Raw genomic sequence first — 40420 nt, forward strand, 5'->3', positions numbered from 1 at the left:
CCATATTTTAACGAAACGTATATTTCCATTTTAGCACAAGTAACCATTTCTTACAATTATTTTCATTCCCAGCCTAAAACCAATGTATTTCGCAGGTTTCCTAGGACTGTGTTTTATAAACAACCTTTAAGGTTATAATCTCATAGGGCTTAACAGGTAGTGTGACCTGTTTTGTATTCTGTGCAATTATCTGTTCTTCTTCCTCCAGCATAGAGCATACCGCCACCCTCTCCGCTGCTTCCGGCAGGGTCAGTTTTAGTTCACTGCGCTGATTGTAATACTCATACAGACGTAATATCTGCACATTTTCCTCCATTTCCTCCGGAGCTTTCACCACTTCCAAAATAACATTTTCGCAGTCCGGCACAGCCATACTGTAAACAACCGGCTTATTCCCCTCTTGCTTGGTCTTGACACCTGCAAAAAGAGGATTATTCAGTTCATAGGCCTCCTTCACCGTGCCGCCGGTACGAAAATCACCTTTATGAGGATAGAATGAATAGATAAATTCATGCTTTTCTTTATCAGCGGATGGATTGGGGCTTGTTGCGGACTTCAACAGAGACAGCCCGATAACACCATCATGGACATGACACCCATATTTGCAGTCATTGAGCAGGCTTACACCATAATTATTTTCATGAATATCCAGCCATTTGTGGTGACACACCTCGAAACGCGCAGAATCCCAGGAGGTATTATAATGTGTGGGTCTGGTTACATTGCCGTACTGTATTTCGTAATCTGCTTCATTACTGTGTATATCCACAGGGAACAAAGCCTTTAGGAAAATATGATCCTGTTTCCAGTCAATTTCCGTCTTAATGTCAATTCTTTCGCTGTCATGATACAGGAATATATACTGTGTTATGGAAGAATCCAGATATTTTCTTTCCACCTTCATGCAGACTCTTAAGTTTCCGCTTTCCACCACTTTCATTTCCGTTACATTGTCTATTTCCCAGCTTTTTTCCGTATAATAATTATTCACATCCCATGCATCCCAGTTGTGGGGCCGGTCTTCATAAGACATGATGACATTGCCGCATTCACCGGGTTTTAAGATCTCACGCTCATTCACCTTGTCATAAATCGAAAGGAACTGGCCTTTTTCATTAAAAGTTACCCGTATCCGTGAATTTTCCATACTGTCTTTTGAAATTCTAAGATGGGTTTCCGGCACACTGCCATCAGCCAGGGTATATACCTTATACCCTGCTGCCGGTACTGCTGATGCCCTGAATAAAATTCTGCCATCTGCCAGTTTTTCATAAGGATACAGATTTTCTCCGTCTGTGAGCTGTCCCTTTGCTGCAGCGTTTTCTGCCTCTGCCAATACATATCCCGTCCCATGAAAGCCATTGGGATTGAATACGACAATAGCACCTTTATCTGCCCCTATACTGTCCGTCAGAGAATTTACTGCCCTTTCCAAAAGCCTGTTCCCTCTTAAGAATAAATCTTCATATTCTTTTTTTGAGACCTCATAAACTTCTTCAATACTGGAGCCCGGCAGAATATCATGGAACTGGTTCCGAAGCAGAAGTTCCCACAAGTCATCGAGCTGTTCTCTGGGATAAGCAGCCCCGTTAAGCCTGCTGTCCATCGCTCCGAATAATTCAATGTTATGTAAAAGAAATTCTGCTTTTCTGTTGTATTTCTTATTTCTCGCCATGGAAGTGTAAGTTCCTCTATGATATTCCAGGTAAAGTTCTCCGTTCCACTCCGGCAGGTACTGCTTTCCTTTTACTTCACCCTCCAGCTTATGAAAGAATTCATTTGACGAAGACTGCTTCGTCACAGGGCATCCCGGAATTCCCCTTTCCATCCTGCGGCCGGCCTCCAGCATTTCCCTGGTCGGCCCTCCGCCTCCATCTCCGTAGCCGTAGGCCATCAACACCTCTGAATTCAGGTATTTCTGCTGGTAACGCTGCCAGGAACCCTTTACCTGGGCAGGCTCCAGCATTCCATTATAGGTAGTAAAGAAGTTTTTGGATACCAGGCTCTTATCGTAATCACTGGCCGGAATAAAATGCGTCAGAACCTTGCTTCCGTCAATTCCAATCCAGTTGAAGGTGTCATAGGGCATTTTATTGAATTCATTCCAGCTGATTTTTGTAGTCATAAAATAGCGGATACCGGATTTTTGCATAATCTGAGGCAGTGCGGCAGAATAGCCGAATACATCCGGCAGCCATAAAACCTCATTTTCCTTCCCGAATTCTTTTTTAAAAAATGCTTTTCCCTTTACAATCTGCCTGACCAGGGATTCCCCTCCGGTCAAGTTGCAGTCTGCCTCTACAAACATGCCTCCTTCGGCTTCCCATCTGCCTTCCTCTATCCGCTTCTTTATTTCCTCGTAAACAGCCGGCTCTCTTTCCTTTACAGCCTTATATAAATGGGGCTGGCTGGACATAAAGCGGTATTCCGGATATTCCTCCATCAGCCTCAGCACCGTAGCGAAGCTGCGCACGGCTTTATCCTTGGCTGTCTCCAGGGTCCACAGCCATGCGATGTCAATATGGGTATGACCCACGCACCAGACTTCCTCTTTCTTTCTGCTGCATCTCTTTTCATAGAATTCTTTATCCAAATAGTCCTGTGCCTCTGCCAGAGATTCATAATATTCCGCAGAATAAGCCTTGCGAAAATCCAAACGGTTCAAGGATTCGTTCAAGGTCAGCAGGATTTCATGAAATTCCTTTTCGTCTCCTTCCATTAAGCCTGCCACATCATAAGGAATTTTTACGTCATAATAGTACTTTTCCGTTTCCCTGTCCCTCACTGCAATTCTGGCATCCATCATGGAATGGAAGTGCATTTTGCCCGTATACACACATAGTATAATATTATATACAGCGCCGCCTTTTCCCAGTTCTGTCAGAGTTATAGTCTCATGGTTCTCATCCATGCCCTGGCGGAGACTGCCGTTTACATATATCCGGAATTGAGGGCTTACCGTATCCCATCTGACCCCTCCGTAGTTATTAATAGCAAAGATAACCTTTTGCCCTTCATAGGCCTCCGGCAGTTCTGCCTGCATTCTGAAATAATAGTACGCATCCTCTCCGCCGCAATCCATGGAGCCAGGAAATTCAGTCCACTCCTTTTCTTCCAGCAGCGTCAAATCCTGTATTTGCTCTTTCAATATGACATACTCAATCCCGCTTATTTTTTGTGCATCTCTTTCGCTTAAGCCGGACAGGTGCCTCACAAGACCTCCTATCCTTTCTTTTAACATTACCATATCAACCCTCCTGCATGACTTACGCATTACACGTCACATATCATTTATATATTGATATATATATTATATCCTTTTATTTGAAATTAACAACCATTAATTTTAGGGGAAATAAAAAGACGGTCAGAGAAGGCGGTTGGCTTGAGGTAAAAAGTTGATTTGGATATTAGCTTATGATACAAGTAACAATGTTTGAATTTCATCTAACAAAAGCAGATACAGTAGAATTTTCCGCAGAACAAGCCTTTATCAGGCATAAGGATATCAGGCATAAGGGTATCAGAAAGTACAACGGCACCCTGATTTGTCCCGTTTTGCATATCAGGGTAGGCCGTTCAGATATTATAAATTAATTACTGTCTAAAATTGAAATTTATCACGAAAGTAGCTTTCCAGCTCTGAATAAGGCAGCCTTATCTGCTCCATGGTATCCCTCTGCCTTACCGTCACGATTCCCTTTTCCAGGGTATCATCATCTACAGTGACTGCATAGGGTGTTCCGATTACGTCACCTCTCCGATAGCGCTTTCCGATATTACCGGCATCGTCATAGGAAACCATATATTTTCTTTTTAAGCCCTTATATATTTCCAGGGCCTTTTCTGCATGGCGTTTCTTTATGAGAGGAAGGACATTGATTTTAACAGGCGCCAGAGAAGGGGACAGCCTTAATACCTGCCGGGTCTCCCCTTTCTCAAGCTCTTCCTCCTCCAGTGCTTCAAACAGCAGTGCAAGAACAATTCTGTCCAGTCCATAGGTAGATTCTATGATATAGGGTATATATTTTTCCTTTGTCTCTTCCTCAAAGTACTCTAGACTCTTTCCGGAGTATTCCTGATGCCTGGTAAGGTCAAAGTCCGTTCTGTTATGGGTTCCGTTTATTTCACCCCAGCCAAAGGGAAAAAGATATTCGATATCGCAGGCTGCCTTGGCATAATGGGCAAGCTTTTCATGATCATGGTGCCTTAGATGTTCTGTTTTAATCCCCAAAAATTCAAAGAACTGAATTCCATAGCTTTTAAAATACTCATACAGGGCTTCATCCTCTCCCTTTCTGCAAAAGGTCTGATATTCCATCTGCTCGAATTCAATGGTACGGAAGGTAAAATTACCGGGAGTTATCTCATTGCGGAAGGCTTTTCCTATCTGGCCGATACCAAAGGGCAGCTTTGTTCGCATTGTTCGCATGACATTCAGGAAATTCACATATTCTCCCTGGGCATTTTCAGGTCTTAGGTAAATGGCAGCTGCGCCTTCCTCCGTCACTCCCCTCTGGGTGGCAAACATCAGATTGAACTGTCTGATATCGGTAAAGTCCGATTTCCCGCATTTGGGACAGGGAATCTGATTTTCCTTTATATAATGAAGCATTTCCTCCTGGGTCATGGTATCGGCATTAGCCTCACTGTTATATTCATTTATGAGATTATCTGCCCTGTGTCTGGTCTTGCAGCTCCTGCAGTCAAGGAGAGGATCCGAAAAGCCTGCCAGATGCCCGCTTGCTTCCCAAACCGCCGGATTCATTAAAATATCCGAATCCAGTTCATAGCTGTTATCCCAGGTCTGAATAAAGAAATACCGCCAGGCATCCTTTATATTATTCTTAAACCTCGTTCCCAAAGGGCCGTAATCCCAGGTATTGGCAAGCCCTCCGTAAATCTCGCTTCCCCGAAAAATAAAACCGTACTGGCTGCAATAAGCCATTAAATCCTCCATGGTAAATTTCTTCATTATAAAGCCTCCTTTTTAATTGTTTTTACGAAGCCTGAAGCCAGGATGCAATAATGTCAGACTTTCAGATAAATAAAAAAGCCCTAAGCAATCAATGATTGCTTAGGGCGAACGATATCTGTCCGTGGTACCACCTAAATTCAGGATAACCTGCACTCTTGTTACGGCACGAGCATGCACTTTATGCCGCTTTCCCTGATAACGGTGGAAACTTCCGTTGGTCTCTACTTTGATTTCCGGTTCAAGCCACAGCTTAAGAGCGCCTTCCCTGTACTTTTCTTAAAGATTTGCACCAGCCATCTTCTCTCTGAAAGCAAAGTAACAGCTACTATCCTCTTTCATAGCCTTTTCGTATTGGATGTATTGTATCACAGCTCACGGGCAGAAGCAAGGGATGTTTTGTTTTTTCCACGGCAAGCGCATGAAGGAATTAATTGTAATTAACCAGATAAAGTTTGGCTTACATTTAAAAATTTTCCATTGAAGGGTTCTTAATGACACTTAACTGGCAGCAGTTGTCCCTAGCAGAAAGGATACCATTGTTTGAGCGTATTTCAGCGAGTTTGGTATCCTTTCTGCTGCCAGGGACAACCGCTGCCGGTTTAGTGGAATTTAGAACCCTGAACAGGAAAATTCTTAAATGTAAGCCAAACTCATCGGAAGCTTACATAATTATCCTTCATGCGTTTGCCGTGTGTTTTTTTCCCTGATGCAATCCTCCGGATTTAGCTTTATCAATTCCCATTCTCCTGTTTTTCCCTTCCGGTACTGGGCAATTTCGATATCCGTGCCATTGGCCAGCTGATAAAACACAATGATATAATCCATTCCGTCCTTCCCCCGGAAGGAAATATTCTTTATATACCCCTCCTGCCTGAAAGGGTACATTTCTTCTATCATATCGCACCAGTCTCCGTACCGGATCGGAACAGACATTTCGGCATCATAGGCCCAGCCGTGATAAGGTGCACACAAATAATTTTCTCCATGGAATTCCAGGTTGGAAATCCTGTATTCTCCATTTTCCTTCAGCAAATCCACAAACCCGTAATAATAGACAAAGCTTCCCTGATTTCTTTCGGTGCCCTCTATGGTTTCCAGTTCTACGAAATAGCGCAGGATATTATCGGGGTTTTCATACAAGGGTACATTGTGATATTTCAACAGGCTGATATGCAGAATGTTTTCAAATTTCCTTAAGTACTGCTCATAGGTCAGCTGTTCCTGATAGGCTTTGGTCAGAAAATTGTAGGCTATGGGATAGGGCGCCCTGCCATTCCCAAGGGTTCCGCAGCCTGCCCCTTTTCCCTCTACAGGATTGGCTGCTTCCCGCAATATACTGAAATAATTAAGTATCGTCTCCTCCGGTGTGGAAAAAAGCCAGGAGGGCAATTTAATTTCCGAAGCATTATCAAACATGTAAGTCTCAAAAAAATTCCAGTCAAAACGGGTATTTAAAGCCGGCAGTTTTGATGGTCTGAAGTAGGTTTCTGTATCAACAATTATTTCATCCAATTTAACCTCTGTCTAATAAACTCTCTTACTAAAGCATATGTCAGGTCAGGAGCCTTAAGACTTCCATAAAATTTGCATTCCTTGCTTTTTTCCGATATAATGAGAAAAGATTTTAAGAAATCTAAGGAGAGGTTTTATGAATTCCAAAACTGTATTAATAACCGGTGCTTCGAAGGGTATCGGAAAAGCCATCGCACTGCGTTTTGCCAGGGAGGGCTTTCGTATTGCCATTACCTGCAAAAGCAGTAAAAGCGAACTTCTTCGTACAAAGGCTGAGATTGAGAGCATGGGCTCACCTTGTCTTGCCTATGTGGGAGACATGGGAAGCTATCCTGCTGTAGCAGAGCTCTTTCAATTAATTAATAAAACTCTTGGACAGGTTCATGTTCTGGTCAACAATGCCGGCATTTCCCACATAGGATTGTTTACTGAAACGGATATCAATACCTGGAATACTATTATAAATTCCAATCTTACCTCCGTTTACAACTGCTGCAGTCAGGCTGTACCGGATATGGTAAGATCAAAGGAAGGTAAAATTATCAATATTTCCTCCGTATGGGGCATCTGCGGTGCTTCCTGCGAGGTGGCCTACTCTGCTTCCAAGGGCGGAATGAATGCCTTTACAAAGGCTCTGGCCAAGGAGCTTGCCCCAAGCAAAATACAGGTTAATGCCATTGCCTGCGGCGCCATTGATACTTCCATGAATTCCTTCTTATCCAGGGCAGACAGAGAATCCCTGACAGAGGAGATTCCTGCCAACCGCCTGGGAAAGACCGAGGAAGTAGCTGAATTTGTATGGCAGCTGGCCAGCGGCAATGATTATCTGAACGGACAGGTTATTCCACTGGATGGGGCATGGGTCTAAGGGGCCGTCAGGGCCTCTTCCTGCTATGCTTTCAATATGTATTCCTTTGCCTCAAAATGCTTTGTTCCATCCATGCTGTCATACTCCCTGTCACCTATGTAACGAAAGCCCACTTTCTCCATTACTTTACCGGAATTCGGATTATCTTTTGCATGATAGGCATAAAGGTATTTCTGTTTCAGCTCCTGAACGGCGAACTCCACTATCCTGGCTGCTGCCTCTGAGGTGTAGCCCTGATGCCAGCACTCCTTCATAATATTATAGCCCAGGTCATACATCCCTCTGATTTCCTTGTAATAGATTCCTCCGCTTCCAATTAATTTATGGTCGGACTTTCTTACAAATCCCCACTCATAAATGCCTTCTGCTTCTATGTTCTTTTCTGCCCCTATGAGCCATTCCCTGGTGACATCTGCATTGGCATGAGTGCTCCAGCTCATAAATCTGGCTACCTCCGGATTGCTTCCCCAATTGGTATATATCTCCTCTGCATCCTCTGCTCTTAAGGGCCGCAGGATAAGCCTCTGTGTTTCCAAAACCGGTGTTTTCATTCCGTCACTCCTTTTTTAATATATCCAGACTATGATTTGTCGCTCCTATTAAATCCTGTCTTTCGCAAACACTCAGGTGATATCTTATGAATTCCTTATATACTTCCTCATCCATGCCATCTATGATATCTCTCATATAATTTGCCGCTCCGTCTGATGCAACCAGATTGATTCTCGTTACGCCCATCCCTTCGGTAAGGCTTATGATATCCTCCGTTCTAACAAGCTCAAACAAATCCTCCGGTTTGGAGATACAGTGAAAATCCTCTGTCAGCATATTCTTTTGCATACATTCCCCCAGTTTGTTTTCCCCAAAGCAATATTGCAGTATGGTGGCATCATTCATGCAGTATGCTGCCAGGATATGGCCCCCCGGCTTCGTTACCCGGATAGCTTCCTTTAATGCCCTCCTCTTGTCTTCTTCCGTGTAAAGGTGATACATCGGCCCAAGGATAAGCGTCATGTCAAAGGTTTCATCCCCATAGGCTGATAGGTCCAAAGCATTTCCCTGCCTGGCCGTAATATTGTAATCAGCCGTAATCTTTGACTTTAAAATAGTAAGGTTATGCTCTACCAGCTCAACGGAATCCACTGCATATCCTTCCTGTGCCAAAGCAATGGAATAGCGTCCTGTTCCTGCCCCCACTTCCAGTATCCTGCAATTTTCCCTGCCGCTTTCCGGTAAGAACTTATGAATATAGGTCATGGTCGTTATATATTCTACCTGCCCATACCTTCTGAGAAGCCTGCCCTCCTCGTCATAGTTATTGTAATACTCTTCCACATAATTCACTGTATCCATATGCTCCTCTCCCTTCTTGCAGAACTATATCATCTCCAGCCTCCGGACTTAATAAATTCTTCTCCTGGTGCTATCTTAGATGAATTACTATAAAATCAGAAAAAACCGGTGCCTGTATAATCAAATACAAACACCGGTTTATAAATATAGGAATAGTCCTGCCTGAAATAAAATTTCTTTTAATGGCCTGGTCCGGTATCCGTATGTGATATTTCTGGATTTGATGGTGCAAAAAAGTATCCGGCGTTATACTGATAACTCCAGCTCATGGCAGCTGCTGATTCCATTGCTTTTAACAATACTTTTTCCATTTCTCGCCTCTTTCCGGCATTAAGCCCGGCTATTAATAAAATACCGGCTTCATACCCGATTATATCTTACATACATCCTGGAAGGTCATTATTGGTTGTTTTTAGCTATTATAAACGTATTTAGAAAAATGTCAAACCTTTTTTTATTTATTATTCTTCTTCCAATGGCCTCATAAGGGGAAAGAGCACCAAATCCTTTAAATTTTCTTCTCCCGTTAATACCTGCAATATCCGGTCAATGCCCATGCCCCAGCCGGATATCGGAGGCATACCGTATTCCATGGCTGTAATGTAATCCTTATCCATTAACATTGCTTCTTCATCCCCACTGCCATGGCTGGCAGCCTGCACCAGAAGCCTGTTATACTGCTCTATGGGATCTACCAGTTCCGAATACCCGTTAATGACCTCCGCTCCGTTGATGATTAGCTGAAAACGGTCGGTAATGCCCCTGTTATCATCCTTTGCTCTCGCCAGCGGAGAAAGGGCGATGGGATGCTCTGTCAGGAATACCGGGCCCGTAAGCTTGGGTCTGCTGACCTTCTTATAGAGCTGGTCGATCAGATTTCCCCTGCCCAGCTTCCGGAGGTCCTCCGACGTTTCAAGCTTTATATCCCTTCTAATAATCTCTGCCAGAAGCTCTTCTGCCGTAGAAAAGCTTTCGATGTCTATTCCGCAGTCCTTTTCAATCAGGTCTCTGAAAGTCACCACCGGCCATTCTCCCTCAAAATGCAGGGTACGTCCTCCTGCCTCAATGGTCCTGCTCCCAAAGACCGTCTCCACTGCCTGTGCCAGAAGTCTTTGGGTAAATTTCATATTGTCCTTATAATTGGCATAGGCAAGGTAGCATTCCAGCATTGTAAAATCCTGCAGATGGGTAGCATCAATGCCTTCATTCCGAAAACATCTGGCAAATTCAAATACCTTTGTAAAGCCTCCTACTACCGCCCGCTTTAAATAGGTCTCCGGCGCAATGCGAAGGTAGACCTCCATATCCAGGGCATTGTGATGGGAAATAAAGGGCTTTGCCAAAGCACCGGAGGGCTTATTGATGAGCACCGGTGTTTCTATCTCCGCATAGCCCTCCTCCTCCAAAAATCTTCTGGCTGCCTTAATGAAATTACTCTTTAGCAGAAATCTTTTCCTGGTATTCTCATTCATTATCAGGTCCAGATATCTTCTCCGGTAGCAGCTGTCCTTATCAATCAGCCCATGAAATTTCTCCGGCAGCGGCTTAAGGGCCTTGCCTAAAAATGTAAGATTCTCCGCCCTTACCGTCTTTTCTCCGGCCTGGGTCGTAAAGGTTTCCCCCTGCACACCGATGAAATCACCGATATCCACCTGCTTTTTCAGAAATTCATAGGCAGCTTCCCCTAGGATATCCTTCTTAAATGCAATCTGTATTCTTCCGGTTATATCCCCTATTGCTCCGAAGGTAAGCTTCCCCATCCTTCTGACGGACAGAACTCTTCCCGCAACACGGACGTCCGTCACCCCGTCAGGAAGAGCTGCCGCTTCCTTTGGGGTATGACTGGTTTCGTATCTTTCCGGATAGGGATTTGTCAGCTCCCTTATTTGATTTAACTTTTCTCTTCTTATACTTTCCTGCTCTGTCAGCATTTGATTTTCCTCTCTTTCCTTTAAGCTGTACTATTGATTGCACTGCAAGCCCCCACTGTCAGCACATTGTCTGCAGGAGCTGCACTGTTGCAATTAATCTGCTACAATAAATCTTTTCCCAGTAATTTTACCGGCAATACCGTTTCCGCTTTCTGAAAGCTTCACCATTGTTTACCTTCTCTGTATTTTTCCAATAAAAAAAGCCCCCTTCCTTGATTTTTCAAGGACGAGAGCTGTCGCTTCGTGTTACCACCCTGTTTCACCCCTATTTCACAATAAGGACCTCTGCAAGTACGGACGGCAGGCCATCTCAGGCTGCTGTTGATACTCTGGCGCTGTAATGGGCGCTCCCATCGCAGCCTCAGGGAAAATTCCCGTCGGTACGCGGCTCCAAGTCTTTTTTCCATTGCGGCTTTTGCACCTCTTCTCAGCTGCCAGAGGCTCTCTGTAGCATCCACCGTAATGTACTCTTCTCTTCATTGCCTTTATATTTTTTAATTTCCCAAATGGTAGCATAGATTGAAAGACCTGTCAATACATAGTTTTTTAACTTTCTCCTACCTGTCCGCCACACTGATGGCCTCAATGGCAACACTTCCGCCCTTTACCACCTCAATACGGTTGGGAAAGGAATTCTGCAAAAGCTTTATGATGGAATTGTTCTTGCTCTCTGTCTGGACGCATTCCAAAAGCAGGCTATTCCTGTCACAATCGATTACAGCTATGCCGTAGACCTCGGAAATCCGAAAGACCTCTTCCTTCTCTCCGGCATTCAGGCTGTTTATCCTGACAAACAGTATTTCCTTCATGTGGATGGGAATATCGGTAAAATCCACTACCTTGATTACCTCCACACAGCGGTTCAGCTGCTTTTTTATCTGTTCAAAGGTGCTCTCGTCACTGGTAACGCTGATGGTCATGCGGGAGATGGTCTCATCCTCTGTTTCCCCAACGGTAAGACTGTCCATGTTATAGGATTTTCCTGAAAAGAGGCCCGATATCTTAGCCAGTACACCTATCTCATTTTCCACATAAAGGGAAATCCATCTTTTCTTGATTATATTTTCAATTGCTTTTCCCATATCTGCTTCCTTTCTGCATTCATGTTAATCCATTATCATCTCGTTAAGAGGTTTTCCGCCGGGTACGATTGGATATACATTGGCTTCCGGCTCTATGATAAATTCGATCAGGGTAGGGGTGTCCTTGCTCTTTATGGCAGCTTCCAGGGCCTTCCCGATCTCTTCTGTCCTTTCAACCCGGATTCCCACCGCATCGTAGCTTTCTGCCAGCTTTACAAAGTCGGGCGTATATTTCGGACAGCATTTTTCGGGATTCTTGCAATCCCTCATGCAGCTCCTTCTGGAACGGAGGCAGGTGTAGGAATAGCGTCCTCCATAGAACATTTCCTGCCACTGGCGTACATTTCCCAGGTAAGAATTATTAAAAACGCAGAGTATGAGAGGAAGCTCCAGAGCTACTGCCGTTGCCATCTCCTGAATGTTCATCTGCATACCGCCGTCACCGGATATGCAAAGTACGGGAGTATCCGGGTTTCCAAGCTTTGCTCCTATGGCTGCCGGAAGACCGTAGCCCATAGTGCCAAGGCCCCCTGAAGTAAGAAGCTTCCTGTCATGGTCCAATTCCACATACTGGGTGGCCCACATCTGATTCTGTCCTACATCCGTTACTACGATAAGCTCTTTGAATTTTTTATTGATTTCATTGATAATAATTTCCGGAGTCATACCCTCATATTTTTTCATTTCAAGAGGGTGCTCCTTCTTCCAGCTCATGATTTCACCGGTCCACCCGGATATGGGAAGGGGCTTTGCCTCCTCCAGTATTTTCAGGATAGCTGTTTTGGCATCCGCTACAATGGGAATATCCACCTGGATATTTCTTGAGATGGACGCGGCATCTATGTCAATGTGAATAATAGCTGCCAGCTTGGCAAATTCCGTTATCTTGCCGGTTATACGGTCGTTGAATCTGGTACCGATGGAAAAGAGTACATCACATTCACTGATGGCACGGTTGGCAGCATAATTCCCATGAATTCCGATATTCCCTACATAGAGGGGATGGTTCGTAGGAATGGCTCCCTTTCCCATTATCGTGGTAATAACAGGCATACCCGTAAGCTCTGCCAGCCGGGTAAGCTCCTTGCCGGCACCGGATATGTTGACACCTCCTCCTACCAGAAGCACGGGTCTTTTTGCCTGGCTTAAGATACTCATTGCCCTCCTGACCTGGCCTACATGCACTCCCGTACTGGGCTTGTAACCCCGGATGGATACCTCCGCCGGATAATCATCACTTCCCATGGCCTGCTGGATATCCTTGGGCAGATCTACCACTACAGGGCCCGGCTTCCCGGATTTCGCAATAAAGAAGGCTTCCTTTATAATTCTGGCAAGATCCTTTCTGTCCCTTACCGTTATGGCATGCTTGCAGATATTTCTGGTAATTCCCACGATATCCACCTCCTGAAAGGCATCATTTCCAATAAGATGGGTCGGCACCTGCCCGGTAAAGCAAACCAGCGGGACGCTGTCATAATTGGCTGTGGCAATGCCTGTAACCAGGTTAGTGGCACCGGGACCGCTGGTAACCAGACAGACTCCCACCTTTCCTGTGGAGCGGGCATAACCATCTGCCGCATGTATCAGACCCTGTTCATGTCTTGGCAGGATTACTTCGATGCCCTCAGTGTCATAGAGGGCATCAAACAAATCAATTACCTGTCCTCCCGGATAGGCAAAGAGCGTATCCACACCTTCTTCCTTTAATGCCTTTACAAAAAGCTCTGTTCCTCTTATTTCCATGGTCTTCCTCCTTCTTAACTGCATGGGACACATTCCCTGTCCATTTAAACCTCTTGCAAAATGGGTGAAAAAAAGCCCTAAGCTAAAGTTTTAGCTTAGGGCGGATAATTATCCGTGTTACCACCTAAATTCAGAGAAAAATCTCTGCACTCACTCCGCTACGGACCCCTGTCATATTTATGCAGAAATGTCGATACCGTTTTCCGTGTAACGGCGGAAACTTCCGTTGAAGTCTACTGAAGAATCACCTGAACACCTATTCTTCCTACCGGTGTCCGGACTGGGCTAAAATCCCTTCTCCGTTAAAACAGGCTCTTCCCGTTGGGTTCACTGCTCAAAGGCTACTTCCATACTTCCTGAATGAAGACTTCCACCAAACATCTTCTCTCTGAAATCCCGGTGAGTATGTACTCCTCCTTGTCACTGCATTTGGACTGTATATTTATTAGTTTTTAATTTATCATATACAAAGCTTCCTGTCAATGAAAACATAAAAAACTTTTCAATGAATTTTTTCTGGCAATCGGCTAGCGGTGATTAATTTTGTATTTTTTATATTGAATTTTCCAGTTGAGAGAAATATAATAGGAATACACATAGCAATCTGCGGATATAGTTTAATGGTAAAATTCGAGCTTCCCAAGCTTGTGCTGCGGGTTCGATTCCCGTTATCCGCTGCATGGAATTTTCATTCTATTCTTACATTTACGGGATTCGGATTGTTTAAACAGTAAATGAAATTAATCGAATCAAAGCGTAGATAATGCCGCTGTAATCACTCAGGGCTAATTGGGATTTGCGTGATTTCTTGCGATTAACGAAGACGAACTTACTCCATAGAAGATTTTCTTGTGGAACACTTGTCTTTGCTCTATTGATACCGTATTATTAATATATGGAACACTATGTGTTTTAAGAGAAAAGCAGAAAATCAAGGTATCTATATGGCTAGGAAGGAAGAGAGATATGTCTAATAAGAAGGTTACAAAAGAGTTTATTCAAGGTCTACCCAAAGCAGAGCTTCATTTACATCTGGAAGGAACACTTGAGCCGGAACTAAAATTGCGCTTGGCCCAAAAAAATCACATTAACATCGGCCAGCAAACCATTGAAGAAGTAAAAGCCGCGTATCAGTTTGATTCGCTAACCTCATTTTTGCAGGTCTATTATCCCGCAATGAATGTTTTACAGGATAAGGAAGATTTTTGTGCCCTGGCCTTGGATTATTTAAAGAAAGCCAAGGAACACAATGTCAAATATACAGAGATGTTTTTTGATCCTCAGGCGCATACGTCGCGTGGTGTTCCGTTTGAAACTGTGATTAACGGATATTACGAGGCGACGTTGCAGGCACGTAAATTTGGGGTGGAGGCAAACCTGATCATGTGCTTCTTGCGCGATATGCCGGCGGAATCGGCAATGGAGACTTACCGGCAAGCGTTGCCTTATCGGGATAAATTTATTGGCATTGGTCTTGATTCGGATGAGCGAAACAATCCGCCCCTGAAATTTACAGAGGTTTTTGCTCTTGCCAAGAAAGACGGATTCCATATTACCATGCATTGCGATATTGATCAGGAAAACTCAATTGAGCATATTCGGCAAGCCTTATTGGAAATTGGCACAGAGCGGTTGGACCATGGTACAAATATCGTAGAGGATCCCTCCCTGATAGCCTACATACAAGAGCACAACATTGGGCTGACCTGTTGCCCTGTATCCAATAGCTTTGTAGTAGATGACATGAAGGGAAAAGAAATGCTGGAGTTGCTTCATCAGGGAATTCAGATTACTGTGAATTCGGATGATCCGGCCTATTTTCAGAGCTACATCTCGGATGATCTCTATGCGTTGGCTCAGAAGTATGAGTTATCCCAGGATGATGTGGTCCAGATAGCAAAGAACTCATTTGGTATCGCATGGATTTTAGAGGATAAGAAGAAAGAGTATCTGAAAATGATTGATAAATATGTCGCCTCGTTCGCATAGAAGGACAAGCATATCCGTTTTGGAGCGGGGGCCTTTTGCTTATGATACTTTAGAAATATGTGCAATGAAAGCACAGGAAATGGTCTGGAAAGAACGAAAGGCCGGGAGCTTCTGAGCATTATTAGAAGTTAGCATCTAATTTGAGCAAATGACACATGAAAAGAGCATCAGCCCAAAAGCTGATGCTCTTTTCATGTGTCATTTGGGCAGGCAATAGTTGGAAGGTCAGAAAATTAACTCCCAATGATTTATTACGTAAAATTACAATTTTATAGTATAAACCCTTCAACCCATTTTATACAATATATTACATGGATAAGCGTCTGATTCTTGTACTCCTTGTCCTCTATAGATTTCTGCCTCTGTTTTTTCATATAACCACTTTCTGTGTTTCAACTCTGCCCTCTACCACACTATACCATGTTTATGCCTGTTTATTTTTTGTTCTTAAAATTTATAATCTCTTTCTGAAATGTTCACAATATCTTCAATATTCCTTCAAACTCTATACACATGTGAACGTTATAATGAATTCATAAGTTAAAGAAAGAAAAACAACCCAGACATAAAAGCAACAAATTAGCGTAAATCAAGGCTCCCCAACCTTGTTGACATAAACTTTTTTTCATAAATGGCCGGCAGAAATTTCTGCCGGCCCCTCCTCTTTTTACAGGTAATTCTGCTTCTATTTTTTACAGAAAATTCTGTTTCCAGCTTTACGCTTCCACCAGATACCTTCTTTGTAATTCCTCTTCTTCCTCTTTTGTTACCTTTAAGGCTTTGCTAATATATTGTGAAAAGGAACCATACTGTTTTTCTGCCGCCCGGTATGCGGTTTCAAGAAATTCTGCATTTACCGTAAGGGCAATTTCAACAATGCTGCAATGCTCCTCTGAGAAGTTCTGTTCCTTCAGCTTTCCCAGTAAAAGTGAATTTTCTTCTTTTCTTTGCTCATTGGTCCTTAAGTAATCTTCAAGGATATCCTCTTTTCCCACACCAAGAATCGTCAGAGTAATAGCCGCAGCCAGACCGGTCCTGTCCTTACCGGCAAAGCAATGGAAAAGGAGCGCTCCTTCTTCTTTCTTCAGCAAAAGGTCAAGAAATTCTCTGAAGCCTCTTTGTGCACCTTCATTTAATACCATCTGTTCATAAAGTTTTTTCATATGGAAATTTGCACCGTGGACATCCCGTACAGATTCCAGACTTCCCAAATCTGCGCCGGTTTCGTGGATTTTCTGAAGGATATCGACATTGTGATAACTGGTTCCCTCGATTTTCTCATCCGGACTCTCCTGGTATTCTTTTTCACCCCGTAAATCCACAATGGTCTTCAGCTGATATTTTCCTGTCAGTATCTCCTTATCCTCTGCCGGAATTCTTACCAACTCTCCCGAACGAAGAATACTGAATGGACGGATTTTTTTACCGTCTTTGCCCTTTAGTCCGCCCAAATCCCTGAAATTTACCGGTCTGGTAAGCTCCTTCATAACCATTTCCACCTTTCTTTCCTTTCAGTGAAAAATGCACCGCATTTTTCAAGCTATTCCACCCACCTTGGTACTCTATTATTAAGTCTAGCAAACTTCGGATTTAAAGTCAAACTCTCAGGTGTTGATTTTACTCTCCCACAGGAATTACCCTGGTGGCCACCCTTTCCCCAAACCACTCATCATGTTCAACAAATACAAGTGTCGGATTTACGGCAAGGACTGCTTTCTCCAATTGCTCCCTGAAGTAGATATCCATATAGTTAAGCGGTTCATCCAAAAGTATGAGATGGTTTTCCATGGAAAGGGCTCTTGCAATTTCCAGCTTTTTCTGCTCACCCTTGCTGAAAGTCTCGAAAGGACGTTCAAAAAGAGATTCCGGAAGGTCAAAAAGGCGGCACAGCTTTTCAAAGCTTTCTGGGTTTATTCCCTCATCCTTCATAAGCTCCTTTACATATCCTTCCCTCCAGTAGGGCTCCTGCAGGGCCTCCGTTATCTTAAGCCCCTCTGACCGTGTGATTCCCCTGGTGGACAGCTGTCCTGCAATCAGCTTCAGCAGGGTGGATTTACCTGCTCCATTCCCGCCTCTAACCCAGATACGGTCTCCTTTTTTAATCACAAAGGACAATCCGTAGAATAATTCTCTGCTGCCATAGGAATACATGATATCCTTTCCTTTTACCAGCCAGGTGCCCTCAGCTTCCAGCTGCTGGAAATCAAGATTTTTCGCTGTTTCATAATTTAGAAGCAGGGACTTCTTCTCTTCGATCTTATCCTTTATCTGCTGCTCCGAGCGCTTTGCCTGCCCCATATAGGCCTTGGCACCATTGGTCCTTGCATGGCTGGCAAAGGGATACTTCTGGGTATTGGCACTTCCCGCCCAAAGCCTGCTTTCCTTGGCATGCCTCTCCAGCTGCCTTACCTCTCTGCCTAATCTCTCTCCTGCCCGTGCTTCAAACTCATCCTTTAAGTCCTTATTTTCCTTCCAGGTAGTAAAATTCCCCTGTTCGATTGTAATATCCGATTTATTGATTGCCAGAATGTGGTCAACCACCTCATCCAGAAAGCTCCTGTCATGGGATACAACCAGAAAGCCTTTTTTTCTTCTTAAATATTCCGCCACATCCTTTTTCCCGCGGATATCCAGATGATTGGTTGGTTCATCCAACAGCAGGTAGGTGTCCTTCCGCAAAAACAACGCTATCAGAAGCACCTTGGTTTTCTCCCCTTCCGACAGGAGGGAGAAATCTCTGGTAAGTAATTCTTCCGATAACTTCATACGGTACATTTCCTTTCTGATGCTGCTTTCCATGGAGAAACCGTCAAGCTCCAGATACCGCCCCAGGGTCTCCATATCTTCCAGATTATCTTCTAATGTTCTTAACCCTCCGATATTTTCTTTTATGACATCCATGGTAAGAGGATATATTACCTTGCTTTCATAGGGAAATAGCTCTGTTCCCGTATCCATGCTAATTTTTCCGCTGTCCGGTGAGAGTTCTCCATGGAGAAGCTTTAGAAAAGTCGTCTTTCCTCTTCCGTTCCTGCCAATTAGACCAAGCCTCCAGTCTGTTTCCAGATTCAGTGTTACCTTCTGAAAAATCGGTTCATAAAAAGTTTTATAGCTAAAGTTCATTTCATTTATTCTTATTTGTGACATAGTATCCCTTTCCTTTCCTGACTGCTGTCAATTGTCAGGACAGGCCCGATAAAGCCACTGCCTTCCGGGCCTACACTGACTCTGCCGTTAAACCTAATCGAATAAATATCCACATAATGTACAAGCCTCCTTCCATTATCTTTCCGTACTTTTGTAATCCGTTTATGGGCATAAAAATACCTACCTTTTATCGGATTACTCTCAGACGGATGCCGTCCGCATAAGTAACCCCGGTAAACCGCGCAATAATAACGCCCTCTCAAGAGGGCTGTCATCCTTAATAGGATTAGCGCAGTTTACTGTTGTTAAAAAGTAGGTGAATTAACATTATTCTTATTTCAACCTCTGCTTTCAGAAGATATTTCTACCATAGCATAAAATATCTCTCCTGGCAACTATTTTTAATTTCTATTATCACCGGCCTTCTCCTTCCTTCGTGTAACAATATTATATTCCCCGGCATAATTTTGCGCACAGCTTAAAATCCCTTTTTGAAAAAGCTCCTTCACGGCACTTCTGCTTATCTGCATAATTTCTGCCATTACCCTGTCCACTCTTATCCGTAGCCCATAGGGGTTCTGTATAATGATTTCTTCCCTTTGGCAGGCACTTTCTCCATAGCTATAGCTGCCCAGTCCTTCCGGGGTAAAATCCAGGTTCTCTCCCTCTCCGGTCTCTGTCCCCTCTTTTTCCTGCCCGTAATTCTTTAAAGGAATAATTTCATAGGGAATATCTTCAATGTTAATTTCTGCCTTGTTGTTCGTAAAAATTGATTTTTTCCTTCCGTAATAAAAAGCCGTATCCTTGTCATTCCTGAGAAAGGCTTCATATTCCCCTGCCGGCAAGGCGGATGCCCTTACGCGTTCATATATGGTAAGATTATAGGTATTCTTACAGGCTTCACACTGGTATATCAACCATACGTCTATTTGCTTGCCATTTGCATTTACCCGGAAGCTGTCTGTATTTTTATAACGTGATTTTCCCTTACATTTGGGACAATTTCTAAGGATTCCATAGGATTCCCTGGGCTGTATCAAATAATAGCTCATTTTGCATCTCCTTTATAAATAATGGATTTATGGATCTGCAAAGGCTATTTTTAATTATGTTGTCTGCAATAGCCTTTGCTATGCAAAACGATAGGGTGTATCCATATAAATCTCCCTTCCTGCAAAGAACTGGGAATTCGCTCTTATATCTATTGCATACCGCAGACCTGTCTGCGGCACTGTTATTAATAATGGAGTGTGAAAGAGCTTTTCTTTTTCATTTTCCCTTTCATACAGGATACACGGCCCTGCCTGTTTTCTCTACCTTATACTTTTTTATAAAAAAATAAGAGTACAGCAACTGCAGGTTTTACCCTGGGCTATACCCTTTTCTTCATTTCATCTGACCTATTATACGCTGTATGCTTTTTACGGACAGGAAATATTTCTCCGCAATCTGGGTTTCTTTCATTCCGCCTTGATAATCAAGGTAAATACTTAAATTCCGCTCTTTTAATTCCTTTCGGATATTGGTATTCTCTCCCCAGTTCCTTCTGGCATTCTCTTTCCTTGGAATGTAGATGCACTCCCCGTCCACGTAGTTCTGAATCAGTTCAATAATCTCATTTGGCAGAATCTGTTCTGCTCTTCTATAGCCCATTGCGCCCTCCTAAAATAATTGCTATTAGGATTAGCAGCGGCTACAACAATTTTATCCTCTAAAAATGCAATAGCCGGTGCTACGCATTGATAACATATTTTCTCATAAAATGTAAGCCCCTTTCGTACTTTTCTGGCTGTTTCTATTGTCATTTTACCCCATTTCCGCAATTTTTGCAATACCTGGGACAATTTACTCCCGGTTCTTTAGGGCATCTGCCATCCTTATTCTCTTAATCCGCCTTATATGCAGTGCATTTACGGTGAAGTAAGCGGCCATTCCTATAAGTACGATTTCAGCATACTGGTAGGGCTTCATATAGAATTCAAAATAACCGTCCATTTTGATGAATATGAGCTTAAAGATTTCCTTCATGCAAAGAGTATCAAGGGGAAGGCTTATAAGCAGGGAAGCCAATACCGTGTAGGTGATGGAATTCAGGTAAATCCGGTTGATTTCTTTGTTCTCATAGCCAAACACCTTCATAAAGGAGATGGAAACAGCATTCTTTTCAATTACCACCTTGGTCAGGATATACATCAATACCAGAAATATGATAATTGACATAGTAAATATAATATATATCATAGGGCCCATGGATTTATTTATCTGCCTGCCAAGCTTTAGCATATCATCCTTGGTAATAACGGAGGCCGTATATTCTGTTGGAAGCTTTAACTGTTCATCGGAAAAATAGCCGTTAAAATAAGCAGTGTCCTTACCGATAAGTTCATTTAATCCTTCCCTGGGCAGAAAAACAGATAGTGCTCCGGCATAATCATAGGTTCCGAGGATTTTCTTTTGATAGGATCTATCGTTGAATTTATCATAGAGGGTTATGGTGTTTCCTTTTTTCTTTCCCAGCTTTTTCAAGAGATTCTCTGACAGATAAACGCCTTCGGCATTCTTTTTTACAGGCAAGGCCTGAAAATAATCTGAATTTTCCTCAATTCCGTATACGCTCACCGCAATGTTCTTTCCGGCCAGTTTGTAATAGCTTTCCATACTGGTAAGTGTGAACTTCTCCGGTGCTTTTTTTAAAGAGGGTGCAGTCTTTTGTTTCTCTGCAGAGGCTGCCTGGCTGCCGGTTCCTTTTTCATATTCAACCGGTGCCTTCAGAATATACTGGTAAGCGCTTTTTTCCGAATTCACCACTTCCTCTTCATATTTATTAATGGTTGGCCTTATGCATAAACCCCACATCAATATGAAGCTTGCAAAAAATATTCCGACAAACAGCACCAGATAATTGGATTTGTTCTGAAATATAATTCTCAGCCGGAAACGGTTCAGAAAGGAAAAGTTCGGAAGCTTAATGGCATGCTTCTCCTTCCTGCCTTTAAGCTCCTTCCGCAAAAATTGCAGAGGTGTTAAAGACATTTTCTTACGAAGGGATATGTAGGTTATCAATACCAGCAAAGCAACAGGAATTACGGTTGTATAAAGAAAAGCATCTCCATTCCAGTAGGTCCTGTAAAGCGGAAGGGAGTAGCTCCCGTAGTACATACTTTTTATAAAATTGACCGTTATGGTATATCCGATAAGATTTCCGAACAAACCGCTAAGCACCGATATGATAACTGCCGGGGCCATATAGTGGCAGATAAGCTCATGCTTTCGGTAGCCTGAAGCAAGAAGGGTTCCGATAACAGGAGCTTCGCTTTCAACGGTATTTCCGGCAATTACACTGAAAACAAAGCCCATGATAACAATGATAACATATAAAAGAGTCTTCATCATTGGAATATCGGAGCCCAGATCATCTCCTGCAAAGGAAATTGCCTGATTATTTTCCGCAAGAGAATAATCAAGGACGGCATTTTTCGTATTTAGTTTTGCTATGATCTCATCGGACTTTTTATTTTTTTCTGCCTGTGAGCGGGGTTTATCCAAATAACGGAAGGAATAATGGCTTACCAGCTCCTTCGCCGGAAAGGTCTGAAATGTGCTGTCCTTTACTACTGCTATGCCAAAGGTCGAAACATCAAACATAATATCAGTCCGGTTCTCAAAAAGGGAACTGTAATCCGATGCGGCGATAAGACCGCTGATCTGATATTTTTTACCGTCAAGTACCAGGGTATCCCCTGTCTGAATCCCATGATATTCTGCAAAGAGACGGTCAAGTGCGATTTGGGAATCTGCTTCCGGCATAGTACCCTTTATTAGCTGTATCCGATTGATTTCCTTTCTCTCATGCAGAAGCCTTAGTGTTACACCGGAATCAGAAGCGGCTTTGGCTTTAGAGTCCGGTTTGGTTTTAGCGGCTGTTTTGGTTTTAGCGGTTGATATTGCACTGTAGAAATTCCCGGTAAAGCTGTAATTCCGATAAAAATCTTCATACACTTTAATATTTAGCTTTTCCAGAGCTTTTATAGCTGCGCTGTCCAGGGGACTGGCTGTGATAAAGCCTCCGTCCTCCACAGCGGACTTTTGAAGATTGTCCTTGTATAAGCGTTTGGCACTTTCTGCTGCCACCAGAAACCCTGATATGAATGCAATGACGGTTGCCATCATCAGGAATACAGCCAGGTATCTTCCCAGGTTGTGTTTTAATTCTCTTGGCAGCCTTTTGTTTAAGGGATTTTTCATGACTGCCTCCTTACCATTCCAGCTCTTTTGCGCTGACTGGGGTTTCATTGGTATATTCTTTCACAATCCTGCCATCGTGCATCTTCATAACCTTATGGGCCATATTCTTAATGGCATCGTTATGGGTTACAATAATGATGGTATTCCCGTATCTGCGGTTGATATCTTCAATCAGCCCCAGAATTTCCTTGGAGGTATTATAATCCAGGGCTCCCGTGGGCTCATCACACAAAAGGAGCCCCGGATTCTTCACCAGAGCCCGGCCAATGGCGCACCTCTGCTGCTGCCCGCCGGAGAGCTGATTCGGAAATTTATCCTTATGCTCCCATAATCCCAGCATCTTAAGGAGCTCATCCATATCCAGAGGTGACCTGCTAAGATAGGCGCAAACCTCGATGTTTTCCTTTGCCGTTAAATCCGGCACCAGATTATAGAACTGAAATACAAATCCGAGATTTTCCCGCCGGTATCCCGCTACCTGCTTTTCATTGCTTCCGGTCAGATTCAGTCCGTTTACGGTAATTTCTCCCCCATCCATGGTTTCAATACCGCCGATAATATTCAGCAGTGTGGATTTACCGGAGCCTGACGGCCCAAGCAGAACACATATCTGTCCTTTCTCAATATCCGTACTGATTCCCTTTAGGACCTTTACGGCATTACCGCCTTCTCCATAGACCTTTTCTACATTTTTCAGTGTTAAATACAAAGGTTGCCTCCCTCCCGCGTACGCCTATTATTCAATATCTTAACTTATCGTGGTTACGCAGTCATAATTTTGTTTTCTTAACCGGTTGCCCGGAGGGTACATTGTCAATGCTTTAACACTGTTATACAGCATCTTTTTTGAAATAACATTAATTTTTTTCAAAAAAGGGTTCTATTGAGAAATGTTATCATTATATGGTGCATCTATCCCTTTTCTTCCAGTTCAACGGTCTTATAGCAAAAATAAGTTCCCTGTTTTATCTCATCGCTGTCATAATAGAATAGCCCCAGCCTGTCAAATACAGCTCTTTTTGTATAATCCAGCCTGCGCATTTCCTCATACGCTCTTCCATACTCCTGAAAAGGTGTGCCTCCGATAGCAATGGTCATATGAAAGCTATAGTCCTTATCATGGTCCGCAGGACATTCTCCAAAATGCTTCTCCAGCCTTAAAAACAAATTATTCTGTATTTCCATAAGTTTTCGTTCCTGCCGGACAGCCAGGGACAAACATCCGGAATCATATCCGAAGACATTGCTTTTATAAATCTGCAGGGAATCGAACACAAATTCAACAGGCCCCAGACCCTTTGCAAATTCATCAAAAAAGCTTTCCATCTCCTTTAGTCCCGGTATGATAAAAGGCTGCTTTAGAGATACATGCAGGGGCAGTCTTGCTGCTTCAAAGCCTGTACCGCTGATTTTGTGGGCAGACAGCATCAGCTGCTTTCCATAGTTTTCCGTACTTGCATCAGCAAGATATGCGATGGTTGCTTTCAATTCAACACCCCTCCTTCTGCAAGCTTACTTGCCCATTTGCCCAAATAAAATGTGAAAACTGCATTTTAATTTTCATAAAACTCTCCTTTGAGAGGTTCTGCACTTAGAAGTTCCGTATTAAAAATCTCTGCAAAAGCTTCCCTGCCCATTTCTCCCAAATCACCGCTGTCTCTTTTCCTGACGGATACCGAATTGTTTTCCTCTTCCTTCTGCCCCAGTATCAGCATATAAGGCACTCTGTCAAGCTGGGCTTCCCGGATTTTATAGCCGATCTTTTCTGCCCTGCTGTCCACTTCACAGCGTATCCCAAGCTGTGATAACTCCTTCTCAAGGCTGCAGGCATAGGATAGAAAGCGCTCGGAGATTGGCAGGAGCTTTACCTGAACCGGAGACAGCCACAGGGGAAATTTGCCCCCATAATGCTCAATCAGAATTCCCATAAAACGTTCCATGGAGCCGAATACCACTCTGTGCAGCATAATAGGGCGGTGCTTCCTGCCATCTATTCCCGTATACTCTGCCCCAAAGCGCGCCGGAAGCTGAAAATCCAGCTGGATCGTACCGCACTGCCAGGTCCTTCCCATAGAATCCACCAGATGAAAATCAATCTTTGGCCCGTAGAAGGCTCCGTCTCCTTCATTGATACTGTAAGGCATATCCAATTCCTCCAGGGCATTTTTTAATCCGTCAGTAGCCAATTCCCAGTCCTCATCACTGCCGATACTTTCTTCCGGTCTTGTGGATAGCTCCACATGATAAGGAAATCCAAACCGCTTGTATACCTCGTCTATCAGACGTATTACTCCCTTAATTTCATCCGTCACCTGTTCCTTTGCCATAAAAATGTGGGCATCGTCCTGGGTAAACATACGAAGCCGCATAAGCCCGTGCAAGGCCCCTGACTTTTCATGCCGGTGGACAAGGCCCAATTCCCCCATCCTGATGGGAAGTTCTCTGTAGGAACGGGGCTGTGATTTATATACCAGCATTCCTCCCGGACAGTTCATGGGCTTAATCACAAAATCCATTTCATCAATAGTTGAAACATACATATTTTCCCGATAATGCTCCCAGTGTCCGGATGTTTCCCAAAGGCTCTTTTCCAGCATAATGGGTGTGGATATTTCTGCATAGCCCTCTCTTTTGTGTATCTGCCTCCAATAATCTGTCAAAAGATTTTTCAGCACCATGCCTTTCGGCAGAAAGAAGGGAAAGCCCGGCCCTTCCTCCATGAGCACAAAGAGCCCCAGCTCCCTGCCAAGCCTTCTGTGATCACGCTTCCTTGCTTCTTCTATTCTTGCCAGATATTCCTCCAAGTCACCGGCCTTCGGAAAAGCTGTCCCGTAAATCCTGGTCAGCATTTTATTTTCTTCCTTCCCTTTCCAGTAGGCGCCTGCTACCAGGGTAAGCTTCAAGGCTTTAATAAGTCCTGTATTTGCCACCTGAGGCCCCTCCCACAGGTCAATATATTCTCCCTGCTGGCAGAAGATAACTTCCTCCCCGCTGTGCTGCTCCCGGATAAGCTCCGCCTTATATGGCTCCTGCCTCAGCCCCATAAGCTCCAGGGCTTCCTGCTGCCCTAAGGCATATCGCTTTAGGGGCAAATTCTCGCCTGTGATTTTTTTCATTTCCTTTTCCACCAAAGCCAGATAATCCATGGTAAAGTCAAATTCAAAGTCAAAGTCATAATAAAAGCCTTCCTCCACCGTCTGGCAGCCGGCACATTTTACCTCCGGGTAAAGCCGCTTAACCGCCTGGGCCAGAATGTGCCCTGCGGTGCGGCAGAAGCCTTCTCTCCCTCTTTCACTGTTAGATGCGTAGTCCCTGATGGAACCGTCCTTTTCACTTACTTTCATTTCTTATGATCTCCTTATATGATTTTTAACATAAGAAAAGCACCCCTGTATAACTGGCATAGCTGCCACTTATATAAGGGTGCATGAAATCTAATGCACGGTTCCACCTTAACTTTTTACTTCAGATTCTATCAAATCCTATTCTTTAACGCAGACATACGGCAGGACATAGCGGTTGTAATACAATCGTTCAGCACTGCAGCTTGGGAATGGTTTTCGGCTGTATTCCATATAAAGAACTTCCACCTGTTGTTCTTCTCTCTGTATACTTTCCTCAGCCTACTCTTTTCCGTCATGGCTTTTCTTATGTTATTGCTATCATTATAGCATTTCCCCTGCCCCTGTCAATCTTTTTTTCAAATACTTCCATAAGAAATTTAAAAGAAAAACCTTAAAAATAATTAAGAAATTGCTCTTTATTATGTATTTACATCCGGCTTACAATGGGATAATATAAGGTGTAAAAATTATATGCTAAAAGTACAGAATAAAGGACGGAACAGGATTCGTTATGGAAAATAAGGAAAACATCGAAAGCATGGAAAGCATCAGTAAGGATGATGCAGAGGAAGAAAAGGAGCAAGGCTATCAAAAATTAATCAGCATGATGAAAAGCCTGGAATGCATGACTGTTACTCCTTCCAGGGCAGAAATATATTTAAGCACGGCAAATAAATTTTCTGAACTGGAGGGTTATAAGGACAGTGAAGAATATATCAGGTTATGTAGACAAATGGCCGAACAGACAAATAATGAATTGATTAAAAAAATCTATGACCGTGCAAAAGCGAAAAAAGACAGGGCCAAAAGCACAGACGATTACAAACTGGCAGCCGAAGAATTCCGCAAGGCAAGCGGATACCAGGATGCAGATGCTATGGCTTTGGAATGTGACAAATTCTCCTCACGTATTGAAAGGAAAGGTGTAAGCAATCTTTTCCTGACAGCAGGCGGTATTATACTTGGCATCCTTGCCATTATATTTCTTTTTGCTTCCCCTGTTGCCAAGTATGGTATAGGAAATGTTCTCTATAAGGCTGATTCTTATAACTATGCTTTAAAGTTCTACAACAGGACCGGTGATTACAAGGACAGCAAGCAAAAGATTATCAAATGCCAGTATATGGTCGGATTGGATTCGGAAGCCAGGGGTGATTATAAAGCTGCCAAAAAAGCCTTTACTGCTGCCGGAGATTATAAAGACAGTGATGTCAGAAAAGTGAAGGCACTAAAGCTGGTTCTTAAGAACAGTAAAATTGGAAGTATTGTTAAAGTCGGCAAATACAACTGGAAGGTATTGGAGATAGAAGAAAATAAGGTATTACTGTTAAAGAAAGCGGCTCTTTCCAAAAGGGCCTATAGCAGTGCTTCCAATAATGTAACCTGGGAGACCTCCACTCTTCGCCAATATCTGAATAAGGACTTTCTGGAAGGGTACTTTTCGGCGGAAGAACAACAGAATATTCTTCAAACCAACGTAAAAAACAGTGCTAATGCTGCTTATGGCACCGACGGCGGAAAGGATACGCTTGACTATCTGTTTCTTTTAAGCATTGATGAGGCGCAGAAATACAAATCTGTCTTTGAAGGCTATAAAGGAACCAGCTGGCTGCGCACACCGGGAGGCAATCCTAACAGTGCTGCCTTTATTGCGCAGAAAGGACTGATTATGGATTACGGTTATACCGTAACCAGTGATGAGTTCAAAGCCATACCGGCAATGTGGTTTAATATTGATTAAGTGACAGCAAAAAATCAGTGAAAGCCCCTATGCACCCTTGCTATCCTATGCTACAATTTCAAAAGGACAAGATATTTCAAGAAAGGAAAGCATTCATGAACGTAGGTCAAGAAAACTTTTTCCATTTTATCCTGGAAAGGGTTCAGGAAGATAAACAGGCGGAAGCAAAAGCATTATTGGCGGAGAGCTTTCAAAAGCAAACTGACAAAACCTTTGATGCGGACTATATGTCATCCTTCATTCCCAGAATGACAGCTTTATTAAAGCCTGAATATACAGAGGAAGTTACAGGCATTATGTCACAGTTTAAAGGGAATCATTAAATACAAACAGGTTCCCGTCTAATGTGTAAACACTTTACAAGCGTTGCATATTAGACGGGAACCTTTCCTTTTTTCTATCAGCTTAACGGAGCCCAAGCAATTCCTTCCCTTTTTGCAGCCTTTCATAAAACTGGAGATAAAAGTCCCTGTCCGGCTCATATTTCATGAGGTAGAAAAGATTTAGCAGGAACATATTAATATTCTTTACCGTTTTCTCATCTCCTGCCTCTTTCACGGCTTCTTCCGCAGCATTTAAGAAGTAATGCCAGTCTACGAGAAATTTTTCATTCTTTTCCAGGTCCTTTGTATCAATCCAATTGCTGACCTTAACTTTTGTCCGGCTGGTGTTCACACACTCATTTACCTGAAGAAAATACTGAAAGCTATGGTTCTCGTAAATTCTTCCCAGGGGAAAGATTCTGCATATTCCGGGACGGGACCCATGAATACTGCATTTTCCTTCCTCGTTTAAGAAGGAGCATTGTTCCTGTGCGCCTTTCATTTTAAGATTCGGAAGAATGATACCGTCTACCAGATTCAATTCAAGCCTGTCTGTCAACAGACCTTCAAAGGTAAGGTTAAGATTTGACGTAAGCCGGTAGATATCGTAGGGGTCCAGAATAATGGAACTTCCCATGCCATGACAGCAGGATGCCTTTCCCTTGCAGCCATTGCAGGTAACCTCCACAAGATCATTGGAACCATACAGGCCGCCGTCCGATATTTCGTTAAGATTTACTTGCCTCTTCATTTTCTTTTTCTCCTGCTCTCTTTGGGGTGCTGTCTTCCAGCATTCCAATCAAATCCATCCAGTCGTTAATCTGAATATGTGGTATATCCGCAGCAATCCTATGATTCCCTTCATTATAAACAGGATACCATACAGGCTTCATGCCTGCATAATATGCACCCTCTATGTCACAGACCGGATTATCCCCGCAAAACCATACCTTCTCTGGTGTAAGCTTTGCCTTTGCAAGGGCCAGCTCAAATATCCTCGGGTGGGGCTTTCGAAACATATAGTCACTGGAGGCAAGAATAAATTCAAAGTGATGTTCTTCTAAAAGAGTATTAAGCCTTCTTGAAAGGGATTCCGAGGTATTCATCATATTGCTGACAACGCCTGTCCGGATACCCTTTTGATGAAGAAAGAACAGCAGCTTTTCAATATTCTTTGTGGGATGCCCCGGTGCCGCCTTGCTCCAGAACAGCCACTCTAAATAATCCGGACTTTCTGCAAATTCAACCTCGAAATAATCATATAAATATCTGTTAAATGCATGATGCGTCACATCCAGAACTTTATGATTTCTGTCTTCTCCTGCCAGGACATCCCTTAAGTCCTTTTCCAAAGCATTGGCTAATTCCTGTACCTGCCGGGCTGTAACCTTATTCGGGTTTTTTACCGCTATATCCAATAGCGCCTGATTTCCCTTCAGGGGGGCAAATTTCTCTTCTGCTATCAGAGTCTGCCCGTAATCAAATAGAATCATCTCCGGTTTTACGCACATATTCAGTCCCCTTTATAAGTTTTCTCTGCTAACCACTAAGGCTCTGACACAGCTTTAGAAAAAGCCTGCCTTTTTTGCGTATTCCATCAACTTTGGCTGTATCAGCGGATAGGTCCACGCTCCGGGCAATTCTTCCGTAATGATAATCTCCTCTATCTCACTGTGGAGTTCTTTTTCAAACTCCTCAATATCCGCATAGTAGAACATGCCAAAGGACTCCTCGGCTCCCGTATCGGTTACCGAATAAGCTCCGATAGGATAAAGGCTGTATTTTATCGCTCCTGTTTCTTCATATAGCTCACGTTTTGCCGTATCCAGGATATTTTCACCTATTTCCCGGTGTCCACCCGGTATTTCGTAGGTTGTCCTCTCCCGGTGTCTGCAGAACACCCATTTTTCCCGGGTCTTTGACAGAATTACCGCAAACTTAAGCTTATCGTCCGGGACAGTGTCATAGAATCTAACTTCTAACATTATGTGGCACCTTCTTTACTATATATTGGAAGCTGCTCATGACCCTCCGGCCGTGAGTTCTTTCCTCTCTTTCTCAAGCTGCAATATAGAGGTATTGCGTGTAACGACACCTTTGCTGCTCTTTGTTTTAGTTCTATACTGCGTTTCTTCCTTACATCTGTTCCAGTTTTCTAATTTCTTTGTTCCGGTATCCAAACAGACTTGCCCAAAAGCCCAATATCCCGCTGCATAAGAACATCACAGCCATGCCGCTGCCTCTTCCGCTGCCAACTACTGTTCCCAGAATTTTAGCAGCCGGACTATCGGAGGCCATAAAGGGCTCAAATACACGATCTGCAAGTATCCCGCCTAATAAGATCCCTATTGGTATGGTAGAGAACTGTATGGCATTTCTGGCGGAAAACACTCTGCCCTGCATGTCCTTTGGCACTCTCTCATACAGCATTACCCGCTGCCCTGCCATGATAAAAGGCATTGGCATACTCGCTGCCAGGCCTGCCAGGGACCATATATATACATTTCTGCCAATTCCCATTAGTATATCCCCAAAGAGAAAGCTAAAGGCTGCAGGAAGATAAATCATCCTTCTATTGCTTTTAAATCCCCTTCCCACAGAGACCCATATTCCACCGATAATGCCGCCAATGCCGAGCACTGCGCTTACAAAGCCATAAACCCCGCTGTTGCCGCCGCTTCTTGCAATTAACATGGGAGACAGGATATTTTCATAGGTCAGCCTGGAAAAGAAATTCATAAAGGCAAGGCTCAGCATTATCCCCAGAAGTCCTCTATTCTGTCCCAGAAAGAGAAACCCGCTTCGCAGCTGTGTTAAATATGGCTCTCTTTCTTCTCTCAGGATTTTCGCATCTTCCTTCATGGAAACACCTGCGGTCAAAACAAGGACAGCAAACAAAAAGGAAACAAGGTCTGCCAGGATTACTCCCTTAATTCCCACGGCTGCCAGAATAACAGAAGCCAGCATGGGTGCGGATACGGTAACCAGGTTGCTTGTAAAGGAATCCATACCGCTTGCTTTTGCATATTTATTTTCAGGCACCATTATGCTTACTGCCGCTGATGCGGCCGGAGCCTGGAAGGCATTCATAAAGCCAATTATGAAATTTACAAGGTAAATATCCTGTATCCGAAGCCTTCCTGTTAAATATAATACAAGTACGCCAAGGGAGCACAAAGCTGCCATCAGGTCTGTTATGACCATAATAGTCTTCTTTTTATGCCTGTCTATCAAAGGCCCTGAAAATATACTGACAAATACATAGGGCACATAAGAGCAAAATGACATAAGTGAAACTGTCAATGCGGAATTTGTTTGTTTATAAGCCCATATAATCAGCGCAAAGCCGGTCATAGCGCTTCCCAGCTGGGATACAGACTGGCTAAGCCAAAATATTATAAAATTACGAAATTTTTTATCACTCACTGGTTCTCTCCTTATAAAATATGATTTCTGATTATTTTATAAGTACAAGCTCCAATGGGGACGAATTACAAACTCTGTACAGGCTTCGTCCCTTCACCGGACCTTGTACAGAGTGATGCATTTAAGAGAAGCATACAATGGCAGAACATTTACATCACCTACTTATTTATCTTATTAATCATTACTTTTTTATCTATTATCTTCAATTATAACACACTGCCCGTCTTCTGCAAGCTTCCATTCATTTGGACGAAAGTTTTTCTAATACCTTCATGCAAAAGCATTTCTTCTTCAATTCCATGCTCCTTAGCCGTAAGTACAAAAGTTCCCGGCAGGCTATACTGCCTCCGGGAACTTTAAAGGGTTCTGTCAGAGTATTTGCGAACAGTTTTTCAATGAATAACCCCAAGCACTATCATTCAAAATACTTTCTCAAGGGCAGCGCATCTGTAAACTGCCAGTATTTATCCAATACCTTTCCAAATACTCCGATTGTCCAGCCAAAAGTCAGCGCACATATGACCGTACCTATATTTACCCCCACAAAATGCATGAAGCCATAGAATAAAAAGGATAACAGGATGCTGATCAGACAGCTGACACAATCATAGCCTGTTTTAAAACGGGTTATGGGAATATTTATTTTCCCCGAAACTTCCTTTACAAAAAGCTCATATACCTCCGGCGCAATATAAGTACGGAATATAAAGGCTACACCGTTGGCACACAAAGCAACACCGAGCACAAAATAAAATATTCTGATACCAATGGATGAGACAGCGAGGTTTTCCGTAACCCTCATCCAGATATCCAGCATAAAACCATAATAAACGGCTGTAATAAAGGAAAACAAATAATAGACCTTGAACTTGCGAAGCACCACTACCAGCAAGCATAAGAGAAAGGCCTGTGTAATATATTCTGCCATGCCAAATGTGACAAAGGCATAAACTTCTGAAAGCTTTCGGTATATTAAATAGGCAGGTGCTACGACCATGGACATTCCAAAGTCCGCTTTCACCATAAAGGCGGCGCCAAGTGCCAGTTCGATAATCCCCAGAAGATAGGCGATTTCCGTATAAAAAACTTTTTTCATGATTGACCTCATTCCTTGTGCATTTTTTTATTTCTCAGTTGTACGAGGCGTGATATAATCCAGCTTCGCTGGATATACACAAATGAAAAAGCTTCGCCTGTTTGATACAGAAACAGGTAAAGCTTCCTTTAAGATTCTATTCGATTTTTACAATTATGTCAATACTCTGCTTCCAATTAATCACGGAGAACGAATGACGGAAGTCTATGGAAGCGGACGATGACCAAGGGGGTGTTTGGGAGTTTTGTTACGCGAGAACCCATATTCCACTAAAACGGCAGAAAATGTGACTGGCAGGCAAACCAGCGCCAAACTCGCTGTAACGGATTTGGCTATGTCAGTTATGAAGCTCAAACAGTGGCACTGCTTTACCTAGTCACGTTTCCTGCCGCTTAAGTGTCATATGGAACCTCTTGAGACAAAACTCCCAAACACCCCCTTGGTCATCTGTGTATATTCATTATTTGGTCTCATGGGTTTGCCGTATTCAATTAATCTGTGTACATGCTAACTTCACTGTAATCCTTCACTTCACCAATATGAAACATTGCTGCATCCAATTTGCCATGGAAGCAGCTGCCCCACTTATAAGTCAAATAAGCTTAACTGTTCTCCTGCCTGCTTATCCTCGTATTGGTGCATATAATCAAAGAGCTGCTTCGTGTTGCAGACAATTCCCTGCTTTCTGCATTCATTCCTTACCAGCCCGGTCAGGTATTTATTATTTGGTGACGGAATTTCATAGGCATTTCCATAGGTTCTTATGTATTTTTCTTTCAAGCCGGGAAAATGCTCCTCCAGCTTCTGATAAAAGTACTGCCTGTCCCCGTCCCGAAGAGTTACTCCGATATTAAAAAATAGGATTCCATAAACCTTGGCTTTGAAGCAATAGTCTAAAATTCCGCGAATATTTTCCTCCGTATCGTTGATAAAGGGTAACATGGGCGTCATCCAGCAGATAGTTGGTATTCCCTCATCCCTCATAATGTTCAGTATCTCAGCCCGCCGCTTTGTTGTGCATACATTTGGCTCCAATACCTTGCATAGATTTTCGTCATGGGTGGTTAAGGTTATTTGAACAACGCACTTTGATTTTCGGTTGATACTTCGCAATAAATCCAGATCTCTTAAAATCAAATCCGATTTTGTCTGGATAGCCAGTCCGAACCCATACTCATCAATTAATTCCAGACATTTTCTCGTTAATTGCAGCCTGCTCTCTGCATGGAGGTACGGATCGCTCATGGCCCCGGTGCCAATCATACACTTCCTGCGCTTGCTCCGCAATGATTTTTCTAATAACTCCACTGCATTGGACTTAATCTCGATATCCTCAAACTCATGCTGCATCTGGTAGCAGGTACTTCTTGCATCACAATAAATGCAGCCGTGGGTACAGCCCCTGTAAATATTCATGCCATTCTGGGCAGATAAAATGGATTTAACCTCTTTCTCATGCATTTTCATTCTCCTTAGCCAGCCAAAAGAAATGAGTATCGTTTCCTTATACCCTTCCTTGTATTATTCCTTACGTTTTTCCTGCCATCTTCCATTGATACGATTCCCTGCCTGCCGGGCACTGTATTATTCCTTATACTTCCCTGCCACTCTCAACACCACTGCCAGAAATTCCTCCCGCAGCTCCTCGGGTTTTATGATCTGGACCTTGTCCATAAAGCCTAGCAGATAGCCGAATAAGGCCTCTTTATCCCACCACACAAATTCAATGTATATTCTGCCGTCTTCTCCTAATTTCAGCTTCTTCAGGTCAAATTCCTCCATTAGCCGCCACTTCACGGAATGATCAAAGGCAGCTGTTATCCGAAGGCTTTCCTGGTAAAATGTCTCCATTTGGGAGTCTACCGGTTCCTCTACCTTTCTTGGTTCAAACTGCTCCCTTAATACCTTTATTTCATCCATCCGCCCTATTTTAAATAAGCGGAACTCTTCCCGTAATCTGCAATATCCCCAAATATACCAGGAGTGCCACCGGAATAACAAAAGATAAGGTTCGATGGTTCTTTCACTGTCCCCGCCCGGGGAAAAATACCGGATGGATACCAGCTTGTGACCTTCGATTGCTCCCTGGAACAGCTCTATCTTAGGCGCCAGGGATTTCGTATTCCAACTGGAGAGGTCAATCAGGATATGGTTATTGGTTGAAAGAATATCCGAATTATTTACTGACAGCTTATCCATTAAGGTCTGATACTTGTTCCCTCCCGAAATGCTGTCAAGGCTTTGCAGTCCCTTTAAGACCGCCTGCATCTCTGCCGTTGTCAGAAGTGTCCTGTCTATCTTGTACCCATCCATAATTGCAATACCGCCGTCAGTTCCCTGCTTCGTCACAATAGGAATTCCGGCTTTGCATAAGTCCTCCACATCCCTGTGAATAGTCCTCCTGGAAACCTCAAACTTCTTTGCAAGTACCGGGGAAGTCACCTTTTCCTGCTGCAAAAGAATGGAAAGGATTCCTATTAACCTGTCAATTTTCATTCTTTCCCTTCTTTCCAATCTCAGGCTGATGGCACTGCCACCATATAAACTGCTCTTTCCTGCCTTAGATTTAAATAATCTGTCTTGTAATCTTTCTTCTAATCCTTCTATAATCTGTCTTTTATCTTTCTAGCAATCTTTTCTGTAATTTGTTAATAATCTTTCTTGAAATCTTTTTATAATCTTATTTGTAATCTTTTTTATAATCTTTCTTATTATCTTACTTGCAATCTTTCTTGAAATCTCTCCATACTTTATTATACCAATTTAAATAAGACACCTATATGTCATATTTATTAAATCCATCATACCAAAAAGCCCAAATAACTGCCAGATATTTTTTCACCATCTAAAAAGTCTTGCAAACACGATGTTTACAAGACTCATAGAGATTATATTATTATACCCTTTCTTTTTTCTTCCTTAAAAACTCTGTCATAACGGAAAGCAGAACACGCCAATCCAACCAGAACCGCATTTACGATGATACTGGCACTGCCTTCTGATATAAAGGGGAAATTGCAGAACCGTCCAAATTGAAATCCAAAGTTTCCAAGGATATATAATATAAATTGCAGTAATAATGCCACTGTACAGGAAAATGCCAATACCTTTCCAATATTATTCTTCATTCTGCCTACCATTCGTATTAGCATTCCATAAACAGCTGCTGCCATCAAAATAAGCACAATTGACGGAAGCCATCCGTATTTAAATATCCAATATGCAATTCTGTAATTACTCTGATAGTGTTCCGGCAGTACATCTTCCAGTGCTTTTACTTCGCCCTCCTTTACAGATTGCATTTTATATTCATAATCGAATTCACCTAAGCTTTTAAAATACCATTCACTGGTATAATAACTCTTCAGCTCCTCCTGACTAAGCTTTATTGCCCCTGTCAATTCCGCTTTACCCAGCAGATTCTTTATCAATATACTATTATAGGAGTCATCAAAATAATCACTCGCTAATTTTTCCGGGTAAAAGCACTGCTGGAACTCGTACTTCCAACTGCCTTCAAAAGATACTGCAAATACCGCCAGTACAACTCCAAGACTTAAAAGCCAGGAGAATAGCTGGTTTCTTATTTTTCCTTTTATCATTCCCTTCATTATCATGTATAATAGTGCAGTAAATATTGTTAGAAGGAATATCAGATTGGATGCCAGAAAATAATCATCCATGAAATGTACTGATATGCTTGTAATAACTATTGCCGCTACAGCAGCCGTCAGCAGGATTGACTTGTATTTCTTGTTCCTGTTAAAATACGCCATCCCAATGATGATTGGAATACTTAAAAGTTCTCCTGCAAAGATAATAGTTATTTTTGTCATTCTGTATATATGTATTTCAAATACTCTTTGTATCATGAAAAAAACCAATATGAACAGCCAGGCTCCCATAAAAACCTTAAACTTTGTTCTTAAATGCTTTACCATGCTTTCAAATCCGAAATAATACATTATCAGAAAAATAGTAAATCCATACAGAAAGTAAAAAGAATCCAGGAAGAAAATACCACTCTTCTCAACCATGCCAGCCCTTATATTTCCTAACAATCCAATCACCATTAAAGCTATCACTAATATCACTGTTAAAGGATTTTTTTGCACCTTACGTACTTCATTTAAGTGAACACCGATTTCTACAGCATCCCCCATATGATCAATTGCTTTATTCCAGGCATCTGCCTCATCCATTCCCTGAAGAGTATATTCCTCTTTTCTGTCTTCTATATGTGCTTCCAATTCTTCCTTGATTTCCTTACGGATTGGTTTATATTGAATCTGCTCAGCCACATCTTCCAGAAACCGGTTTACTTCCTTAGTTGCTCCAGGCTGCTGTCCCATACTCATTCCCCCCAATCACGCGGTTTACCGCTTTCTGATAAACCTTCCACTCCTTCGTCTTATCTGTTAATATTTTAGTCCCGTTTTTCGTGATATGGTAATACTTACGCATTCTTCCTGTTTCCGCTGCCTTTTCATAGCTTTCGACTGCTCCGTCCGTTTCTAATCCATGTAAAACCGGATATAACGTTCCTTCCTTCAGGGAAAATACATTTTCACTTCTGGTCTCCAGCTCTTTTATCATCTCATAGCCATACATATCCCGCTCTTCCAGCAGTCTCAGGAGCATCATCGATATACTGATATTCATAAGTTTTTTATCCATCTGTATTATCCTTTCATACCTAGATTTTCTATGCATTATTATACCTAGATTTCCTATGTAAGTCAATGATTTTACTGCAATAATTTTCAGTTAACAAAAAAGCCAAGCAAATACTGTATCTGCTTGGCTTTTCAAAATCTATATAAATCTATTTTATTTAATCCTTAAAGATCTCTCTTTCATTTCGAAAAGAACCTGAAACAATTCCTTATATGGAAGCGGCATGTTCACGGGTTGCATTCCGGTACGCGGTAGGAGTCATTCCTCTTTTGGCTGTAAATTGCTTTATAAAGTAAGTGTCATATTCAAATCCGGTAGAGCGCGCAATTTCATTCAAACTCATGTTTGTATGGGTCAAAAGATCCCCAGCCACTTTTAATCGGTATTGCACTAAGTAGCCCATTGCCGTACATCCGCATCTTTCCTGAAACAGCTTGTTGAGAGAGACCCGGTTCAAATGCACGCAGTTGGTTAAATCTATCAAACTGATTTTATCTGAATAATTTGTATAAATATATTCTAATACTATATCAACAGGCGATTGTTCCCCCTGGCGGTCCAGCTTCTCAAGCAGTTCCAGTATCTGTATCAGATATTTTTTTACCCTGCATACCCAGAGTTCATCACTTTGTGCATACACTTCTGTTCCAAGCACAAAAAACCACTCAAATAATTGAGGATATGCCTTATCCGTTACAGGAGGCACGCCGGTATGTGTACTATTCCTGTGAAAAAGGGAAAGGCCTGTTTGTATTCTCACCTTAGTTGAAATCAATTCCTGTGCACCAGTAAACCGGACGGTGTTAAAAAAGTCCGGATGAAAACAAAAGGATTGTCCAAAGGCCTGCTGTTTATCAAAAACTTCTATTGTATCCTCTTCAGACAGGCAAAGGATTCCCGGGGCTGAAATTTTAATCGGGCGTTGATTTAATTGTCCGCTTATACTTCCATTGGTAATAAAAATCAGCGTGTACCGCTCCGGATAGGGAAGCTGATTAAAATCCTCGGCTGCAACAAATTCAATATCTACAGTTCTGTTTTTATGGCGGTCAATTTGCGGCATAATTCCCTCCTGACAGATAGTATAGTTAAATGATTCACTTATAACATTGTACAAGAAAAATGCAAGGGATACAATATTGTTATCCTACAAATAAAGAAAGAGGTGTTATTTATGGCAATTAATATAGCAATAAATGGCTTTGGCAGAATTGGAAGGTTAGCCTTCCGTCAGCTTTTTGAAACGGAAGGATACCGGATAGCAGCTATCAATGACCTTACAAATCCCCAGATGCTTGCACATTTATTAAAGTATGACACAACCCAGGGACATTATAACAAAAAGGTCAGCTATACGGAAAACAGCTTAACAGTAAACGGTGTAGACATCCCAATCTATGCCGAAAAAGACCCCGGCAGACTTCCATGGAAGGAATTACAAATTGATGTTGTTTTGGAGTGTACAGGATTTTTTGCTTCCAAAAAAGCTTCTGCTGCCCATATTAGCGCCGGAGCCAAAAAAGTCCTGATATCCACCGCTGCGGGAAAAGATGTTCCCACCATTGTTTACGGTGTCAACGAAGACACGCTGACGAAAGAGGACACCATTGTATCCGCTGCATCCTGCACCACCAACTGCCTTGCTCCCATGGCCTATTTCTTAAACGACCTTGCCCCTATCAAAACAGGCTTTATGACAACCATACATGCCTACACAAACGACCAGAATACCCTTGACGGCCCTCACGCCAAAGGGGACCTGCGCCGGGCCCGATCTGCAGCCGGCAATATCATACCGACCACAACCGGAGCAGCAAAGGCTATCGGACTGGTCATCCCCGCCTTAGAAGGCAAGCTGGATGGCACCTCTCAAAGGGTACCGGTTATGACAGGTTCCCTGACCGAATTGACCGCAGTTGTGGACGGAGCTGTTACAGTCGAGCAAATCAACGCTAAAATGGAACAATCCCAATCCAATGAATACGGCTATACCGATGACCCCATTGTTTCCTCCGATATCATCGGCATGACTTACGGCGGCTTATTTGACGCAACCCAGACAAAGGTGTCAAAATTCGGAACAGATACCCTGGTAAAAATCGCTGCATGGTACGATAATGAAAATTCCTTTACCAGCCAGATGGTCCGTACCGTAAAATACCTCGCAGAGCTATAAATTTAATGGACTATAATCGCTGGTCCGCTCATGAGAATTGTTTTCTCTGAGATTACAGAGTAAAGGACCATCTTCCATACGTCAGTATTATAGCAGGCAGTTTATGAATAACGTCAAATAAAGTACAAAAAAACAAGGTACTGTTTAGCCCAACAGTACCTTGTTTTTAAATTTATCTTGGTTTTGAATTTGTACCTCGGTTTTGAATTTGTACCTCGGTTTTTAATTTGTACTTTGGTTCTGAATATGTACTTTGGTCCTGAATATGTACTTTGGTCCTGAATATATACTTTGGTTCTGAATATGTACTTTGGTTCAGAATATGTACTTTAGTTCTGAATATGCACTTTTAGTTCTGAATATGTAAATTAGTCTGACTTTGTATTTTGGTTTTGGTATCATGACAAACGCACGAAGGAAGTTTATGAAAGCGGACGATGACCAAAGGGTTTGTTCTGACAAGGGTTTATTGCCAATCCCCAGATGATTTTGGCTTACCTTTCGTAATTTTCTATTGAGGAGTTCCCTAATGACACTTAAATGGCGGCAGCTGTTCCTAGGTAAAATTATACCACTGTCTGAGCTCACAGCTTCAAACCGTAACAGCCCTCCAGCGAGTTTGGTATAATTTCACCTGCCAGGAACAGCTGCCGGCATTTTAGTGGAATTCGGAACCCCGAACGAGAAAATCACGAAAGGTAAGCCAAAATCATCGTCCGTTCCCAATCCCCCCTTACTTATATCGTGGTATTATATTCTATTGACAAATATCCTGCCACCAGCTAT

34 protein-coding genes, 1 tRNA gene and 3 other annotated features are annotated in these 40420 nt (G+C 42.7%); of the genes, 8 read left to right on the forward strand and 27 right to left on the reverse strand.

All coding sequences use genetic code 11. The features are described from left to right. Window positions 1-100: 100 nt before the first annotated feature. The gene (locus BUB77_RS21450; protein ID WP_073279018.1) at window positions 101-3247 is read right to left on the reverse strand and encodes an alpha-mannosidase; all 3147 of its coding nucleotides are present in this window, start codon (window positions 3245-3247) and stop codon (window positions 101-103) included. A gap of 170 nt (window positions 3248-3417) precedes the next feature. Here BUB77_RS21450 and BUB77_RS21455 point away from each other — a divergent pair, with 170 nt between their 5' ends. Next, the gene (locus BUB77_RS21455) at window positions 3418-3597 is read left to right on the forward strand and encodes a hypothetical protein (protein WP_073279020.1); all 180 of its coding nucleotides are present in this window, start codon (window positions 3418-3420) and stop codon (window positions 3595-3597) included. Window positions 3598-3604: 7 nt separating this feature from the next. Here BUB77_RS21455 and BUB77_RS21460 read toward each other — a convergent pair whose 3' ends face one another. Then, complete coding sequence (locus BUB77_RS21460) at window positions 3605-4975, reverse strand: glycine--tRNA ligase (protein WP_073279022.1); 1371 nt, start codon at window positions 4973-4975, stop codon at window positions 3605-3607. A 100-nt stretch (window positions 4976-5075) separates the two neighbouring features. After that, window positions 5076-5326, reverse strand: a binding site (T-box leader). A gap of 321 nt (window positions 5327-5647) precedes the next feature. After that, window positions 5648-6490 carry a hypothetical protein gene (locus BUB77_RS21465; protein WP_073279024.1) on the reverse strand — a complete coding sequence of 281 codons (843 nt, stop codon included), beginning with the start codon at window positions 6488-6490 and terminating at the stop codon, window positions 5648-5650. A gap of 136 nt (window positions 6491-6626) precedes the next feature. On the opposite strand from BUB77_RS21465, the gene ymfI reads away from it, so the two are divergent. Beyond that, window positions 6627-7358: an elongation factor P 5-aminopentanone reductase gene (gene ymfI, locus BUB77_RS21470; protein WP_073279025.1), complete on the forward strand. Its 732-nt coding sequence runs from the start codon at window positions 6627-6629 to the stop codon at window positions 7356-7358. A gap of 23 nt (window positions 7359-7381) precedes the next feature. On the opposite strand, the gene BUB77_RS21475 is transcribed toward ymfI, so the two are convergent. From BUB77_RS21475 to ilvB, 6 genes are all read right to left on the reverse strand, one after another. Then, a complete protein-coding gene (locus tag BUB77_RS21475; protein WP_073279027.1) occupies window positions 7382-7909 on the reverse strand; it encodes a GNAT family N-acetyltransferase in 528 nt (175 codons plus the stop codon). A gap of 4 nt (window positions 7910-7913) precedes the next feature. Further along, window positions 7914-8711: a class I SAM-dependent methyltransferase gene (locus BUB77_RS21480; RefSeq protein WP_073279028.1), complete on the reverse strand. Its 798-nt coding sequence runs from the start codon at window positions 8709-8711 to the stop codon at window positions 7914-7916. A gap of 179 nt (window positions 8712-8890) precedes the next feature. Continuing rightward, window positions 8891-9022, reverse strand: a complete 132-nt coding sequence (locus tag BUB77_RS30730; RefSeq protein WP_278277739.1) for a hypothetical protein — start codon at window positions 9020-9022, stop codon at window positions 8891-8893. A gap of 150 nt (window positions 9023-9172) precedes the next feature. Next, a complete protein-coding gene (gene lysS, locus BUB77_RS21485) occupies window positions 9173-10642 on the reverse strand; it encodes a lysine--tRNA ligase (RefSeq protein WP_073279030.1) in 1470 nt (489 codons plus the stop codon). 557 nt (window positions 10643-11199) lie between these two features. Next, window positions 11200-11724: an acetolactate synthase small subunit gene (gene ilvN, locus BUB77_RS21495; RefSeq protein ID WP_330392660.1), complete on the reverse strand. Its 525-nt coding sequence runs from the start codon at window positions 11722-11724 to the stop codon at window positions 11200-11202. A gap of 24 nt (window positions 11725-11748) precedes the next feature. Beyond that, window positions 11749-13470, reverse strand: a complete 1722-nt coding sequence (gene ilvB, locus BUB77_RS21500) for a biosynthetic-type acetolactate synthase large subunit (RefSeq protein WP_073279033.1) — start codon at window positions 13468-13470, stop codon at window positions 11749-11751. Between the two features lie 93 nt (window positions 13471-13563). Next, window positions 13564-13903: a binding site (T-box leader), on the reverse strand. A gap of 173 nt (window positions 13904-14076) precedes the next feature. Here ilvB and BUB77_RS21505 point away from each other — a divergent pair. Next, window positions 14077-14147: transfer RNA gene (locus BUB77_RS21505), tRNA-Gly, on the forward strand. 289 nt (window positions 14148-14436) lie between these two features. Next, complete coding sequence (gene add, locus BUB77_RS21510) at window positions 14437-15459, forward strand: adenosine deaminase (RefSeq protein WP_073279035.1); 1023 nt, start codon at window positions 14437-14439, stop codon at window positions 15457-15459. Between the two features lie 716 nt (window positions 15460-16175). Here add and BUB77_RS21515 read toward each other — a convergent pair. The 8 genes from BUB77_RS21515 to thrS form a co-directional block, all read right to left on the reverse strand. Further along, entirely contained in the window at window positions 16176-16946 is a 771-nt protein-coding gene (locus tag BUB77_RS21515; protein WP_073279036.1) for a tyrosine-protein phosphatase, read from the reverse strand. Window positions 16947-17076: 130 nt separating this feature from the next. After that, on the reverse strand, window positions 17077-18606 hold the full coding sequence (gene abc-f, locus BUB77_RS21520) for a ribosomal protection-like ABC-F family protein (protein ID WP_073279038.1): 1530 nt from the start codon (window positions 18604-18606) through the stop codon (window positions 17077-17079). A 401-nt stretch (window positions 18607-19007) separates the two neighbouring features. Then, window positions 19008-19658 (reverse strand): DUF1062 domain-containing protein, encoded by a 651-nt coding sequence (locus BUB77_RS21525; protein ID WP_073279039.1) that lies wholly within the window; start codon window positions 19656-19658, stop codon window positions 19008-19010. A 334-nt stretch (window positions 19659-19992) separates the two neighbouring features. After that, window positions 19993-20259 carry a CD3324 family protein gene (locus BUB77_RS21530; RefSeq protein WP_073279041.1) on the reverse strand — a complete coding sequence of 89 codons (267 nt, stop codon included), beginning with the start codon at window positions 20257-20259 and terminating at the stop codon, window positions 19993-19995. A 192-nt stretch (window positions 20260-20451) separates the two neighbouring features. Further along, on the reverse strand, window positions 20452-22851 hold the full coding sequence (locus BUB77_RS21535) for an ABC transporter permease (RefSeq protein ID WP_073279043.1): 2400 nt from the start codon (window positions 22849-22851) through the stop codon (window positions 20452-20454). Between the two features lie 10 nt (window positions 22852-22861). Continuing rightward, entirely contained in the window at window positions 22862-23560 is a 699-nt protein-coding gene (locus BUB77_RS21540; RefSeq protein WP_073279044.1) for an ABC transporter ATP-binding protein, read from the reverse strand. Window positions 23561-23763: 203 nt separating this feature from the next. Next, window positions 23764-24339 (reverse strand): 2'-5' RNA ligase family protein, encoded by a 576-nt coding sequence (locus tag BUB77_RS21545; protein ID WP_073279046.1) that lies wholly within the window; start codon window positions 24337-24339, stop codon window positions 23764-23766. Window positions 24340-24404: 65 nt separating this feature from the next. Beyond that, window positions 24405-26195, reverse strand: a complete 1791-nt coding sequence (gene thrS / locus BUB77_RS21550) for a threonine--tRNA ligase (RefSeq protein ID WP_073279048.1) — start codon at window positions 26193-26195, stop codon at window positions 24405-24407. Window positions 26196-26267: 72 nt separating this feature from the next. After that, window positions 26268-26500 (reverse strand) — a binding site (T-box leader). A 206-nt stretch (window positions 26501-26706) separates the two neighbouring features. Here thrS and BUB77_RS21560 point away from each other — a divergent pair. Together BUB77_RS21560 and BUB77_RS21565 are read left to right on the forward strand one after the other, a co-directional pair. Beyond that, entirely contained in the window at window positions 26707-27936 is a 1230-nt protein-coding gene (locus BUB77_RS21560; protein ID WP_073279052.1) for a DUF6273 domain-containing protein, read from the forward strand. Window positions 27937-28031: 95 nt separating this feature from the next. Beyond that, on the forward strand, window positions 28032-28259 hold the full coding sequence (locus tag BUB77_RS21565; protein ID WP_073279054.1) for a hypothetical protein: 228 nt from the start codon (window positions 28032-28034) through the stop codon (window positions 28257-28259). A gap of 82 nt (window positions 28260-28341) precedes the next feature. Here BUB77_RS21565 and BUB77_RS21570 read toward each other — a convergent pair whose 3' ends face one another. The 5 genes from BUB77_RS21570 to BUB77_RS21590 all read right to left on the reverse strand — a co-directional run bounded on the left by BUB77_RS21570 (window position 28342) and on the right by BUB77_RS21590 (window position 32781). Beyond that, window positions 28342-29010, reverse strand: a complete 669-nt coding sequence (locus tag BUB77_RS21570; protein WP_073279055.1) for a YkgJ family cysteine cluster protein — start codon at window positions 29008-29010, stop codon at window positions 28342-28344. Then, window positions 28988-29770 carry an HAD family hydrolase gene (locus BUB77_RS21575; RefSeq protein ID WP_073279057.1) on the reverse strand — a complete coding sequence of 261 codons (783 nt, stop codon included), beginning with the start codon at window positions 29768-29770 and terminating at the stop codon, window positions 28988-28990. The genes BUB77_RS21570 and BUB77_RS21575 overlap by 23 nt, the downstream gene beginning before the upstream one ends. Window positions 29771-29824: 54 nt before the next feature. Beyond that, window positions 29825-30244, reverse strand: a complete 420-nt coding sequence (locus BUB77_RS21580; RefSeq protein WP_073279059.1) for an NUDIX hydrolase — start codon at window positions 30242-30244, stop codon at window positions 29825-29827. A gap of 151 nt (window positions 30245-30395) precedes the next feature. Further along, a complete protein-coding gene (locus BUB77_RS21585) occupies window positions 30396-31685 on the reverse strand; it encodes an MFS transporter (protein ID WP_073279061.1) in 1290 nt (429 codons plus the stop codon). Between the two features lie 415 nt (window positions 31686-32100). Next, entirely contained in the window at window positions 32101-32781 is a 681-nt protein-coding gene (locus tag BUB77_RS21590) for a DUF6198 family protein (RefSeq protein ID WP_073279063.1), read from the reverse strand. 82 nt (window positions 32782-32863) lie between these two features. Here BUB77_RS21590 and BUB77_RS30060 point away from each other — a divergent pair, with 82 nt between their 5' ends. Further along, window positions 32864-33004 (forward strand): hypothetical protein, encoded by a 141-nt coding sequence (locus BUB77_RS30060; protein ID WP_170866711.1) that lies wholly within the window; start codon window positions 32864-32866, stop codon window positions 33002-33004. 362 nt (window positions 33005-33366) lie between these two features. Here BUB77_RS30060 and BUB77_RS21595 read toward each other — a convergent pair whose 3' ends face one another. From BUB77_RS21595 to BUB77_RS21615, 5 genes are all read right to left on the reverse strand, one after another. Then, window positions 33367-34242, reverse strand: a complete 876-nt coding sequence (locus tag BUB77_RS21595) for an SPL family radical SAM protein (RefSeq protein WP_073279065.1) — start codon at window positions 34240-34242, stop codon at window positions 33367-33369. 123 nt (window positions 34243-34365) lie between these two features. Next, window positions 34366-35277, reverse strand: coding sequence for a helix-turn-helix transcriptional regulator (locus BUB77_RS21600; protein WP_073279066.1), 912 nt, complete (start codon window positions 35275-35277; stop codon window positions 34366-34368). Between the two features lie 392 nt (window positions 35278-35669). Continuing rightward, on the reverse strand, window positions 35670-37133 hold the full coding sequence (locus BUB77_RS21605; RefSeq protein WP_073279067.1) for a permease prefix domain 1-containing protein: 1464 nt from the start codon (window positions 37131-37133) through the stop codon (window positions 35670-35672). Next, a complete protein-coding gene (locus BUB77_RS21610; protein WP_073279069.1) occupies window positions 37108-37458 on the reverse strand; it encodes a PadR family transcriptional regulator in 351 nt (116 codons plus the stop codon). Before BUB77_RS21610 ends, BUB77_RS21605 begins: the two co-directional genes overlap by 26 nt. 208 nt (window positions 37459-37666) lie before the next feature. After that, window positions 37667-38521, reverse strand: a complete 855-nt coding sequence (locus BUB77_RS21615) for a helix-turn-helix domain-containing protein (RefSeq protein WP_073279071.1) — start codon at window positions 38519-38521, stop codon at window positions 37667-37669. Between the two features lie 111 nt (window positions 38522-38632). On the opposite strand from BUB77_RS21615, the gene gap reads away from it, so the two are divergent. Further along, a complete protein-coding gene (gene gap, locus BUB77_RS21620) occupies window positions 38633-39634 on the forward strand; it encodes a type I glyceraldehyde-3-phosphate dehydrogenase (protein WP_073279073.1) in 1002 nt (333 codons plus the stop codon). Window positions 39635-40420 lie beyond the last annotated feature (786 nt).

The sequence above is a fragment of the Anaerocolumna jejuensis DSM 15929 genome (genome assembly GCF_900142215.1).
In the GTDB taxonomy this organism is placed as follows: Bacteria; Bacillota; Clostridia; order Lachnospirales; family Lachnospiraceae; genus Anaerocolumna; species Anaerocolumna jejuensis.

Excerpts from the sequence above, each read along its gene's own strand:
- BUB77_RS21460 (WP_073279022.1), bottom strand. The coding sequence starts at position 4,975 with ATGAAGAAATTTACCATGGAGGATTTAATGGCTTATTGCAGCCAGTAC.
- BUB77_RS21600 (WP_073279066.1), bottom strand. The coding sequence starts at position 35,277 with ATGAAAATTGACAGGTTAATAGGAATCCTTTCCATTCTTTTGCAGCAG.
- lysS (WP_073279030.1), bottom strand. The coding sequence starts at position 10,642 with ATGCTGACAGAGCAGGAAAGTATAAGAAGAGAAAAGTTAAATCAAATA.
- BUB77_RS21535 (WP_073279043.1), bottom strand. The coding sequence starts at position 22,851 with ATGAAAAATCCCTTAAACAAAAGGCTGCCAAGAGAATTAAAACACAAC.
- BUB77_RS21450 (WP_073279018.1), bottom strand. The coding sequence starts at position 3,247 with ATGGTAATGTTAAAAGAAAGGATAGGAGGTCTTGTGAGGCACCTGTCC.
- abc-f (WP_073279038.1), bottom strand. The coding sequence starts at position 18,606 with ATGTCACAAATAAGAATAAATGAAATGAACTTTAGCTATAAAACTTTT.
- BUB77_RS21595 (WP_073279065.1), bottom strand. The coding sequence starts at position 34,242 with ATGCATGAGAAAGAGGTTAAATCCATTTTATCTGCCCAGAATGGCATG.
- gap (WP_073279073.1), top strand. The coding sequence starts at position 38,633 with ATGGCAATTAATATAGCAATAAATGGCTTTGGCAGAATTGGAAGGTTA.
- ilvN (WP_330392660.1), bottom strand. The coding sequence starts at position 11,724 with ATGGGAAAAGCAATTGAAAATATAATCAAGAAAAGATGGATTTCCCTT.
- BUB77_RS21455 (WP_073279020.1), top strand. The coding sequence starts at position 3,418 with ATGATACAAGTAACAATGTTTGAATTTCATCTAACAAAAGCAGATACA.
- BUB77_RS21615 (WP_073279071.1), bottom strand. The coding sequence starts at position 38,521 with ATGCCGCAAATTGACCGCCATAAAAACAGAACTGTAGATATTGAATTT.
- BUB77_RS21590 (WP_073279063.1), bottom strand. The coding sequence starts at position 32,781 with ATGAAAAAAGTTTTTTATACGGAAATCGCCTATCTTCTGGGGATTATC.
- BUB77_RS30730 (WP_278277739.1), bottom strand. The coding sequence starts at position 9,022 with ATGGAAAAAGTATTGTTAAAAGCAATGGAATCAGCAGCTGCCATGAGC.
- ilvB (WP_073279033.1), bottom strand. The coding sequence starts at position 13,470 with ATGGAAATAAGAGGAACAGAGCTTTTTGTAAAGGCATTAAAGGAAGAA.
- add (WP_073279035.1), top strand. The coding sequence starts at position 14,437 with ATGTCTAATAAGAAGGTTACAAAAGAGTTTATTCAAGGTCTACCCAAA.
- ymfI (WP_073279025.1), top strand. The coding sequence starts at position 6,627 with ATGAATTCCAAAACTGTATTAATAACCGGTGCTTCGAAGGGTATCGGA.
- BUB77_RS21565 (WP_073279054.1), top strand. The coding sequence starts at position 28,032 with ATGAACGTAGGTCAAGAAAACTTTTTCCATTTTATCCTGGAAAGGGTT.
- BUB77_RS21525 (WP_073279039.1), bottom strand. The coding sequence starts at position 19,658 with ATGAGCTATTATTTGATACAGCCCAGGGAATCCTATGGAATCCTTAGA.
- BUB77_RS21480 (WP_073279028.1), bottom strand. The coding sequence starts at position 8,711 with ATGGATACAGTGAATTATGTGGAAGAGTATTACAATAACTATGACGAG.
- BUB77_RS21570 (WP_073279055.1), bottom strand. The coding sequence starts at position 29,010 with ATGAAGAGGCAAGTAAATCTTAACGAAATATCGGACGGCGGCCTGTAT.
- BUB77_RS21530 (WP_073279041.1), bottom strand. The coding sequence starts at position 20,259 with ATGGGCTATAGAAGAGCAGAACAGATTCTGCCAAATGAGATTATTGAA.
- thrS (WP_073279048.1), bottom strand. The coding sequence starts at position 26,195 with ATGAAAGTAAGTGAAAAGGACGGTTCCATCAGGGACTACGCATCTAAC.
- BUB77_RS21610 (WP_073279069.1), bottom strand. The coding sequence starts at position 37,458 with ATGGATAAAAAACTTATGAATATCAGTATATCGATGATGCTCCTGAGA.
- BUB77_RS30060 (WP_170866711.1), top strand. The coding sequence starts at position 32,864 with ATGAAAAAGCTTCGCCTGTTTGATACAGAAACAGGTAAAGCTTCCTTT.
- BUB77_RS21515 (WP_073279036.1), bottom strand. The coding sequence starts at position 16,946 with ATGAAGGAGCTTACCAGACCGGTAAATTTCAGGGATTTGGGCGGACTA.
- BUB77_RS21475 (WP_073279027.1), bottom strand. The coding sequence starts at position 7,909 with ATGAAAACACCGGTTTTGGAAACACAGAGGCTTATCCTGCGGCCCTTA.
- BUB77_RS21580 (WP_073279059.1), bottom strand. The coding sequence starts at position 30,244 with ATGTTAGAAGTTAGATTCTATGACACTGTCCCGGACGATAAGCTTAAG.
- BUB77_RS21605 (WP_073279067.1), bottom strand. The coding sequence starts at position 37,133 with ATGGGACAGCAGCCTGGAGCAACTAAGGAAGTAAACCGGTTTCTGGAA.
- BUB77_RS21575 (WP_073279057.1), bottom strand. The coding sequence starts at position 29,770 with ATGTGCGTAAAACCGGAGATGATTCTATTTGATTACGGGCAGACTCTG.
- BUB77_RS21560 (WP_073279052.1), top strand. The coding sequence starts at position 26,707 with ATGGAAAATAAGGAAAACATCGAAAGCATGGAAAGCATCAGTAAGGAT.